General features: G+C 70.7%; 30 protein-coding genes, 1 pseudogene, 1 CRISPR repeat array and 1 riboswitch. Of the genes and pseudogenes, 8 read left to right on the top strand and 23 right to left on the bottom strand.

The genetic code is table 11. The features are described from left to right. Positions 1-145 precede the first annotated feature (145 nt). A complete protein-coding gene (locus tag AACH11_RS23795; protein ID WP_341376780.1) occupies positions 146-973 on the bottom strand; it encodes a helix-turn-helix domain-containing protein in 828 nt (275 codons plus the stop codon). A gap of 330 nt (positions 974-1,303) precedes the next feature. On the opposite strand from AACH11_RS23795, the gene AACH11_RS23800 reads away from it, so the two are divergent. The 4 genes from AACH11_RS23800 (at position 1,304) to AACH11_RS23815 (ending at position 6,678) form a co-directional block, all read left to right on the top strand. Next, the gene (locus AACH11_RS23800) at positions 1,304-2,749 is read left to right on the top strand and encodes an alanine/glycine:cation symporter family protein (RefSeq protein ID WP_341376781.1); all 1,446 of its coding nucleotides are present in this window, start codon (positions 1,304-1,306) and stop codon (positions 2,747-2,749) included. Between the two features lie 74 nt (positions 2,750-2,823). Continuing rightward, positions 2,824-4,227, top strand: coding sequence for an aspartate ammonia-lyase (locus tag AACH11_RS23805; protein WP_341376782.1), 1,404 nt, complete (start codon positions 2,824-2,826; stop codon positions 4,225-4,227). Beyond that, complete coding sequence (locus AACH11_RS23810; RefSeq protein ID WP_341376783.1) at positions 4,224-5,279, top strand: asparaginase; 1,056 nt, start codon at positions 4,224-4,226, stop codon at positions 5,277-5,279. Before AACH11_RS23805 ends, AACH11_RS23810 begins: the two co-directional genes overlap by 4 nt. 214 nt (positions 5,280-5,493) lie before the next feature. Further along, on the top strand, positions 5,494-6,678 hold the full coding sequence (locus AACH11_RS23815) for an isovaleryl-CoA dehydrogenase (protein ID WP_341376784.1): 1,185 nt from the start codon (positions 5,494-5,496) through the stop codon (positions 6,676-6,678). Positions 6,679-6,887: 209 nt separating this feature from the next. On the opposite strand, the gene AACH11_RS23820 is transcribed toward AACH11_RS23815, so the two are convergent. The 8 genes from AACH11_RS23820 to AACH11_RS23855 form a co-directional block, all read right to left on the bottom strand. Then, positions 6,888-7,310, bottom strand: a complete 423-nt coding sequence (locus tag AACH11_RS23820; RefSeq protein WP_341376785.1) for a hypothetical protein — start codon at positions 7,308-7,310, stop codon at positions 6,888-6,890. A gap of 231 nt (positions 7,311-7,541) precedes the next feature. Continuing rightward, positions 7,542-12,267: direct repeats of the CRISPR family, unit length 29 nt; unit sequence GGGTCCATCCCCGCGTGAGCGGGGCAGCC. A 34-nt stretch (positions 12,268-12,301) separates the two neighbouring features. Then, positions 12,302-12,622, bottom strand: a complete 321-nt coding sequence (cas2e, locus tag AACH11_RS23825) for a type I-E CRISPR-associated endoribonuclease Cas2e (protein ID WP_341376786.1) — start codon at positions 12,620-12,622, stop codon at positions 12,302-12,304. Continuing rightward, positions 12,594-13,484, bottom strand: coding sequence for a type I-E CRISPR-associated endonuclease Cas1e (gene cas1e, locus AACH11_RS23830; RefSeq protein ID WP_341376787.1), 891 nt, complete (start codon positions 13,482-13,484; stop codon positions 12,594-12,596). The genes cas2e and cas1e overlap by 29 nt, the downstream gene beginning before the upstream one ends. A 13-nt stretch (positions 13,485-13,497) precedes the next feature. Beyond that, on the bottom strand, positions 13,498-14,244 hold the full coding sequence (locus tag AACH11_RS23835) for a type I-E CRISPR-associated protein Cas6/Cse3/CasE (RefSeq protein WP_341376789.1): 747 nt from the start codon (positions 14,242-14,244) through the stop codon (positions 13,498-13,500). Positions 14,245-14,282: 38 nt separating this feature from the next. Next, the gene (gene cas5e / locus AACH11_RS23840) at positions 14,283-14,999 is read right to left on the bottom strand and encodes a type I-E CRISPR-associated protein Cas5/CasD (RefSeq protein WP_341376790.1); all 717 of its coding nucleotides are present in this window, start codon (positions 14,997-14,999) and stop codon (positions 14,283-14,285) included. A 2-nt stretch (positions 15,000-15,001) separates the two neighbouring features. After that, positions 15,002-16,219, bottom strand: coding sequence for a type I-E CRISPR-associated protein Cas7/Cse4/CasC (cas7e, locus tag AACH11_RS23845; RefSeq protein WP_341376791.1), 1,218 nt, complete (start codon positions 16,217-16,219; stop codon positions 15,002-15,004). Positions 16,220-16,275: 56 nt separating this feature from the next. Next, positions 16,276-16,842, bottom strand: a complete 567-nt coding sequence (locus AACH11_RS23850) for a type I-E CRISPR-associated protein Cse2/CasB (protein WP_341376792.1) — start codon at positions 16,840-16,842, stop codon at positions 16,276-16,278. Then, entirely contained in the window at positions 16,835-18,445 is a 1,611-nt protein-coding gene (locus AACH11_RS23855) for a hypothetical protein (protein ID WP_341376793.1), read from the bottom strand. The genes AACH11_RS23850 and AACH11_RS23855 overlap by 8 nt, the downstream gene beginning before the upstream one ends. A gap of 183 nt (positions 18,446-18,628) precedes the next feature. Between AACH11_RS23855 and AACH11_RS23860 the strand changes: the two genes are divergently transcribed. Together AACH11_RS23860 and AACH11_RS23865 are read left to right on the top strand one after the other, a co-directional pair. Next, entirely contained in the window at positions 18,629-18,916 is a 288-nt protein-coding gene (locus AACH11_RS23860; protein WP_341376794.1) for a type II toxin-antitoxin system Phd/YefM family antitoxin, read from the top strand. Beyond that, a complete protein-coding gene (locus tag AACH11_RS23865; RefSeq protein WP_341376795.1) occupies positions 18,913-19,167 on the top strand; it encodes a Txe/YoeB family addiction module toxin in 255 nt (84 codons plus the stop codon). The genes AACH11_RS23860 and AACH11_RS23865 overlap by 4 nt, the downstream gene beginning before the upstream one ends. A gap of 18 nt (positions 19,168-19,185) precedes the next feature. Here the strand turns inward: AACH11_RS23865 and cas3 are convergent, their stop codons facing one another. The 5 genes from cas3 to AACH11_RS23890 form a co-directional block, all read right to left on the bottom strand. Further along, positions 19,186-21,909, bottom strand: a complete 2,724-nt coding sequence (cas3, locus tag AACH11_RS23870; RefSeq protein WP_341376796.1) for a CRISPR-associated helicase Cas3' — start codon at positions 21,907-21,909, stop codon at positions 19,186-19,188. A gap of 147 nt (positions 21,910-22,056) precedes the next feature. Further along, on the bottom strand, positions 22,057-23,076 hold the full coding sequence (locus tag AACH11_RS23875; RefSeq protein ID WP_341376797.1) for a TRAP transporter substrate-binding protein: 1,020 nt from the start codon (positions 23,074-23,076) through the stop codon (positions 22,057-22,059). A 40-nt stretch (positions 23,077-23,116) separates the two neighbouring features. Then, positions 23,117-24,409, bottom strand: coding sequence for a TRAP transporter large permease (locus AACH11_RS23880; RefSeq protein ID WP_341376798.1), 1,293 nt, complete (start codon positions 24,407-24,409; stop codon positions 23,117-23,119). A gap of 4 nt (positions 24,410-24,413) precedes the next feature. Further along, positions 24,414-24,908 carry a TRAP transporter small permease subunit gene (locus AACH11_RS23885; RefSeq protein WP_341376799.1) on the bottom strand — a complete coding sequence of 165 codons (495 nt, stop codon included), beginning with the start codon at positions 24,906-24,908 and terminating at the stop codon, positions 24,414-24,416. Further along, on the bottom strand, positions 24,905-25,504 hold the full coding sequence (locus AACH11_RS23890; RefSeq protein WP_341376800.1) for a gluconokinase: 600 nt from the start codon (positions 25,502-25,504) through the stop codon (positions 24,905-24,907). The genes AACH11_RS23885 and AACH11_RS23890 overlap by 4 nt, the downstream gene beginning before the upstream one ends. A gap of 168 nt (positions 25,505-25,672) precedes the next feature. Here AACH11_RS23890 and gntR point away from each other — a divergent pair, with 168 nt between their 5' ends. Further along, entirely contained in the window at positions 25,673-26,746 is a 1,074-nt protein-coding gene (gene gntR / locus AACH11_RS23895; protein ID WP_341376801.1) for an HTH-type transcriptional regulator GntR, read from the top strand. 13 nt (positions 26,747-26,759) lie between these two features. Here gntR and atzF read toward each other — a convergent pair whose 3' ends face one another. The 7 genes from atzF to AACH11_RS23930 all read right to left on the bottom strand — a co-directional run bounded on the left by atzF (position 26,760) and on the right by AACH11_RS23930 (position 36,823). Beyond that, on the bottom strand, positions 26,760-28,628 hold the full coding sequence (atzF, locus tag AACH11_RS23900) for an allophanate hydrolase (protein ID WP_341376802.1): 1,869 nt from the start codon (positions 28,626-28,628) through the stop codon (positions 26,760-26,762). A gap of 112 nt (positions 28,629-28,740) precedes the next feature. Beyond that, a complete protein-coding gene (gene uca / locus AACH11_RS23905) occupies positions 28,741-32,463 on the bottom strand; it encodes an urea carboxylase (protein WP_341376803.1) in 3,723 nt (1,240 codons plus the stop codon). A gap of 5 nt (positions 32,464-32,468) precedes the next feature. Then, complete coding sequence (locus tag AACH11_RS23910) at positions 32,469-33,152, bottom strand: urea amidolyase associated protein UAAP2 (RefSeq protein WP_341376804.1); 684 nt, start codon at positions 33,150-33,152, stop codon at positions 32,469-32,471. Between the two features lie 50 nt (positions 33,153-33,202). Continuing rightward, positions 33,203-34,012, bottom strand: coding sequence for an urea amidolyase associated protein UAAP1 (locus AACH11_RS23915; protein ID WP_341376805.1), 810 nt, complete (start codon positions 34,010-34,012; stop codon positions 33,203-33,205). 71 nt (positions 34,013-34,083) lie between these two features. Further along, entirely contained in the window at positions 34,084-34,926 is an 843-nt protein-coding gene (locus AACH11_RS23920) for an ABC transporter ATP-binding protein (protein WP_341376806.1), read from the bottom strand. Positions 34,927-34,929: 3 nt separating this feature from the next. Beyond that, positions 34,930-35,832 (bottom strand): ABC transporter permease, encoded by a 903-nt coding sequence (locus AACH11_RS23925; protein WP_341376807.1) that lies wholly within the window; start codon positions 35,830-35,832, stop codon positions 34,930-34,932. Further along, complete coding sequence (locus tag AACH11_RS23930; RefSeq protein WP_341376808.1) at positions 35,816-36,823, bottom strand: ABC transporter substrate-binding protein; 1,008 nt, start codon at positions 36,821-36,823, stop codon at positions 35,816-35,818. The genes AACH11_RS23925 and AACH11_RS23930 overlap by 17 nt, the downstream gene beginning before the upstream one ends. Before the next feature lie 56 nt (positions 36,824-36,879). Then, positions 36,880-37,002: riboswitch (guanidine-I (ykkC/yxkD leader) on the bottom strand. Between the two features lie 349 nt (positions 37,003-37,351). Between AACH11_RS23930 and AACH11_RS23935 the strand changes: the two genes are divergently transcribed. Beyond that, positions 37,352-39,184, top strand: coding sequence for a methyl-accepting chemotaxis protein (locus AACH11_RS23935; RefSeq protein ID WP_341376809.1), 1,833 nt, complete (start codon positions 37,352-37,354; stop codon positions 39,182-39,184). 21 nt (positions 39,185-39,205) lie between these two features. Here the strand turns inward: AACH11_RS23935 and AACH11_RS23940 are convergent. Beyond that, positions 39,206-41,506: pseudogene (locus AACH11_RS23940) on the bottom strand (type I restriction endonuclease subunit R); the annotation flags it as partial. After that, complete coding sequence (locus tag AACH11_RS23945) at positions 41,418-41,837, bottom strand: AAA family ATPase (RefSeq protein ID WP_341376810.1); 420 nt, start codon at positions 41,835-41,837, stop codon at positions 41,418-41,420. The pseudogene AACH11_RS23940 and the gene AACH11_RS23945, both read right to left, overlap by 89 nt. Between the last annotated feature and the right edge of the window lie 261 nt (positions 41,838-42,098).

The raw sequence follows: 42,098 nt of genomic DNA on the forward strand, positions 1-42,098 counted from the left end.
CGAAGCGCCGCATCAGTTCGTCGCCAGCAGCAGTCAGGTCGGATGCCATCGTGTCAGGTCGTTTTCGGGAGCCGCGTTCGTATCACACATCGGGGGTGGGGGCTAATGCAATCGCCCTGGGCGTCCGCCGTGCTTCAGCCGTGCCTCAGCCGTGCCGTGCCCGCAGATGCCACTCGCCCGGCGCGATGTCGTTGCGGATGGCGGCGCGGGTGGCCTCGTCCAGCGCCGGATCGTCCGGCGCGTACAGGCCGCACAGGCGCAGCGCCCGGCGCAGGTCGATGCGCGGGCCCAGCCAGTCCCAGACCACGCGCGCGCAGCAGGGCATGCGCTCGCCCGAGCCGGAGACGCCCAGGCGCAGCCCGGTCAGCCGGCTGACGCGGTTGCGGAAGGACGGGAACAGCACCGTCTGCGTCAGCTCCAGCCCGGTCAGCGTCTCCAGGTCGTTGAGGAAGATGCGGTCGCCCAGCATGTGGACGGTGCCGCGGTAGATGCCGTGGCTGGCGCGCTGGCCGGGGTGCTCGACCAGGCGCTCGGTGCGCTGGTAGACGATGCGATCGCCCTCGCGCCGCAGCACCACCAGCGTGCGCAGCACGCGGCCCGGGCAGGCCATCGAGTGATAGGTCTCGAAGTAGTGGCCGCAGAAGCGGTCCAGGCCGCTGCCGCAGCCGTCGCGCACCAGGCGCTGCAGCGTGCCGTGCAGCTGCGCGTCGGCCTCGGCCAGGCGCGCCGGCTGCGCCCGCGGGCGCACCTGCACCAGACGCTCGAACTGCGGATGTGGCAGCAGGATCTCGTGCGGCTCGACGCCGAAGAAGTCGCACAGCCGGCGCAGCGTGCCGGCACCGGGCCGGAAGCGGCCGCTGAGGTAACGGTTGAACTGCGGCCGGTTGAGATCGAGCCGCCGGCAGACCTCGGCGATCGACGGATAGAAGCTGCACAGCAGGCGCAGGTTGCGGGCGAAGGCGTCGTCGTCCATGGGCGGGGCAGGGCGGTCGGATCGGGCGGGTGGCGGGCGCGGGGGGCGGCTACTGACTGGATGTGGCGCACTGTGGCGCAGTCTTGGCGCCAGTGTGCACCGGATGGTGCGCCAGCCGCAAATTCCCCGCGGCCCGCCGGGGCGCTGCAATGCGCAGCGCGCGGCGGCGGTCCACGGACCGACCGCACGCGCCTGCCCCAGACGCACCCATCCGACGAGGAGACGACGCAATGAACCCGAACCCCCCCATCCGCCCCGGCGCCCCGCGCCCGGCCGCCCAGGCCCTGAGCCCCGTCCGCGCCCTGCGCGCCTGCCGCCTGGAGCGCCGCCATGCTTGACGCCCTCAACGACCTGCTGTGGAGCAAGGTGCTGATCGTCGTGCTGATCGGCGTGGGGCTGTGGTTCACCGTCGGTTCGCGCTTCGTGCAGTTCCGTCACTTCGGCCGCATGTTCGGCATCCTCAGCGCCAGCCAGGCCTTCGCCAAGGACCGCGAGGGCCATCTGTCGTCCTTCCAGGCGCTGATCCTGTCGGTGGCCGGCCGGGTCGGCGGCGGCAACATCGCCGGCGTGGCGGTGGCCATCACCATCGGCGGCCCGGGGGCCGTGTTCTGGATGTGGGTGGTCGGCCTGCTGGGCATGGCCACCAGTTATTTCGAGTGCATGCTGGCCCAGGCCTACAAGCAGGCCCAGCCCGACGGCACCTACCGCGGCGGCCCGGCCCACTACATCGAGCGTGGCCTGGGCGCGCGCTGGAAGTGGCTGGCCGCGCTGTACTCGGTGCTGCTGCTGGTGACCTTCGGCTTCGGCTTCAGCGCGCTGCAGGCCTTCTCGGTGGCGGCCTCGGTGCATGACGCCTTCGGCGTGCCGGTGCTGGCCACCGGCGTGGCGCTGGGCCTGATCATGGTCGTCATCGCCTTCGGCGGCATCCGCCGCATCACCCGGGTGGCCGAGGTGCTGGTGCCGGTGATGGCCGTCGGCTACCTGGGCATGGCCCTGGTGGTGATGGCCATGCACATCGATCAGATCCCGGCCGTGCTGGCCCTGATCGTCAAGAGCGCCTTCGGCCTGGAGCCGGCGGTCGGCGGCACCGTCGGTGCGGCCATGCTGATGGGCATCAAGCGCGGCCTGTTCTCGAACGAGGCCGGCCTGGGCAGTGCGCCCAACGTGGCGGCCGTGGCCTATGTGCCGCATCCGGGCAGCCAGGGCGTGGTGCAGGCCTTCTCGGTCTTCATCGACACGCTGATCATCTGCTCGTGCACCGCCTTCATGGTGCTGCTGGGCGATGTCTACCAGCCCGGCATGGACGCCAGCCTCGGCGGCATCGCGCTGACCCAGGCTTCGCTGGCCAGCCATGTGGGTGAGTGGGGCCGGGTGTTCGTCAGCCTGGCGATGCTGCTGTTCGGCTTCACCACCGTCATCTACAACTACTACCTGGGCGAGAACAGCCTGAGCTGGCTGGGCGGCCAGAACCGCGCGCTGATGGTGGCCTACCGCCTGGCCGTGGCCGGTCTGTGCACCTGGGGTGCCACCAGCGATCTGGGCACCGTCTTCGCCTTCGCCGACGTGACCATGGGCTTCCTGGCCCTGGCCAACCTGTTCGCGCTGGCCCTGTTGTTCCGCCCGGCGCTGCGCCTGATGCGGGACTTCGACGAGCAGGTGGCACGCGGCGTGACCGAGCCGGTGTTCGACGCCCGCCGCTTCGCCGACATGGGCATCGATGCCCGGGCCTGGACGCTGGAAGCGCAGGACCAGGCCCGTCTGCGCGATCCGCGCTGATCCGCCACCGCCCCACGGCGCCGGCCGCGGCCGGTGCCACACCTGACCTGGACGTCCATCTGAGGAGACCCGCCATGGACACCCGCATCGAACATGACCTGCTGGGCGACATGGCCCTGCCCGCCCCGTGCTGGTGGGGCATCCAGACCCAGCGCGCGGTCGAGAACTTCCCGCTGACCGGTGTGCCCATCGGCCACCATCCGGCCCTGGTGCGCGGCCTGGCGCTGGTCAAGGCGGCCGCGGCCCGTGCCAACCAGGAGCTGGGCGTGCTGGCCCCGCACAAGGCGCAGGCCATCGTCGAGGCCTGTCTGGAGGTGGCCGGCGGCCGCCTGCACGAGGCCTTCGTCGTCGACCTGATCCAGGGCGGCGCGGGCACCTCGACCAACATGAACGCCAACGAGGTGCTGGCCAACCTGGCGCTGGAGAAGCTCGGCTGGCCCAAGGGCGCCTACGCGCACCTGCACCCCAACGACGACGTCAACCAGTCGCAGTCGACCAACGACGCCTACCCGACGGCCGTGCGCGTGGCGCTGCAGTTCGCCACCGAGCCGCTGATCGAGGCGGTCGGCCGCCTGCGCCAGGCCCTGGACGACAAGGGCCGCGAGTTCTCGGGCGTGCTGAAGATGGGCCGCACCCAGCTGCAGGACGCGGTGCCGATGACGCTCGGCCAGGAGTTCGAGGCCTTCGGCGTCACGCTGGGCGAGGACATCGAGCGCCTGCGCGAGGTCTGCGCGCTGCTGTGCGAGGTCAACCTCGGCGGCACGGCCATCGGCACCGGCCTGAACGCGCCGGCCGGCTATGCCCGCCGCGCCGTCGCCCATCTGGCCGAACTGAGCGGCCTGCCGATGGTGCCGGCCCGCCATCTGGTCGAGGCCACCTCGGACATGGGCGCCTTCGTGCTGTTCTCGGGCGTGCTCAAGCGCCTGGCGGTCAAGCTGTCGAAGGTGGCCAACGACCTGCGCCTGCTGTCCAGCGGCCCGCGCACCGGCTTCGGCGAGATCCGCCTGCCGCCGATGCAGCCGGGCTCGTCGATCATGCCGGGCAAGGTCAATCCGGTGATCCCGGAGGCGGTCAACCAGGTGGCCTTCCAGGTCATCGCCAACGACCTGGCCGTGACGCTGGCGGCCGAGGCCGGCCAGCTGCAGCTCAACGCGATGGAGCCGCTGATCGTGGCCAATCTGCTGCAGTCGCTGCAGATGCTGGCGGCGGCCTGCCACATGTTCGAGACCCGCTGCATCCGTGGCATCGAGGCCGACACCGACCGCTGCCGCGAGCTGCTGGAGCGCAGCATCGGCGTCGTCACCGCGCTGGTGCCGCACCTGGGCTATGCCACCGCCACCCGCCTGGCCGCCGCCGCGCTGCAGACCGGCCAGACCGTGCGCGCGCTGGTGCTGGCCGAGGGCCTGATGGACGCGGCCCGGCTCGACGAGGTGCTGAGTCCGGCCGCCATGCTCGGCCCCGGCGCGGAGGCCGCATGACCGCGCCGCCGCGCCGCATCCGCGTGCTCTACACCGGCGGCACCATCGGCATGACCGAGGGCCCGCAGGGCCTGGCGCCGATGGCCGACTTCGGTGCCCGTCTGCAGGATTGGTGCGCCACGCTGGACGCCCGGTCCGGCCTGCCGGCCTTCGAGGTGCGCACCCTGGCCCCGGTGATCGACAGCGCCAGCCTGTGCCCCGAGCACTGGCCGCGCCTGGCCACGGCCCTGATCGAGGACTGGGACGCCTTCGACGGTTTCGTCGTGCTGCACGGCACCGACACGCTGGCCTGGAGCGCCGCCGCGCTGGCCTTCCTGCTGCGCGGCGCCGACAAGCCGGTGATCCTGACCGGCTCGCAGATCCCCTGGCAGGCCGCGCGCAGCGATGCGCCCGGCCACCTGGACGCCGCGCTGCGCCTGGCCGCCGACCCGCGCCTGGCCGGCGTCAGCCTGTGCTTCGGTCGCCACCTGTGGCCGGGCGTGCGCGCCGTCAAGTGGTCCAGCCAGTCGCTGGACGCCTTCGCTGCGCCCACCGGCCGCCCGCTGGCCGACCTGGGCGCCACGCTGCGCGTGCACGCCGCGCCCCGCCCCCAGCCCGCGGCCGCGACGCCGCGCCGCTTCAGCACCGCGGTGGCCGGCACCGGCGCGGTGGCGGTGCTGACGGTGCACCCGGGCCTGACGGCCGAGGCGGTGCGCGCGCTGCTGGCGCCGCCCGGCGTGCGCGGCCTGGTGCTGTGCAGCTACGGCCTGGGCAACATCCCCGAGGACCCGGCCCTGCACCAGGCGCTGGCCGAGGCGATGGCGCGCGGCATCACCGTCGTCAACCGCAGCCAGTGCGCGCACGGCGGCGTGGCCCAGGGCACCTATGCCAGCAGCCATGCGCTGGCACGCCTGGGCGTGCTGAGCGCCGGCGAGCTGACGCTGGAGGCCGCCTGCGCAAAGCTGCAGGTGCTGCTGGCCGGGGCGCCGGCCGACCCGGTGGCGGTGGGCCGCGGCTGGGCGCAGGACTGGGCGGGAGAGTGGACGATGGCGCCGGGCGCTGCCGGCGGCTGACCGGTGTGCCGGGAGGGTGGTGGGCCGATGGGCCGGTGGTTGGCGGCCTTCGGCCCGCCACCGCGTGATCGCGCTGCCGCGCACGGTGCCACGGCCGCGGCCACCCGGCCCCGTGGAATTCCGGAGATCGGCGCGCCGCGACTGCGCCGAGACTGTGGCGACGAGGACCACGCCCGGTGCGCCATCCGCCCGCCGGGCCCGCGAGGACGCCACCATGATCCAGCTCCCCGGCCCGGGCCACGACCTGGGCGAGACCATCGACGCGCTGCGCGAGACCGTGCAGCGCTTCGCCGCCACCGAGATCGCGCCCCGTGCCGCGCAGATCGACCGTGACAACGCCTTTCCGGCCGATCTCTGGGCCCGGCTCGGCGACCTCGGCCTGCACGGCATCACCGTCGCCGAGGCGCACGGCGGCGTCGCCCTCGGCTACCTCGCCCATGTGGTGGTGATGGAGGAGCTCTCGCGCGTCAGCCCCGCCGTGGCCCTGTCCTGCGGCGCGCACGCCAACCTGTGCATCAACCAGATCCACCGCCATGGCACGGACGCGCAGCAGCAGCGTTACCTGCCCGGCCTGATCAGCGGCCGACAGGTCGGCGCACTGGCCATGAGCGAGCCCGGCGCCGGCTCCGACGTCGTCAGCATGACGCTGCGCGCCGAGCGCCACGGTGATCGCTTCATCCTCAACGGCTCGAAGATGTGGATCACCAACGGCGGCGACGCCGACACGCTGGTCGTCTACGCCAAGACCGATCCGGCCGCCGGCGCCCGCGGCATCACCGCCTTCATCATCGAGCGCGGCTTCGCGGGCTTCTCGGCCGGCGCCAAGCTGGACAAGCTGGGCATGCGCGGCTCCAACACCTGGCCGCTCTTCTTCAGTGATTGCGAGGTGCCGATCGACAACGTGCTGGGCGGCCCCGGCATGATCGGCCGTGGCGTGCAGGTGCTGATGAGCGGGCTCGACTACGAGCGCGCCGTGCTGGCCGGCGGCCCGCTGGGCATCATGGCCGGCTGCATGGACGTGGTGCTGCCCTACGTGCACGAGCGCCGCCAGTTCGGCCAGGCCATCGGCGAGTTCCAGCTGATGCAGGGCAAGCTGGCCGACATGTACACCACCTGGCAGGCCTGCCGCGCCTACGTCTACGCGGTGGCCCGCGCCTGCGACCGCGGCGCCCACAGCCGCAGCCTGCGCAAGGACGCCGCCGGCGCCATCCTCTACGCCGCCGAGAAGGCCACCTGGATGGCCGGCGAGGCGATCCAGGCCCTCGGCGGCAACGGCTACGTCAGCGACTGCCCGGCCGGCCGCCTGTGGCGCGACGCCAAGCTCTACGAGATCGGCGCTGGCACCAGCGAGATCCGGCGGATGCTGATCGGGCGGGAGTTGTTCGACGAGACGGTGTGAGGGGCGCCGGCCTGCCTTGGGCTACGGGGTGCGGCAGTCCCGCTGTGACTCGATCCCCGCGTGAGCGGCCGCCCGGTGTCGACCTCGGTCGGGTCGATCATGCGCCTGTCGCTGGTACTCAGCCTCAGGTGCGGGAAGTGGGGTGCCGTGGGGGGCATGTCGTCCAGGCCTTGCGGCCGGTCGTGTGAGTCCCACGATTGTGCTGTTGATCACGCCGTGCCCACCGTGTCGGTGATGATCGAGCCCAAGAGGCCTTCGGGAGCCCAGAGCTGCATGACATGGAGCCCGGGCAACAGCGGGTCCGACAGCGCCACCCGCACATCGACCGGCATGTCGCTGCCACCGCAGTCAAAGACGATCTGGTGGAACTCGTGCGTGAACGGCTGGACCTTCGCGAAGAGGCAGGACGTCGCGAACATCCGCTCCGCCGCCGCCTTCGGCGGGATCAGCAGGGCGTAACCCGTCGGCACATGGATCAGGCGGAGCTGGCCGGCGGCCGCGGCCGGGGAGGACCAGAAGGCCTGGATTAGTTCATGGTGTTTCATGACGACGGTGCGGCAATGGTGAAAAGCGAATGAGCCAGTCAACTGATGGAGATTGAGCCGGGACGCGACCTGCTGCAGCTCCATCATGAGGGCAAGGGATGGCGTCGCTCCGAACCCTCTGCGCCGCGACTTCGGCTGCCACCGCATCGGCGTGCACTGCCGGGTCAAGGCGCACGTCGGTGAAGCCGCTGACATGGCGCAGGGCCTGTGCCTGCCGCTCCGCCTGGGTGACAGAGCGCAGCGCCTGCGCTGCCGCGTGTCCATCTCCCGTGTGAGCGGGGCAGCCACGCACAGCGATGCGTCGATCGGCCACACATGGGGTCCATCCCCGCGTGAGCGGGGCAGCCTTCGACGTCCCGCCGGCGCAGGCGATCGCCTACGGTCCATCCCCGCGTGAGCGGGGCAGCCGCCATCACGCCAGCAGCCAGCGTGCTCTTGGCGGGTCCATCCCCGCGTGAGCGGGGCAGCCCTCTGGGCTGATGGCGGCTCGCACGGCTGGCGGGGTCCATCCCCGCGTGAGCGGGGCAGCCGGCTGGATGGCCAGGATGAACGACTCGGAAATGGGTCCATCCCCGCGTGAGCGGGGCAGCCGCCCGTGAGGCCTTCGGCCTGGAGCGCAGCCCGGGTCCATCCCCGCGTGAGCGGGGCAGCCTGGCCGCGGACCCGGCCGGTGGTGTAGGCACCGGGTCCATCCCCGCGTGAGCGGGGCAGCCAGTACGCAGATCCCATGATGCCCTCCTGTCGAGGGTCCATCCCCGCGTGAGCGGGGCAGCCTGGTCGAGGTCGGCGCCGACGGCCGCGGCCTTGGGTCCATCCCCGCGTGAGCGGGGCAGCCCGCCAGGCCGATGGACTCGGCCAGGACCGCGTGGGTCCATCCCCGCGTGAGCGGGGCAGCCACCACGAACCGAGACCCGAACCGCCCACGCCTGGGTCCATCCCCGCGTGAGCGGGGCAGCCGACCCGGCCACGGGTGAGACGCGGGTCGCGCGGGGTCCATCCCCGCGTGAGCGGGGCAGCCCACTCCCGCCGCTCCCGGTCGTACCGGTGGCGGGGTCCATCCCCGCGTGAGCGGGGCAGCCTCGAATGGGGCGATCGTGACGGCGTCGCTCTGAGGTCCATCCCCGCGTGAGCGGGGCAGCCACGTTGGCCGTGGGCTGGGCAAAAAACAGGCGGGGTCCATCCCCGCGTGAGCGGGGCAGCCGGCGGCCCCGGCCCCGCCCGCAGCTGGTGGCAGGGTCCATCCCCGCGTGAGCGGGGCAGCCTTGAGCTTGTCGCCCGACCAGACGACATCGGTGGGTCCATCCCCGCGTGAGCGGGGCAGCCTGCGGAGTGACGTACGTCGTGCCGGCTGTAGCGGGTCCATCCCCGCGTGAGCGGGGCAGCCGCCTTGACCTGCGGCGGCAATGCGTCGGACACGGGTCCATCCCCGCGTGAGCGGGGCAGCCGAGAGCCGATACAAATTCGTCGACGCCCGCGAGGGGCCATCCCCGCGTGAGCGGGGCAGCCGTGTGCGAGCCGAACTACACGACCAACCGCGGGGGTCCATCCCCGCGTGAGCGGGGCAGCCTGCATGGAGCGGTACGACCGGCCGCACACGCTGGGTCCATCCCCGCGTGAGCGGGGCAGCCGCCAGGACTGGATCCGCATCGCGAGCGGACTCGGGTCCATCCCCGCGTGAGCGGGGCAGCCTCGACGCTGCTGTCGGAGCGGGCCCTCAGGCCGGGTCCATCCCCGCGTGAGCGGGGCAGCCCCGATGACCACGACCCTGAGCTGGACCAACCAGGGTCCATCCCCGCGTGAGCGGGGCAGCCCGCAAGCCCGGCTCCGACAAGTACCACTCCGTGGGTCCATCCCCGCGTGAGCGGGGCAGCCTTCTCCGCCGCATTGGCGCCTGCGTCGAGGCCGGGTCCATCCCCGCGTGAGCGGGGCAGCCACGACGCCCTGCCTGTTGGCTAGGCCATCGGGGGGTCCATCCCCGCGTGAGCGGGGCAGCCTGCTCGCGCCGGCCACCTGCCGTGATGGTGCTGGGTCCATCCCCGCGTGAGCGGGGCAGCCGCAACGCTTCCGGCGGTGTGCTGACCGCGCTCGGGTCCATCCCCGCGTGAGCGGGGCAGCCGGCACCGGCACCGGCAAGACCTTCACGTTCGCGGGTCCATCCCCGCGTGAGCGGGGCAGCCTGGCTGGGCACGTTCGTCGCCGAGATGACCGTGGGTCCATCCCCGCGTGAGCGGGGCAGCCTCGGGCAGTGGCTACCGGGCCCGAGCGGCGGCGGGTCCATCCCCGCGTGAGCGGGGCAGCCCTCCAGCCGCCCCGGTGACTCGGGGCCGCGGCGGGTCCATCCCCGCGTGAGCGGGGCAGCCATGCGGATGCGGTCGAGGATGCCGTAGGCGTTGGGTCCATCCCCGCGTGAGCGGGGCAGCCCCCAGCGCCGGCCGCACCAGGTCGCGGTCGATGGGTCCATCCCCGCGTGAGCGGGGCAGCCAGGGCCTGCTGGCCGAGGGTCTGCAGGATGCCGGGTCCATCCCCGCGTGAGCGGGGCAGCCGACATGGTGTTGATGGATGAGTCCCTGGGCGAGGGTCCATCCCCGCGTGAGCGGGGCAGCCGTCCTGTCGGCCGCGGCCGCCCGCCTGCTGCTGGGTCCATCCCCGCGTGAGCGGGGCAGCCGTCAAGCGCATCCAGGATGCCCCGCCGGATGAGGGTCCATCCCCGCGTGAGCGGGGCAGCCTGCCGCGGTTGTCCACAGGCGGGGGCTTTCTCGGGTCCATCCCCGCGTGAGCGGGGCAGCCGCCGAGCCCTGCGTCCAGTCGTCGGCACGCACGGGTCCATCCCCGCGTGAGCGGGGCAGCCTCGCATGGGCTGCGTCGGTCCGCTCGGGCGAAGGGTCCATCCCCGCGTGAGCGGGGCAGCCATGGCGTGCAGGTGGTCGACCAGGTCGGCGAAGGGTCCATCCCCGCGTGAGCGGGGCAGCCGCGGCCCAGCGGAACACGCCATAGGCCTCGCTGGGTCCATCCCCGCGTGAGCGGGGCAGCCAGGCGTACACGATGCGCGCCGCTTGCGAGAAGGGGTCCATCCCCGCGTGAGCGGGGCAGCCGCCACCGGCAGCTCGCGGCGCGCCCAGCTCACGGGTCCATCCCCGCGTGAGCGGGGCAGCCAGGGCGGCGCTGATCGTCGGGGTCAGCACCAACGGTCCATCCCCGCGTGAGCGGGGCAGCCACCTCGTAGCCGTCGCCAGGGGTGTGAATCGCGGGTCCATCCCCGCGTGAGCGGGGCAGCCACGTCACGCTGTCCGCGCACGCCACCGGTCTGGGGTCCATCCCCGCGTGAGCGGGGCAGCCACGGCAGGCAGCTCGCCGGCCGCGCAGGCCAAGGGTCCATCCCCGCGTGAGCGGGGCAGCCTTCGTCGGGACCGCCAGCAGCACCACGTCAGGGGGTCCATCCCCGCGTGAGCGGGGCAGCCGGGCACGGCGTCGAGGTCGAGCTGCAGGGGCAGGGTCCATCCCCGCGTGAGCGGGGCAGCCCGAGTGCGGCGTTTGCGCCCTCGGCCAGCTCGGGGTCCATCCCCGCGTGAGCGGGGCAGCCCGAGCGCCAGGCGAAGCGAGACCGTCAGGCGGGGGTCCATCCCCGCGTGAGCGGGGCAGCCGCGAAGTACGTCGCCAAGAACATCGACGCGCCGGGTCCATCCCCGCGTGAGCGGGGCAGCCCGGGTCGTGCAGTGCTACCCGGCGCCGTCGTGGGGTCCATCCCCGCGTGAGCGGGGCAGCCCCAGCCGGCCCGCCGATGAGAGACGGGGTGCCGGGTCCATCCCCGCGTGAGCGGGGCAGCCCATCGACTCAGGTAATCATTTCCCGCGGTGCTGGGTCCATCCCCGCGTGAGCGGGGCAGCCCGCCCGGGGTAATCGCAGCTGTCGTGGTGCCGGGGTCCATCCCCGCGTGAGCGGGGCAGCCAATTCGACTTGCACGATCACATCGTTATCAGGGGGTCCATCCCCGCGTGAGCGGGGCAGCCAGAACGCGAAATCGGACCCCGCGCCCATTCCGGGGTCCATCCCCGCGTGAGCGGGGCAGCCGACCCACTCGACCAGCGCCACTAGGCGGGCGTGGGTCCATCCCCGCGTGAGCGGGGCAGCCCGCCGCTCGACCTGCTCGCAGAAATCCCGCCAGGGTCCATCCCCGCGTGAGCGGGGCAGCCGAAATGGTGGTGGACGTATCCACCGTGGCCGAGGGTCCATCCCCGCGTGAGCGGGGCAGCCGGGATGCGATAGCGCCGCAGCTCCGCCGGACAGGGTCCATCCCCGCGTGAGCGGGGCAGCCATCGCGGCGGCCATCTGCGCCACCGTCGATCCGGGTCCATCCCCGCGTGAGCGGGGCAGCCAAGCCCAACGAAGGCATTGCTTCCGAAAACAAGGGTCCATCCCCGCGTGAGCGGGGCAGCCCCCCGAGTGCCCTCATACAGCACCTCGAAGATGGGTCCATCCCCGCGTGAGCGGGGCAGCCCGGATTGGCCGACGACAGGGGCCGCAGGCCAAGGGTCCATCCCCGCGTGAGCGGGGCAGCCAAGCACACTAGGCGAGACTCCGCAAGATAGCCGGGTCCATCCCCGCGTGAGCGGGGCAGCCGCCCTGCTGATGAGGTACCCCTACATGCATTTGGGTCCATCCCCGCGTGAGCGGGGCAGCCTCTTGCGTGGGGAGGTTGGCGTAAGAAGTCGCGGGTCCATCCCCGCGTGAGCGGGGCAGCCCGGTCATGACGGCCGACAGGCCAGTCGTCGTCGGGTCCATCCCCGCGTGAGCGGGGCAGCCCGGTGCGAGCTGGTAGCTCACCCACCGCGCCTGGGTCCATCCCCGCGTGAGCGGGGCAGCCGAGCTTTACCACGTCGGCCACCGGTGCGACGAGGGTCCATCCCCGCGTGAGCGGGGCAGCCGCCGTGTACTGCGCCAACGCGCCGGACGCCGAGGGTCCATCCCCGCGTGAGCGGGGCAGCCAGCCTGTAGGCCTTGCCTGAGCGCAGCATCAGGGGTCCATCCCCGCGTGAGCGGGGCAGCCTCTAGAAGGCAACTCATTGTCCTACAACGGATTGTTAAGGAGCTTCAATCGGAAGATCAGGGTTAACCCTTGTGGTCAGCAGGATTCCGTCCAGCCGGACGGCTGTGCGCACCGGGGTGCCGACAGACCGTACCGCCAGGCCGCCGTCTGCTTGTCGGTCTGGGTAGACCAGGGTCAGCGAGCCGTGCCCGAGGTGGGCGTGCCAGTCGCTGACGACCGACCAGATCTTTTCCCTGGCGCGTGCGCTCAGGTTGGGGCTGGCGTACACGCCCGGTGCCAGTTCCAGCATGGTCGACGACAGAAAGCCGCGGTAGCGGTCCTCCACGTCACGCGTGATCAGCACCGTCAGGGCCATCGTCTTTCACCCCGAACAGGCTCTTGATGTCATCGATCATCTTGGGCACCAGGCCGATGCGGCGAAATTCGCGTGCTGCGCTCTGGCGGACCAGTCGATCGACGGTCTCGTCTGCACCTTGCTCCATGCGTTTGGCTGCGGCAAACGCCAGACGCAAGGTGACCGACTCACGGTACAGATCGGCGATGTCCAGCACGAAGGACTGGTCGGAGTCCTCGTGGATGAAGCCCAGTTGCGGCAGTGCGGACAGCGCCGCCACGGCCACGCCGGCGGCGGAGCGCACGGCGGTGGCGGCGTGGTTGATGGCCTGATTGGCCAGGTCGGCGGCATCGGGGTTGCTGCGGTTGTAGTCGCGGCGTTTCCAGCGCAGCCCGAACGAGTTCGCCAGCAGCTTGTAGCTTTCCTTGACCCGTGCGCCTTCGATGCCGCGCAGCACCTCGATGGCGGTGTGCGGCAGCACTTCGCCCAGCCGCCGTGCGTACATCTTGCGGGCGATGGCGATGCGCTGCTTGTCATCGGCCCACGCTCGGGCCTGGGCGCGTGCCAGATCCGATCGGTCCGGGCCGAGTGCGGGTGCCGTGTACAGGCGTGTGGCGTCGGTGCCCACCGCCACCAGGGTGGTGCCGTGCCGTGCCAGGATGCGCAGCACGTCGTGGCTCAGGCTGGTGCCGGGGCCGATCAGCAGCGCCGACAGGGTCTGGTGCGGCAACTGGTAATCGCCTGCGGCCAGTACCCCGCCGCCGCTGGCGAAGTGCAGGCAGCCGTCGACGACCGTCAGCACGCCACGGTCCAGATAGAGCAGCCCATGGCGATCGGCATGGGCGATCTGCACCCGCTCCAGCCCGAGACGGCCCTTCAGCATGGTGTCCCTGCTTTCAGGTCCAGGCGCCGGGCGGGGCCAGCAGCAGGCAGCCGTAGCCGAAGCTGCGGTGGCGCCCCAGGCCACGTGCCAGCAAGGCGGTGAACGCCTGGGGATCCTGTACCTGGATCTGGCCGCGTGCGGTCAGATCGGGCAGCAGTCCACCCTGGGTCTGGCGTCGCGCCTGCGGCTTGGCCCCGGCAAAGGTGCGGCGCGCAATCGGTGACAGCGTGAAGGCCACCGCGCGATGACTGAGCAGCCGTGCGGCGCCGTCGCGCGCCAACTCGCGCGCCAGCCAACGGCCGTGGGCCAGCTCGCGGTTGCCAGGATCATCAGCGGCAAAGGCCGGATGAAAGGCTGCGTCGATTTCAGGGTAGGTTCCGCCTTCGGCGTTACGGCTGCGCACGACGGGGGCTACGCGGGTCTCGAAGCTCAGGCACTGGCCGTTGCTCCAGCTCTGTGGCATGGGCTTGAGGGTCACGTGTGCCGGGTCGTCCAGGCCGAGTGCCTGGGCTGCCAGAGGATCGGTGATCGATGCCGCGGCCACCGCATGGCGCAGCGCAGGCTCCTCGGTACAGGTGTAGCCGATCAGTTGCTGGCTGCCGGGCCGCTCCAGCAGCGCGAAGGGCTTGGGCGCATGGTCGCCCAGGGTGGCACGCAGTGCCGCGTGCAGCGCGTAGCCGGGATCCTCGCACAGCGCCCGCTGGCCGGTGGCGGCAGCCCAGCGGGCCAGTGCATCCAGGTCCGGCAACAAGCGCAGCATCAGGAGTGGCGCGGGCGCTCCGGTCGGGTGGTGATCCGTCATGTCGGCACCTTGCGCGCGCGCTCGTACACGGTTTGGCGCCCGGCATGCACGTCCAGGTCAAAGCGGCGCTCGTCAGTGGTGTGGTGCATCCGGTGCTGGGGCGAGATCTCGGCGGCACCGGCGTTGAAGTACACCGCCGCCGTGCCCGGCGCATCGCCGTCGTCGGTCGGTGAGGACTTGTCCAGTGCTGCCACGGCATCGCTGGCTTCCATCAGGCCCAGGCTGATGCGCGTGGCAGGCAGGCAGCCCTTTCGGCCGAGGAACAGCGGGCGGCGGGGGGCCTCCAGTGCCGCGGCCAGGTGGGCCAGCGTGGGCGGCTCGGCGTCGGGCTCCAGTCGCAAGGCCACCAGCACCGAGGCGTCGGCACGGTAGTCGCGGTAGCGCAGGTGGGGCGACTCGTAGGACGCATCGCCGCCGCCGCGGCTCTCGACCGCGCCGCGCGTCGTCCAGCCGCGGTCGTCCTTGGACAACTGCGCCGTCTGGAAGTCGTTGAGCAGGGTGCCCGCCCTGTCGATGCGGGCAGCCCAACGGATGCGAGCCTGCAGCCGGTCCAGTGCCGCGGACTGGCTGCGGTCCCAGCCCAGGGCATTGGCCAGCAGGCCGGTCAGCATCGAGACCGCTGGCCAGGCCTGCACGGGCCTGCGGTGGTCGACCGCGGTGGTGCCGAAGGACATCAGGGGCGCCTCCAGCCGCAGCAGCAGGTGGGCAGGCATGCTCAGGCGGCCTCCACCTGCTGACGCAGGCTGTCGCACAGTGCGCTCAGTCCCACGCTGTCCACGCCGTCCAGTGCCGGCGGGGTGACGCTGAGCTGCTGGCGTCGGGTGTGCATGCCGTAGGCACGGTCCAGGTTGGCCAGGTGATCCTGCAGGGCCTGCACGGACCGGCCGAACACATCGCCCCTGGGCTGCACGGCATTGCGAAAGGCGTTCGCCAGCGTACGGGGTTGGTCGTCACCGGCTTCCACCAGCATGAATTCGGCGTGCGCGTAGGGTGCGGTGCTGCCCTTCTTGGCGCCGGGCGAGGTGCGGGCGATCAACTGCACCAGGCGGTCCACCACCTGGCCGGCCAGCGCTGCGTCATCGCCCAGATTGGCCACCAGCATGGCCACGTCAATGGCCACATAGCTGTAGAACAGGCCACTGGTCAGCTCGATGTCGAAGATGCCGGCTGAGCCGGCTTCGCCGTCCTCGCTCTGTTGGCGCAGGTCGTCCACGGCAGTGACGTAATCCAGCTCCTGTTCGATCGCATGCACCGTGAACGCATGGGCCACATGGACCGGTGCATCGACATTCGCGCGTGGGTCGGAGGTGACCATGCGGCCGAACAGTGCGGACTCCAGGCCGGCCGCTCCGCTGGTGTTGGCGGCCAAGGTGCGCAGGTTGTCCTTCAGCGGGTCCAGTTGCTCCTTGATCAGATCCTCGATGGCCTTGATGGCCTTCTTGTCGGGGGCCTTTTCCGTGGACGCCAGCAGTGCCGTGTCCTGCGTCAGGGTCTGGGCCAGCGTGCGTACCAGGCCTTGCAGGTAAGCCGTCTCCGGATGGCCGAAGAACAGCGCCTGGCGTGCCTTGGGGTCGGCGCCGTTCTTGCCGTAGAGCGCGATGTTGATCGCGTCGCTCAGCTTGACCAGCACCGTTTCGTGCAAGGGCGGCAGGCCCTCCAGGGCCTGGGGCAGCAGGGCGTGCTTGACGAGATCCTTGCTGCGGTCGCCCATGGGCACGTTCAGGCCCTGCAGGGCGTGGGGGACCCGGGCGGCCGAGGCATGGTCGGCCATGCCGGCGAAGCGCCAGCGGCGCTTGAGGGCCTGGGACGAGACCCGCGTGCGCACCGTACCGCCGAAGGGCAGGCGCTTGGCCAGTCCGGCATCGTCGCGGTTGAGCAGGGTGCCGGGGTAGCTGGCCAGGCTGTGGATCTGGATGAAGCGCGGGCGTGACATGGGGTGTTTCTTTCCGGGTATGCGGGGGTGTACGTGCGAGTGGTGGCGCCAGTGGATCAGCCGTGCTGTTCGGCGGCGCGCAGGGCGTCCGCCTCGGCCAGACCCTGCGCGCCGATGTAGTGACGCACCAGACGTTGGCGTGCTGCATCGGCGCGGTGTTCACGCACCGGGTCGCCGCAGCCCGTGCCCAGCAGCAGGTCGACCAGCGGTCTCCAGTTGACGGTGGCCCCCGCGGCAGCCAGTCGACGGGCCAGGCGGGGCATCAAGCTGAACAGCAGCGGCCGATCCGCCTCGAGCAGCTGTTCGAGCCGGGCCTCGCTGACATGCAGGGTGTGCAGCACCTTGCCCGGTTCGGCATCCACGCGCGGGTCGTGCCGGCCCTGGGCCAGGGCCAGGCAATGCAGCGCCAGGGCCCAGGCCTCACGTTCATCGCCTGCTGCGTGGATGCCGGCGGCCTGCAGCATGCGCTCACGCTCGAACAGCGCAGCACGCGGATGGATCTGCGGATCGAAGCGACGCAGCCGGGCCAGGGTGCCCATGCTGGCGTGTCGGACCTGTCCGGCCAGCGAGGCCACCGGGTCCTTGGTCTCGACGGACTCGTCGGGCGGGGTTGGATCAGCCATGGGCCGCGTCCTCGGTCTGTTGGGGGTTGCCGGCGGGGGCCGGGACGGCCATGAAGCTGCCGAACTGCTTGCGCAGACTCAGCTGCAGCAGGCGCTGGGCACGGCCCAGGGCCATGTGGCGCGAGCCGTTGCGGGTCGGCAGGGCCTGGGCGGCGGCATCCAGATGCGCCTGGCAGGTCCGGCTCAGCCAGGCCACCCACAGGCCTTGGGCCGCGATGTCCGTGTGGCCGGCTTCGATGGTGTGGAAGAGCTGATCGAAGAAGGCCTCGTCGATGGCCGCCTCGAACTGTGTCATCCAGGGCTCGACCGCACGGCTGAAGTCGCGGTTCTTCCAGTCCACGTCGTCGCTGCCATCGACGAACTGCAGCAGTGCGCTGCGCAGCACCTTGCCCGCGGCCTGACCCGCGAGGGTCACGAACAGCTGTGATCGCTGGGCCAGCGCCGCAGGTGCGGATTGCCACTGCGCCAGCACGGGTGCGGGCATCGGCAGTTCGCGGGACAGCCAGCCGTCGGTGCCACCGTCGCCACTGACCAGGACCTGGGCGATGAAGGTGGCGGGTTGGTTGGATTCGCGTTCACGCTCGGAGGCTCTGGCGAGCACGGGCAGTTCGACCTTGTCACGGTCGAAGACCAGCTCCTGCAGCTTGCGGTAGCCCAGGCTGTTGGCCTGGGCCGTCAGTGCCTTGGGTTCGTCGCCCCTGAGGATGGGCACCCAGGGATCCAGGACCACCCCGCGCTGCTCCTTCGCCGCGACCCGCATGGCCTTGCTGCTGGCGCGCCGTAACTGCAGTTGATCGTTGTGCCGCACGAGGCGCACCCGGCGGCAGACCTCCAGTGCATACGGGTGGACCGAGGCAAGGTCCAGCGAGCCGTCGTCCCACACGGGCAGCCACAGCAGCCGGTGCTCAGGTGCAGCGTCGTGGCCGTGGACGTCGCTGAACCGCTCGGCCAGCCCCTCGCGATCGTCCAGCAGCACGGTCAGGTCACGCAGAAACTCTGCCCCGCTGCCGCGCGGACCCGCCAGACGGAACTGTGGCCGTGAGCTGAAGCCCCCGTTCATCCGCATCGAGCCGTAGTTGCCGGCCCCCAGGAACGACGAACCGCCCTGCAGCCCGATCAGCGCGTAGACCAGCGTGTCGAGGGCCTGCTCGTCCAGAGGCAGTTTGCCGGTCTTCTCGTCATGGTGGCGGGCGGTCACCAGCAGGTCGATGTCCTGGGCCGCATCGGCGCCGCGCTTGAAGTCGACTTCCCTGCCCGGACTGCAGGGGGGTTGCAGAAAGGCCGGGGTCTGCCAATCGGTGTTGATCAGATGCCAGGGGCTGTCGTCCGGATGATCGGGCGTCAGGCTGCGCAGCAGGTCGGCCCAGTGGTCCTGATCATCCGGTGGCAGAGCCTCTTCGTGGCTCTCCAGGGCCAGATAGGCCAGCTGCACCCGGAACGCGTGCCAGAGCGCCTGCTGGTGGGGTCGCAGTGCGCTGAACATCAGCGGCTGGCCTGCGGACAGGCGCGCCAGCACGCCCGGCAAGGACAGCCGCGTCACCGTGGGGGTGTCCCCCACGGTGACGCGAAACAGCTGCTCATCGAGCAGCGAATGCTCCAACATGGCCGTCCTCCTCCCTGGCCCCCGCTTTCGCGGGGCTGGTACATGCCGGCAAGTCCTAGCTGGGGCCATCTCCAACAAGATGTGGAGTAAACAACTAAGATTTTCCAAAGCCGGCCGTCTGAGTGTGACAATTTGCGTCCAGGACGTCAATCACGGGCTGATGCAAGCTCTATAGAAATGATGATGTACAAAAACACGTACCATGTGGCCATGGACGCCATCAGCTACAGCACCGCTCGCGCCAACCTGGCCAAGACGATGGATCGCGTGTGCGAGGACCACACGCCCCTGATCGTCACGCGCCAGGGTCAGGCCTCGGTGGTGATGCTGTCCCTGGAGGACTACCAGGCGCTGGAAGAGACCGCGTATCTGCTGCGCAGCCCGGCCAACGCGCGCCGTCTGCTGGATGCGGTGCAGCAGCTGAAGGCCGGTGGGGGTACCGAGCGGGACCTGATCGAGCCCGCCCCGTGAAGCTGCTCTTCGCCGAGGCGGCCTGGGACGACTACCAGCACTGGCTGGCCACCGACCGTCGTCTGCTGGAGCGGGTGAACAAGCTGATCCGCGAGGTCCAGCGAGACCCCTATGGCGGCATCGGCAAGCCCGAGCCGCTGAAGCACGCCTTGTCCGGCTTCTGGTCGCGCCGCATCAACGACGAGCACCGCATGGTCTATCGCGTGCAGGACGACACGCTGTGGATCGCCCAGTTGCGCTACCACTACTGACGGCCTGCGGTTCCGGGCTCAATCAGCCTGGGCCAGGCCCAGGCGGGTGTAGGTGAAGGCTTGGCCACGCACGGTGAAGTGCAGGCCGTCAGGGCCTGCACGCAGGTCTTCCACGGCAGGGGCTCCTCTGTCGTCCTCCTCAGGCAGTGATCGCAGCATCCAGGCCGGAATGGCGATGCGCTCCAGCACATGGTCGAAGGGGGAGCGGGTGGCGGGAGGCAGATCGACCTCGATGCTGTCCAGGCCGAGGCGGGTCTTGGCCTGGGTCGACAGTTCGCCGGGAACGGCCTCGCGCCAAGGATGTGCCCAGTCGATGCACTGGAAGAGTGCTGCCGAGCCTTGGGCGCTGGTCTGACCTTGCAACTGCTGAAGGTGCGACATCCAGTCATCGCCCAGCGTTTGCGCCAGACGATGCAGTGCCGGGCGACCGCAGCACTGCTCCACCAGATCCCGGTTGTCGCCGGGAATGTCCAGCATCGGAAAGCGCTGCCCATCGCGGAGCGCATTCATCGTGGCCTGCAGTGTCAGAAGGTCCGGGTAGGCGCTGTTCCGGCCGATGCCCATCCCCCCTGCGCCGCCGGACAGCAGCGCCCCCAGATCATCGTGCGGTGGCACCAGCACCACACAGCGAGCGGTCTCGAAGCCCACGGGCCGGAATCCCTGTCGCTTGGCATGACGGTGCAGCCGCCCCAGCCGCTGCAGCAGGACGTCCATCGGTGCAAGATCCGTGATCATCAGGTCCGCGTCGCAATCGACCGAGATCTCGATGGTCTGCGTGGCACACAGCACCCAGGCTTGCCGCTGCTGCGCGGCATCCTTGCCGAACAATTCGCCCACACGCGCATCCAGCGCACGACGGTCCGGCAAGGCGTAACGCCCATGGTGAAGGGCGACGACATCGTTGCAACGGAACAGTGCGGGGTGCTCGCTCCCCAACAGATCCTCGATGGCCTGCTGGGTCGCCACGGCCTGGCGGACCGTGTTGCGCAGCACCAGCACGCGGGCGCCCGCCTGCACGGCCTGCACCGCGCACCGGGCCACGGATTCCGGGTCACGCATCCAGGGCTGCAACACGTGATGGATGCGCTTGTGCGACTGGCTCGGGCCGAAGGTCCGCACGACACCTGGGGCACTGATGCGGGGGTAGTCGTCGGCCTCGGGTGGCGCTTCGGCCACGGGCACGGGACGAGGTGCGCCCAGACCTTTGCCGCCGGTGGCTGGCGACGACCCGGTGCGCAGCAGTTCATCGCGCAAGTCCCGCGTCAGGGTGGCGGACAGCAGCAGGGCGTGACCGCCCGCTGCGTGATGACGTTGCAGTGCCTTGAGCAGCAGCGCGCGCATGTAGGCGTCCGACGCGTGCACCTCATCAACCACCACCAGTGAGCGCAGCAGCACGCTGCCGCGCAGATGGGCGTGCCGGGTCTGCAGTGTGGACAGCAGGAACTGGTCGATGGTGGCGGTGGCCACCGCGGCTGCGAAATAGCGCTTGCTGTTCTCGGCGGCCCAGAACAAGGGATCGCCGGGCTCGCGGTCGGGCCATTGCACCGTGAAGGGCGCGAGCCACTGCCCCTCCGCGGCATTGGCCCTCAGATAGCCCGGCACCGCCAGCACGGTGTTGGGCCGCAGCCCGGCGTCCGGGAACAGGTCGCGCATGAAGCGGTCGACGCGGTCCGCGATGCCGGTGGCCGCCACCCGCGTGGGCAGCAGGAAGCACAGCGAGTCCACCTCGCCCGCTTCGAACAGGGTCTTGAAGCGCCACAGGGCCGCCTCGGTCTTGCCGCTGCCGGTCTCGGCCTCCAGCACCACGGGACTGCACGGCGGCAGGTCCGCGGCCCCTGCTTGTACGGCGGTGGGCTCGAAGCCGAACACCTGCTGGAAGCCGGGGGCACGCCGACGCAGATCGCAGCGGATGTCCTCGACATCGATCCGCATGGCCCTCAGCGCCTGGCCAGCGGCTGCCAGTGAGTGCGTCCACCGACCGGCATCCTGTGGACCGAGATCGAACGGGAAGTGTCCGGTGTGCGAGCCGATCCAGTCGGCCAGCGAGACCAGGCCGGCAAAGCCGTGGATGAGCGCTTGGCGCGGGCGGAAGGCGGGGGCGTCTTCGCTGAAAGCGCCTGGCCAGAGCGCCCGCGCCGTTCGGCCCAGTTCCGCCAGGCCCTCCAGCGGGCTGTAGCCGTCGACGGTGGCCGTCCAGGTCGGGTGTGGCAGGGCACTCAGCGACCGCAGCGTGGTCGAGAAGGCCATCGGTTCGCCATGATGGGAGATCGAGGCCAGCCACAGGTCGATCACGTCCTCCTGGGCCAGAGCGCTGGGGCCTCCCCAGGCACGGATGGCGTCGACGCCGAGATTCAGCCGATGCTCCTGGAACGCGGGCTCAAGGCCGAGCAAGGGCGCCACGATGCGGGTATGGCCTTGCTGATCGAAAGGCACGCCATGGCGCCTGCGCCAGAGGGCCTGCTGCTCGTCGGTCAGGGCCTTGGCCTGGAAACCTGCACCCGCCTTGCCCACATCGTGCAGGAAGGCGAGCACGGTCAGGCGGTCCAGGTCCGTGTCGTTGAGCGGCCGGCCGGCCAGACGCTCCAGGCGCTTGCGCCAGGTGGGCAGGGCGAGCAAGGCACGCACCACAGCCGCCACGTCCAGGCTGTGTCCGACCAGTGACAGGCGGGGGGCCGTTGTTCGGTCAGGATGCGCACGATCCAGCTTGCCCCAGGCGGAAGTGCGCTTGTCGAGTCTGTGCATGCCGGTGATTCTGGCGGCGATGAGACTCGGAACCTATCCCTCTTGATGCGTGGACAACGGTCCGACCGTGTGTGACACAGGCCGGCAAGGTTCGACGCTGAGTCAGGGGGCGGGCGCACCGCGCCCGAGTGAGCCCCCTCAGCCCCCTCACTTCCCGCGCAGCTTGCCCAGCTGGGCCTGGGTCTCGTTCCACAGATCCATGCCCACGTTGGCGGCGATGCCGGCGTTCACGCGGGTCAGCTTGTCGCGCATGCGGGCCACTTCGGCCGGGCTCAGCTCGTTGATCTGCATGCCCTTGGCCTTGAGCTCGGCCACGGCCTTGGCGGCTTCCTCGCGGGTGTCCTTGCGCTCGAAGTCACGGCTCTTGGCGGCGGCGTCCAGCAGCACCTTCTGCTCGTCCTTGCTCAGGCCGTCCCACCACTTCTTGCTGACCGTGATGATCCACGGGCTGTAGACGTGGTTGGTGACGCTGAGGTACTTCTGCACCTCGTAGAACTTGCTGCTGAGGATGGTGTTGAACGGGTTCTCCTGGCCGTCCACCGTCCTGCTCTCCAGCGCGCTGAACAGCTCGCTGAAGGGCAGCGGCACGGCGTTCGCGCCCAGGCTCTTGAAGCTGTTGAGGAAGACCTCGTTCTGCATCACGCGCAGCTTCACGCCGGCCATGTCCTCCAGCTTCTGCACCGGGCGCTTGCTGTTGGTCAGGTTGCGGAAGCCGTTCTCCCAGTAGGTCAGGCCCACCAGGCCCTTGTCCTGCAGCCTGGCCATCACCTTCTGGCCCACCGGGCCGTCCAGCACCGCGTCGGCTTCCTTGGCGCTGTTGAACAGGAAGGGCGTGTCCCACAGCGCCATTTCCTTGGTGATGCCCACCAGCGTGGCGGTCGAGCCCACCATCATCTCCTGCGCGCCACCGATCAGCGCCTGCTGCATCTGGGTGTCCGGGCCGAGGGCGGCGGCGCCGATGGCGCGCACCTTCATCTTGCCGCCCGAGGCCTTCTCGACCTCGGCGGCGAAGAACTTCACCGCGCGGCCCTGGTTGCTCTGCTCGTTCAGGCCGTAGCCGAAGCGGATCAGGCGCGGCTTGATGTCCTGGGCGAAGGCGGTGGCGGTGGTGCCGGCCAGCGCGGCGACGGCGGCGGTGGCGACGAGGGCGCGACGGAAGAGGTTCATGGTGGTCTCCTGGGATCGATGGGTATGGACGGGGATGGGGTCAGCGCAGCCAGGCCACCGGGGCCGTGACCAGCTGCGGAAAGATGACGAACAGGATGAGGATCAGCGTGTAGACCAGCAGGAAGGGGTTCACGCCCTTGACCACCTGGTGCAGCGACAGCTTGCCCACGCCGGCCACCACGTTGAGCACCGTGCCCACCGGCGGCGTGATCAGGCCGATGGCGCCGTTGAGCACGAACATCAGGCCGAAGTACACCGGGTCGATGCCGGCCTTGACGGCGATGGGCAGCATCACCGGCGCGAAGATCAGGATGGTCGGCGTCAGGTCGAGTGCGGTGCCGATGAGCACCAGCACCAGCATCATCACGGCCATCAGCAGGCGCGGCTGCTCCACCAGCGGGCCGAGCCAGCCGGTCAGCACGCCGGGCAGATCGGCCAGCGTGATCATGTAGCTGGCCACCTGGGCGCCGGCGCACAGGAACATCACGATGGCGGTGGTCCTGGCGGCGCGCACCAGCACGCCGCGCAGTTCGCCCAGCCGCATCTCGCGGTGGATCAGCACCGCCACGGCCAGCGCGTAGAACGCGGCCACCACGGCGGCCTCGGTCGGCGTGAAGACGCCCGTCTTCATGCCGCCGATGATGATCAGCGGCATCAGCAGGGCCCAGAAGGCCTTGGCCGTGGCGCGCAGCCGTTCGCGCATCGGCAGCGGCGTGCCGGGCGGCAGCTCGATGCGGCGCAGCACCCATTTCCAGGCCAGGATCAGGCCGGCGCCCATCATCAGCCCCGGCACGATGCCGGCGGTGAACAAGGCCGAGATCGAGGTGTTGGTCGTCACCCCGTAGATCACGAAGGGCATCGACGGCGGGATGATCGGCGCGATGATGCCGCCCGAGGCCAGCAGGCCGGCCGAGGTGGCCATCGGGTAGCCGTGCTGGCGCATCATGGGCAGCAGGATGGTGGCCAGGGCGGCGGTGTCGGCGAGCGCCGATCCGCTCATGCTGGCCATCAGCACCGCGGCGCCGATGGCCACGTAGCCCAGGCCGCCGCGGATGTGGCCGACCCAGGCCTGGGCCATGGTGATGATGCGCTGGCTGATGCCGCCGGTGTTCATCAGTTCGCCGGCCAGGATGAAGAAGGGCACGGCCAGCAGCGGGAAGCTGTCGACGCCGGCCACCAGGTTCTGTGCCAGCAGCTGGGTGTCCCAGAAGCCCAGCACCCAGGCCATGGCCGCGCCGGTGAGCACCAGCGCCAGCGCCATGTTCAGGCCGATGCCCATGAGCACCAGCATGCCCAGCGAGAAGGTGATGAACGCTTGTCCTTCGGGGCTCATGGCCTCACTCCACTTCGGCGTCGTGGTCCAGCGCCAGCGGCTTGCGCGACACCAGTTCCCACGACGCGGTCACGCCGATCACGATCGCGCACAGCAGCGCGGGCAGGGGCAGCAGGGCCGTCGGGTAGCCCATCACCACCGAGTGGCTGTCGAGACCGACCACCACCTGCTGCCACGCGCCCCAGCCGATGAAGCCGCAGGCGGCGATCACCAGCAGACGGATCAGGGCCGTGGCCACGGCCATCGCCGTCGGCCGACCGGCCAGTCGCTGCAGCAGGCTGGTGAAGGCCATGTGCTCGCCGCGCGGATAGGCCACCGCCGCACCGATGAACACCATCCAGACGAAGAGCAGCCGTGACAGCTCCTCGCTGGCCGCGATGCCGTTGCCGAAGCCGTAGCGCAGCACCACGTTGACGAAGACGGCCAGCGCCATCACGCCGAGCGCGACGGCCATGGCCGTCTCGGCCGCGCGCTGCCAGGTGGGGGTGGGTGTGCTCATCGGGAAAGCTCCTCGGCATGGCCGTCAGCGGGCCGGGCGGCGGCGCTCGCCGTGTCATCCAGACCGGTCGCCAGCCACTGCTGCACGGTCTCGCACAGCGTGGTCAGGGGCGCCGTGGCGGGCAGGGACAGCACGCGTGGCTCGCCGGCGGGCGGCTCCAGCGCGTCGAACTGGCTGTCGACCAGGGCGGGGCCGAAGTAGTGGGCGCCGCGGTGCGCGACGCGGGCCTTGGCCTCGTCGGGCGTCAGCACCAGGTGCACGAAGGCCAGGCCGGGCACGGCCGCCCGCAGGCGCTGGCGGTAGGCGGCCTTCAGGGCCGAGCAGGTCAGCACGGCCTGGCGGCCATCGCCCCGCGGTGCCGGCGCGTGGGCCTGCAGGGCCGCGCCGAGCGCGTCCAGCCAGCCGCTGCGGTCGGCGTCGGTCAACGGTGTGCCGGCGCGCATCTTGGCCACGTTGGCCGGCGGGTGGAAATCGTCGCCTTCGATCAGCGGGCGGTCGAGCGCCTGCGCCAGGGCGGCGCCCAGGCTGCTCTTGCCGCAGCCGGCCACGCCCATCACGACGAGGGACGGCCAGCGGTTCGGATCTGCAGAATTCATCGTGTTTGGACAGCGCTGTCCCATTGGGGCGCAAAAAAGCAGGCCCGAGGCCTGCGGCGATGGCGGCGCCCTGCGGAATCCGGCCAGGGGATACTGCAGAGGCTGAACATGTTGGACAGCGCTATCCTAAACACGCCTTCTGCCCGAAACATCAGGGTTTCCACGAAGATGGACCGTGACGACGATCCCGGCGCCACCGGCGGCGCCCCATCGGCCGCCGCCCCGCGGCGCACCGCACGCCGGGCCACCGGCCGCATCACCCTCGACGACGTGGCCCGTGCCGCTGGCGTCAGCGCCATCACGGCGTCCCGGGCGCTGCGCGGCACCCGCGGCGTCGATCCCGCGCTGACCGAGCGGGTGCAGGCTGCCGCTGCACAACTGGGTTATGTGCCGGATCCCGCGGCCCGCGCGCTGGCCTCGGCCCACAGCCAGCATGTGGCGGTGCTGATCCCCATGCTGAGCAACACGCTGTTCGTCGAGCTGCTGGAATCGGTGCAGCGCACCCTCACGCCGGCCGGCTACCAGACGCTGATCGGCGTCACCCACTACCGTGCCGACGAGGAGGAGGCGCTGTTGCGCAGTTATCTGGCGCACCGGCCGGCCGGCCTGCTGCTGACCGGCTTCGACCGCACGCCGGCCGCCCAGGCCCTGGTCGACCACTGCGGCCTGCCCTGCGTGCACATGATGGAGACGCGCGAGGCGCCGGGCATCCACAGCGTGGGCTTCTCGCAGCAGGCCGCCGGCCGCGCGATCACCGAGCACCTGCTGTCCCGCGGCCGCCGCCGCATCGCCTACGTCGCCGGCCAGATGGACCCGCGCGTGATGCAGCGCGCCGACGGCTGGCGCGCCGCGCTGCGCGCCGCCGGCTGCCACGACCCCGCGCTGGAGCTGATGGATCCGGCGCCCACCAGCATGGCGCTGGGCGGCCGCCTGTTCCGCGAACTGATGGCCCGCCATCCGGACGTCGACGCCATCTTCTTCTGCAACGACGACCTGGCCCAGGGCGCCTCACTGGCCGCCCTGCGCATGGGCATCGAGGTGCCGCGCCAGGTGGCCCTGGCCGGCTTCAACGACCTGGACGGCAGCGACCAGATGATCCCGCCGCTGACCAGCGTGCGCACCCCGCGTGCCGAGGTCGGCGCCCAGGCGGCCTCGCTGCTGCTGAGCCTGATGCGAGGACAGCAGGGCGTGCGGGCGACGGTGGACGTGGGGTTCGAGCTGGTGGTGCGGCAGAGCAGCTGAAGCGTCGCGGGCCTCAGCTGCCGTTCTGGCTCGCCAGCCAGGCCCGCCACCCCCCATACCCCGTGATGTCCGTCGCCCCCTCCAGCGCCGCGGGCTCGCAGATGAAGCCCGGCACCGTGCTGCCGTCGGCCAGCCGGGTCTTGCCGATGCCCAGCGGCGCCGGAATCCCGGCGACGAAGCTGCCGAACTGCGCGGCCGGCAGTTCCCACACCTCGACCTCGATCGCGCGGCCCGACGGGTCGCCCGGGGCGTGGACCAGCGCCGGTCGCAGCAGGCGCTGGCCGCCGGGCGTGACGACGGGTGGCAGTGCGTACAGTCGGTGATCCGGCGTGGTGGTGGTGCACGCGACGAGGCGCGCGCCGCGGTCGGTGAGCTGGCCGTTGAGCGGCTGACCCGCCAGATGGGCGCCGCACACCGCCACGCGCAGCTGGCCCGAGGGCACGGCCGGTGTCACGGCCTGCGCGGCGGGCAACGGCTGGCCGGTGGCGCCCAGCGTGGCGGCGCGGCCCTGCAGCGCGGCCTGCCAGCGGCGCGCCAGGTGCAGCAGCGGCACGTCCTGGTGGGCCGGGGCGCACAGCGTGATGCCGTGCGGCATCGGCGCGCGGGCGCCGGGGCGCTCGACGAAGCCGGCGGGCACGGCCACGGCCGCGCAGTCCAGCAGGTTCATGAAGTTGGTGTACAGGCCGAGCTCGCTGTTGCGCACGATGGGCTCGGCCAGCATGGCCTCGATCGTCGGGTGGGTGGGCGCGGTGGGCGTCATCAGCACGTCGACCTGACGCCAGACCTGCGCAGCCTCGCGGCGCAGGGCCTGCAGCCGGTACTGGGCGGCGAAGGCGTCGGCGGCCAGCGGCTTCGCGCCGCCCAGCGTGATCTCGCGGGTGACCGGAAAGACCGCCTCGGGCTGCGCGTCGATGAAGGCGCGGATGGCCTGGTAGCGCTCGGCCACCCAGGGGCCGCCGTAGAGCAGGCGGGCCGTCTCCAGGAAGGGCGCGAAGTCGATCTCGATGACCTCGGCGCCCAGGTCGCGGGCCTGGTCGACGGCGCGGGCGAAGGCCTGGGCATCGACCGCGCTGCCGCAGAAGTCGAGCCGGTCCGCGCGCGGGATGCCGATGCGCGGGGCGGTCAGGGTGCCGACGTCCACGCCGTGCGGCTCGGCGGGCCGGGCATAGGCGTCGGCCGCATCGAAGGCGGCGGCCACGCTGAACACGCGGTGGGCGTCGTCGGCCGTCAGCGCGAAGATCGAGATCGTGTCCAGCGTGCGGCAGGCGGGCACCACGCCGCTGGCGCTCAGCAGGCCCAGCGTCGGCTTCAGGCCCACCAGGTGGTTGAAGAAGGCCGGCACGCGGCCGGAGCCCGCGGTGTCGGTGCCCAGCGAGAAGCTGACCTGGCCGAGCGCCACCGACACAGCCGAGCCCGAGCTGCTGCCGCCCGAGACATAGGCCGGATCATGGGCGTTTCGGCAGGCACCGAAGGGCGAGCGCGTGCCGTTCAGGCCGGTGGCGAACTGGTCGAGGTTGGTCTTGCCGATCGGGATGGCGCCGGCTTCGATCAGGCGCTGCACGACGAAGGCCGAGGTCGCGGGCGTGTAGGCATAGGCGGGGCAGCCGGCGGTGGTGGGCACGCCGGCCAGATCGATGTTGTCCTTGACGGCGAAGGGGATGCCGTAGAGCGGCTGGCCGGCCGGACCCTGCGCCATCCGAGCGCAGGCTTCGGCGCGCAGCGTGTCGGCGTCACGCACGGTGATCCAGGCGTGGTGCGGATCGTCGCCGATGCGTCGCAGCGCCTCGATGACCACGTCCTCGGGGGTGACGGCGCCGTCCTGCAGGGCCTGGCCCAGGCTCATCAGGTCGAACGACAGGGTGGAGAGATCGGCCGGGTGCATGGTGGGTCCTGACGTCGGAGGTGAGGGTTTCAGCAAACGGTATGGATGGGGTGTCATGACGGCCGCCTGAGGTCCGCAGGGGTGCGCCAAGACGCCGCACCCTGCGTGTGACTCAGGCCAGCACCGCCACGGTCTGCCCGGCCTGCACGGCGCCGGCGGCCTTGCAGCCCAGGCGCAGCACGGTGCCGGCGCGCGGTGCGGTGATCGGGAATTCCATCTTCATCGACTCGACGACGAGCAGCGTCTGGCCGGCCGCCACCGTGTCGCCCTCGGCCACCAGCAGCTGCCAGACGCTGCCCTGCACCGCACTGGCCACGGCCTGGGCGCCGTCGGGCAGCGTGTCCTCGGGTGGCGCTTCGGCCGCGGCGCTGTCGTCGGCCAGGTACTCGGCCTGGCCAGCGGCGCGCCAGCGCTCGCGCTCGGCCTCGAAGGCGGCCTGCTGGCGGGCCTTGAAGGCGGCGATGCTGTCGGCCTCGCGGGCCAGGAAGGCGCGGTAGTCCTTCAGGCGGAAGGTGGTCTCCTCGATGCGCAGGCTCGCGCGGCCGAGCGGGAAGTCCTGCCGCAGCCGCAGCAGTTCTTCCTCGCTGACGGGGTGGAACTGCAGCTGGTCGAAGAAGCGCAGCAGCCAGGGCTGGGCGAACTCGGGCGCCGCGCCCTCGCCGTGGCGCCAGCGGTTCCACATCTGCACCGTGCGGCCGACGAACTGGTAGCCGCCCGGCCCTTCCATGCCGTAGACGCAGAGGTAGGCGCCGCCGATGCCCACCGCGTTCTCCGGCGTCCAGGTGCGCGCCGGGTTGTACTTGGTGGTGACCAGGCGCTGGCGCGGATCCAGCGGCGTGGCCACCGGCGCGCCGAGGTAGACATCGCCCAGGCCCATCACCAGGTAGCGGGTGTCGAAGAACATCCGCTGCACGGCCTCGACGCTGTCGAGGTCGTTGATGCGGCGGATGAACTCGATGTTGCTCGGGCACCAGGGCGCGTCCGGGCGGACCGACTGCATGTACTTCTCGATCGCCAGCCGCGTCTGGCTGTCGTTCCAGGCCAGCGGCAGGTGCACGATGCGGCTGGGCACGGCCATGTCGTCGACCGGCGGCAGCGCGGCCTCCTCCTGCTGCAGCAGGCGCAGCAGGGTCTCGCGCGGCAGCACGGCGGGGTCGAAGTGCAGCTGCAGCGAGCGGATGCCAGGCGTCAGGTCGATCAGCCCGGCCAGCTCGCCGCGCGCGCGGCGCGCCTGCAGCACCTGCATCAGCACGTGCACGCGCAGGCGCAGCTCGATGTCCAGCATCAGCGGGCCGAACTCGACCAGCAGGTAGCGGTCGCCGGCCTGGCGGATGACCATGGCCGGCACGTCCTCGCGTGCGGGGTCTTCCAGCAGGATCGGGCTCGGGCAGGCCTGGGCGTCGTCCTGAGGGGCCTCTGGCAGAGCCGGCGGCTGCGTCGAGCGGGCGGTTGTCGCCGCGCCCGCCGGCGTGTCCACGGCGGCCGCGCCAGCGCCACTCCCCGCCAGCCAGGCCAATGCGGCCTCCTGCTGCACGCTGCGTGACTCGGCCTGCGCCAGGCTCAGGCGGTGGAAGCGCACGGTGTCACCCGGGCGCAGCTGGCCCAGCTTCCACAGCTCGGCATCGACCACCACCGCCGGGCAGACGAAGCCGCCCAGGCTGGGGCCGTCGGGGCCGAGGATGACCGGCATGTCGCCGGTGAAGTCGATGGCGCCGATGGCGTAGGCGTTGTCGTGGATGTTGGACGGATGCAGGCCGGCCTCGCCGCCGTCCGGCCGTGCCCATCGCGGCCTGGGGCCGATCAGGCGCACGCCGGTGCGGCTGGAGTGGTAGTGCACCTGCCAGTCGGTGGCGAAGAACTGCGCGACGTCGTCCGGGGTGAAGAAGTCGGGCGCGCCGTGCGGGCCGTAGAGCACGCCGATGTCCCAGTGGTGGCCGAGGGCCGGGCGCAGTTCGGGGGGCGCGGCGCGCCCGGCCTGGCCCCGGGCCAGCGCGCAGGCCGGATCGGCCAGATGCACCATGTCACCGACCCGCAGCGCGCGGCCGGCATGGCCGCCGAACTGGCCGAGCGTGAAGGTGCTGCGGCTGCCCAGATAGGTCGGCACGTCGATGCCGCCGCCCACCGCGATCGCCAGCCGGCAGCCGCTGTCGGCCAGCCGGCCCACGGCCAGCACGCCACCGGCCGGCACCGCCAGCGCCTGCCACATCGGCACCGGCTGGCCGTCGAGCGTGACCGGCGCCGGCGCGCCGGTGACCGCCACCACCGCCGCGCAGTGGAAGCGCAGCACCGGTCCGGCCATCGTGCATTCCAGCGCCGCCGCGTCCGCCGTGTTGCCGACCAGCGCATTGGCCACGCGGTGGCCCCAGGCGTCCATCGGGCCCGAGGGCGGCACGCCCACGTCCCAGTGGCCCTGGCGCGCCGGCCAGTCCTGCACCGTGGTCTGCACGCCGCCGTCCAGCACCTCGAAGGCCTGCGGCACGTGCTGCCGCGTGCCGAGAAAGCGCGTGGTCTGTCGCCCCTGGCGGAACACCGGCTCGGCCAGGATCTGGCGCAGATAGGCCAGATTGGTCTCGATGCCGGCGATGCGGGTATCGGCCAGCGCCTGCTGCAGCTGCGCCAGCGCCTGTTCGCGCGTGGGTGCGGTGACGATCAGCTTGGCCAGCATCGGGTCGTAGTGGGCCGAGACCTCGGTGCCGCGCTCGATCCAGGTGTCCACCCGCAGCGCCGGGCCCGGGCCGGCCTGCGCGCCCGCGGGCCAGCGCACCTCGGTCAGCACGCCGGTGGCGGGCTGGAAGCCGCGTGCCGGATCCTCCGCATACAGCCGCACCTGGATGGACGCGCCCTGCGGCCGCGGCTGCAGCGTGGCCAGCGGCGGCAGATCCCCCGCGGCCAGGCGCACCATCCACGCGACCAGATCGACACCGCAGACCTGCTCGGTCACGCCGTGCTCGACCTGCAGCCGGGTGTTGACCTCCAGGAACCAGAACTCGCCGCTGTCGGCATCCAGCACGAACTCCACCGTGCCGGCGTTGCGGTAGTCCACCTGCTGCGCCAGGCGCACCGCGGTGGCCTGCAGCGCCTGGCGCTGCGCGTCGCTCAGGCCGGGGGCGGGCGTCTCCTCGATCACCTTCTGGTTGCGGCGCTGGGCCGAGCAGTCGCGCTCGCCGAGCGCGATCACGCCGCCGCGTCCGTCACCGAAGATCTGCACCTCGATGTGGCGCGCCCGCTCGACGAACTTCTCCAGGAACAGCCCCGCATCCTTGAAGTTGGCACTCGCCAGGCGCTGTACGGCGCCGTAGGCCTCGCCCAGCTCGGCGTCGTCGCGCACCAGGCGCATGCCGATGCCGCCGCCGCCGGCCGTGCTCTTGAGCATCACCGGATAGCCGATGCGTGCGGCCTCCTGCAGCGCATGGTCTGGATCGCGCAGCAGGCCCGAGCCCGGCAGCAGCGGCACGCCGCAGGATTCGGCCAGGGCCCGCGCCGTGTGCTTGAGGCCGAAGGCGCGCATCTGCGCCGGCGTCGGGCCGATGAAGGCGATGCCGGCGTCCTCGCAGGCCTGGGCGAAGCCGGGGTTCTCCGACAGGAAGCCGTAGCCGGGATGGATGGCCTGGGCGCCGCTGCGCCGGGCGATGTCCAGCAGTACGTCCTGGCGCAGGTAGCTGTCGGCGGCCAGGGCCGGGCCGATGCAGAAGGCCTCGTCGGCCTCGCGCACATGCAGCGAGCCCACGTCGGCCTCGGAATGCACGGCCACGCTGCCGATGCCCAGCGACCTGAGGGTGCGGATGATGCGGCAGGCGATCGCGCCGCGGTTGGCGATCAGGATCTTGGTGAACATGGGCTTCAGGCTCCGTCCCAGATCAGGAATTCGACCGGCGTCGGCTCGTAGGCATTGCAGGGGTTGTTCAGCTGTGGGCAGTTCGACACCAGCATCCAGACGTCGCGCTCGGCCCGCAGCTCCACGTACTTGCCGGGTGCGGAGACGCCGTCGGCGAAGGTCAGCCCACCCTCGGGCGTCACCGGCACGTTCATGAAGAAGTTGATGTTGGGCACCAGATCGCCCTTGCCCAGCCCGATGTCGGCCTGGGCCAGCGCCAGCAGGTAGTTGTCGCGGCAGCTGTGCATGAACTTCTTCTGCAGCGCGTAGCGCACGGTGTTGCTCTCGGCCGCGCAGGCGCCGCCGAGCGTGTCGTGGCGGCCGCAGGTGTCGGCCACGATGGTCAGCAGCGGGCGGCCGGTGTTGCTCAGCAGCACCGAGCCGGTGCCCAGGTACACGCTGCCCTGGTTGAGCAGCGTGCGGTTGGCGCTGTAGTGCTCGGCCGGGTCATGGCGGTCGTAGAAGATGACGTCGACGGCCTGGTTGCCTTCCAGGTCGAGGATGCGCAGCGTCTGGCCCTGGCGGATCTCGGTCAGCCAGGGCTCGCCTGCGGGCTGACGGTGGCGGCGCACGGCGGTGGCCGGATCCAGCCGGCTGGGCTGCAGCACGGGCAGGGCAGGGGCGGTGTCTCGGGCGGTGTCGGTGCTCATGGCGGAGGCCTCCGGAGGCAGGGGCAGCAGGTTCGGCGTGGGCGGGCGGCTCAGCACAGGGCCAGCACGTCGCTGTTGTGGTGGGCGCGCGCGCATTCGGGGCGGAAGCGGCGGCAGAGGTCGTCGGCCGGCGCCGGGCCCTTGCGCCAGCCGGCGATGCCGACCTTGGCGGGAGCCCACCGCGGGCGCGGATCCAGCGGATGCGGCGCGGTGCTGATGGCGAGGATGACGTCCATGTCCAGGCGCAGCTCGACCATCGCGCCGGCCGGCGCATGGGCCGCGTCGAAGCGGAAGCGGCCTGCCTCGTCGACGCTCACCTTGCTGAACAGGTTGACGGGCGTGATCAGGTCGCGCGCACCCAGGCCGTGCTTGCCGATCTCGATCAGCAGGCCGTCCTCGCCGCTGCGGTGCATGCCGTTGCGGGCCGTCTCGTAGCGGCAGTCGCCGTACTTCGCGGCCATGCGCGGGCTGTCCAGCAGCAGGCCGAAGGGGTCGTGCCAGCCCAGCGTGTCCTCGGTGATCGAGGCCATCGCGCGGCCCATGTCGCTCATCAGCACATGGCCCTGGCGGTAGTGGGCGGTGTGCTGCGCCTTCAGGCTGTCGGGCGCGTTGTAGCGCTCCAGGCGGTCATGGGCGGCGTACAGCAGCACCGAGCAGTTGGCGCCCGCATCGAGCGCGACGAAGCGCAGCGCCATGCCGCGGCTCAGGCGCCAGCTCCAGTGGCCGCCGCCGGGCACCACCTCGCTGAAGACGACGCGCTCGGCCGGCAGATCCGGTGCGAAGCGTTGCCAGTGGGCCGGGGCGTCGACCGGCTGGTGGGCGGGCGGGTTGTCGAGCAGATGGGCGGGATGTTCGGACATGGGATCTCCCTGGCGGCCCGGTTCAGGGGCGGCCACACGGGGTGGGAAGAGTGGGATGGGGCGGTCCGGCCTCAGGCCGGTGCGGTGCGCGAGAGCTGTTCCAGCAGCTCCAGATCGGTCTGCATGCCGGAGGTCTCGCGGATGCGGTCCAGGATGCGGCGCTTGAGTGCCAGGAACTCGGGCGCGTGCTTCATCGACTGCTCGCGGCGTGCGGGCAGCGGCACCTCGTAGACCGTGTCGATGCGCCCGGGGCGCGGGGCCATCAGCACCACGCGCTGGCCGAGGTAGATCGCCTCCTCGACATCGTGGGTGACGAAGGCGATGGTGGCCTGCTCCAGCCGGTGCACGTGCAGGATCAGGTCGTGCATCACCTCGCGCGTCTGCGCGTCGAGCGCGCCGAAGGGCTCGTCCATCAGCAGGATGTCGGGCCGGCTCATCAGCGCGCGGGCGATGGCCACGCGCTGCTGCATGCCGCCCGAGAGCTGGTTGGGCCAGGCCTCGGCCACGTGGGCCAGGCCCATCAGCCGCAGCAGCGCATCGGCGCGGCCGGCCGCGGCCTCCACATCGGCGCTGCTGCGATCGCGGGTGTGGACCTGCAGCCGGCGGCAGAACTTGATGTTCTCGCGCACCGACATCCACGGATAGAGGCTGTAGTGCTGGAACACCATCGCGCGCTCCGGGCCGGGGCCGTGCACCGGCCGGCCGTCGATCTGCAGCGTGCCGCCGGTGGGCGTCTCCAGCCCGCCGATCGAGCGCAGCAGCGTGGACTTGCCGCAGCCCGAGGCGCCGACGAAGGTGACGAAGGCATTGGCCTCGATGCGCAGGCTGACGTCCTGCAGCGCGTCGTGGCGGGCCCGCTCATAGCGCTTGAACAGGCCGCGGGCCTCGATCTTGGGTTGGGGCGTGGTGTCCATCGCTCAACCCTTCAGGTGCAGCCAGGGGAAGGCCCGGCGGTGGGCCCAGCGGAACAACTGATCGGTCAGCAGACCGATCAGGCCGATCAGCAGGATGCCGGCGAAGATCTTGTCGGTCTGCAGGAAGCGCTGGGCCTTGAGGATGGCGTAGCCCAGGCCCGAGTTGGCGGCCACCAGCTCGGCCACCACCAGATAGGTCCAGGCCCAGCCCATGGTCACGCGCATGGTGTCCAGCAGGGCCGGTGCGGCCGAGGGGAAGATCACCTTCTCGATCAGCTCGGTGCGCGTGGCGCCCAGCGTCTGCGCGGCCTCGATCTGCGCCAGCGGCACGCGGCGCACGTCCTCGGCCACCATCAGCACCATCTGGAAGAAGGTGCCGATGAAGATGATGGCCACCTTGGACGACTCCTCGATGCCCACCCACAGCATGACCAGCGGGATGAAGGCCACCGCCGGCATGTAGCGGATGAAGTCGGTCAGCGGCTCCAGCAGCGCCTGCACGACACGGAAGCTGCCGATCATCAGCCCCAGCGGCAGCGCGAGGGCGGCCGACAGCAGGAAGCCGCCGAGCACGCGGCCGACGCTGACCCGCATGTCGCCGGCCAGGTCACCCGCCTGCCACCAGTCGGCCAGGCGGCTCCAGACCTGGGCCGGCGAGGGCAGGAAGACGGCATCGGCCGCGTCGCCGGCCCGGCCCGCGGTGCCGGCCCACCACAGCGCCAGCGGCAGCACCAGCCCGGCCAGCGCCAGCAGCGCCCGGGCCCGCGCCGGGATCGCCGCGCGCACCGACCACCAGCGCGAGGGCCGTGCCGATGCGGGCAGGGCCACGGGCCGTGGCACGGTCTCGGCGGGTATTCCGGGACTCCTCAGGATCTCGGCCATGTCCAGCTCACGGCTTGAGTGCATCGGCCAGCAGCGAGGCGTCGATGGCCTTGCCCACGTCCGGCGTGCCCTCGATCAGCTTGTTGTCTGCCAGGAACTTCACCACCGTGGGCGCCACGCTGAGCAGCGACAGCGGCTGCGAGGCCGGGCCCATCGCCTCCTGGTTCAGCTTCGCGTCGAAGAAGCGGGTGCCGGGCAGGAAGACCTTGTACTCGTCGGGCTTGAGGCTGACCACCTTGCTCATGATCGCAGCGGCCTCGTCGGGCCTGTTCTGGATGAAGGCCACGGTGTCGAACCACGCGCGGATCATGCCGACCAGGTCCTTGCGCTTGGTCTTGATCGCCTTGTCCTGCGCGACCAGCAGATCGGGGATCAGGCCCGGCAGGTCCTTCGAGGTGAACAGCGCCTTGCCCTTGCCGCTGCTCTCGATCTGGTGGATCCAGGGGTTCCACACCACCGCCGCATCGACGCGGCCGCTCATGAAGGCCGCGGCCGCATCGCCGGCGGCCAGGTTGACGAGCTTGATGTCGCCCATCTTCATGCCGTTCTTGGCCAGCGCGTTGACCAGCACGAAGTGCGAGACGCTGAACTGCTCCAGCGCCACCGACTTGCCCTTCAGGTCCTTGAAGGACTTGATCTTCGGGCTGACCACCAGCGCGTCATTGCCGGCCGAGTTGTCGTTGACCAGCACCACCTTCAGCGGCAGGCCCTTGGCCAGCGGGCCCATGGTGTCGGACCAGGTCTGCGCGTTGGCATCGAGCTGGCCGGCCGACAGCGCCGAGATCGAGTCCGTGTAGTTCGCGAACCAGACCAGCTTGACGTCGGCGCCGTGCTTCTTGAAGTAGCCCTTCTGCTCGGCCACGTACCAGGCCACCCAGCCCGGCCAGTCCGACACACCGACCTTGACCTCGGCACGGGCCGCGGGGGCGCCCAGCAGGGCGAGGGCGAAGACGCTGCCGGCCACGGCCAGCGAGGCGGCACGGGCCGCGAGACGGTTGCGCAGGGAAGTCGACATCTGAGGCTCCAGTCGGTCGGGACAATGCAGGAGGCCACCTTCGCGATGCGAAGTGAACCTCCCGGGCTTTTGTCCCGCCGTGGAACCTGCTGCCGCTGTCAGGGCGGGCCTCAGGCCGGCCGCTCTCGGACCAGACACGCACCGGCTGGCGGCACGTCGGAACCCTAGCGACCCTCAAGACACCGTGGGGGTGCCTCCTGCGGGAGGGTTAGCGAGTTTCGTGCCTGTGTCGATGGCACGGTGTGCGCCCCGTCTTGGGGCTTCGCTGCCTGTGGAGCGCGCAAGGGCGGGCCGGCTCGCACTCCAGTGGTGCGATTCCCCGCACCCGGTGGCCGCGGGTGGCGCCATACCCGAGCGGTGGCATGCCGGGCCCCGGCCACGTCGGTCGCGTGTCGACGCACCTGTTCATTGCGCACATCCGTCACGCCAGCGGCCCACACGGGCGTCATGCGCCTTCACGCCGCGCCATGCCGGCCGAGAACCCGGAATCCGGTCCACGGCATCCGTCTTTCTCCGAGGCTGCACACCATGTTCAACACCCTGCGAGCGCGCCTGATCGGCGTCAGCGTCTCCATCGCCGTCCTGACCCCGATCGTCCTGTCGTCGGTGACCTTCGGGATCGTCCGCGGCAACACCCTGTCGGCGCTCGACGACCGCATCAGCAGCACCACCCGCGGGTCCGCGCGGGAGCTGTCGGACTGGGTGGCGAACAAGCAGCGCACGGCGCATGCGGTCACCCGGGCGATCGCTCTGGTCGATGCCGATCCGATGCCAGCGCTCGATGTGGCGCGCCTGGCCGGTGACATGGATTCGGTCGGCGTCGGCATGAGCGACAAGCGCGCGTTCTTCAGCGGCTGGACCGCCCCGGCCGGCTACGACGCCACGACGCGGCCCTGGTATCAACTGGCCGTCAAGACGGGCACCCCGACCTTCACGGCACCGTATGTCGACGCGGCCAGCAAGACGCTGTACATCAGCTTCGTCGAGCCCGTGCTCGCGGCCGGTGGCGGCGCCGCCATCGGGGTCGCCACCGCTGATTCGAAGATGACCTCGATCGTCAAGAAGGTCAGCGGCATCCGCCCCTTGGACAAGAGCTTCGCCCTGCTCGTCGACGGCAGCAACCACACCATCCTGGCGCACGAACGCCAGGAACTCACCCTCAAGCCCGTCACCGACCTGGCCAAGGGCCTGGACGCCGCGCTGCTGCAGAAGCTGGTGGCCGAGGGCGGCCGTGCCGACGTCGAGATCGATGGCGCCGCACAGATGGTCTATGCCGCCAAGGTCGACGGTACGCCCTGGGTTCTGCTGACGGCCGTGGACCGCGCCGAAGCCACCGCCGGGCTGAACGCGCTGATGCGCACGACCCTCATCATCGCCGTGCTGTGCGTGCTGGTCGCCGGCGCCCTGGTGTCGGCCTTCGTCCACCGCCAGCTGCGCCGCCTGGACCTGGTGCGCGATGCGCTCGAGGACATCGCCTCCGGCGACGGCGACCTGACGCGGCGCATGGACAGCACCGGTGGCGACGAGCTGTCGCAGATCGCCGCGGCCTTCAACCGCTTCGCCGACAAGATCTCCTCGGTGCTGCTGCGCATCCGCGAATCGTCCGAATCGGTGCGCGTGGCCGCCAGCGAGATCGCCACCGGCAACAACGATCTGTCGGTGCGCACCGAATCGCAGGCCAGCGCGCTGCAGCAGACCGCCGCCGCGATGGATCAGCTGACCGGCAGCGTGCGGCAGAACGCCGAGAGCGCCGCGCAGGCCGACCAGCTCGTCGCCAAGACCGCGCAGGTGGCCAGCCGCGGCGGTGACGTGATGCAGCAGGTCGTGCGCACGATGGGCGGCATCGACGCGGCCTCGCGCAAGATCGTCGACATCATCGGCACCATCGACGGCATCGCCTTCCAGACCAACATCCTGGCGCTGAACGCCTCGGTGGAAGCCGCCCGCGCGGGCGAGCAGGGCCGCGGCTTCGCCGTCGTCGCCGCCGAGGTGCGCACGCTGGCCAGCCGCAGCGCCGACGCGGCCAAGCAGATCAAGACCCTGATCAACGACTCCGTCGAGCAGGTCGGCGCCGGCAGCAGCCTGGTGCAGGACGCCGGCGCGACGATGCAGGAGGTGGTCGACAGCATCCGCGGCCTGACCACCATCGTCGCGGAGATCAGCAGCGCCAGCCGCGAGCAGAGCGGCGGCATCACCGAAGTGGGCTCGTCCGTCTCCCAGATGGACCAGGGCACGCAACAGAACGCCGCCTTGGTGGAAGAGGCTGCCGCCGCGGCGCAGTCGCTGCAGCAGCAGGCCACCGCGCTGGCCGATGCGGTGGCGGGATTCAAGCTGCCGCAGGGGCAGCGGTCGATGGCCTGACGGCGGCGCGATCGGGCCCGTTCACCGGGCCCATTCGTTGCCGATCGTCTCGGCCTGTTCAAGCACCAGGCTCACCGCGGCATCCGCCAGGTCCGGCGGGTACTTGTACTTGCGCAGGACGCGCTTGACCATCAGCCGCAGCTTGGCCCGCACGCTCTCGCGCTGGGCCCAGTCCACGCTGATGTTCTGCCGCAGGCTGGTCGTCAGTTCGTGGGCGATCCTCTTCAGCGTTTCGTCGCTGAGCTCTCGCACCGCCGATTCATTGACGATCAGCGCGTCGTAGAACTTCAGCTCGTCTTCGCTCAGGCCCAGGCTCTCTCCGCGAGAGGCCGCCTCCCGGAACTTCCGGGCCATCTCCACCAGCTCTTCCATCACCTGCGCGGTTTCGATGGACCGGTTCTGGTAGCGCTTGATCACGTTGCCCAGCAGCTCGGAGAACTTGCGCTCCTGCACCACGTGGGTGGCGAAGCGGCTCTTGATCTCTCCCTCCAGCAGGCGTTCCAGCAGCTCCACCGCCAGGTTGCGCTCGGGCAGGTTCCGCACCTGGGCCAGGAACTCGTCGTCCAGCAGGCCAATGTCGGGCTTGTCCAGGCCCACGGCATCGAAGATGTCCACCACGCGGTCCGACACCACGGCCGAGCTGATGATCTGGCGGATGGCCAGCTCGCGCTGCTCGTCGGTCTTCTTCTGCTGGGTGATGTCCTTCTTCGTCAGGATCACCTTCACGGCCTGCATGAAGGCCACCTCTTCTCGCACGGCCTTGGCCTCGTCGAGCGTGCAGCACAGCGTGAAGGCCTTGCTCATGGCCAGCGCCGTGTCGGCGAAGCGCTTCTTGCCGTCGCGCTGACCCTCGCTCTTCAGGCCCAGCACGTGGTTGGCCGCACCGGCCAGCACCTTGTGTCCGCCGGTGAGGAAGCCGCTGTGGTCAAAGCCATGCAGCATGGCGCGCAGCACGTCGAGCTTTTCTGCCAGCACGGCGTAGGCCTCGTGGGCATCGACCGTCGGCTTGCCCCGGCCCTTGCTGGCCGTGTACTCCTTCATCGCGGCCTTCAGCTCGTTGCCGATGCCGATGTAGTCGACCACCAGGCCGCCCTGCTTGTCCTTGAACACGCGGTTCACGCGGGCGATGGCCTGCATCAGGTTGTGGCCCTTCATGGGCTTGTCCACGTACAGCGTGTGCACGCATGGCGCGTCGAAGCCGGTCAGCCACATGTCCCGCACGATCACCAGGCGCAGCGGGTCGGCCGGGTCCTTGAAGCGCTTCTCCAGCCGCTTCTTGACCTGGCCGCTGTAGATGTGCGGGCGCAGCAGCGCCTTGTCGCTGGCCGAGCCTGTCATCACGATCTTGATGGCACCCTTCTCGGGGTCCGGGTCGTGCCAATCCGGGCGCAGCTGGATGATCGCGTCGTGGAGGTGCACGCAGATGTCGCGGCTCATGGCCACGACCATGGCCTTGCCGTTCTGCGCCTGGTTGCGCTCCTCGAAGTGCCGGACCAGATCGGCCGCCACCGCCGCCACCCGGGGCTCCGCGCCCACCACCTTCTCCAGCGCGGCCCAGCGGCTCTTGAGCCTGGCCTGGGTGCTTTCCTCCTCGTCCTCGGCCAGCTCGTCGACCTCGTCATCGAGCTGTGGCAGCTCGTTCTCGTTCAGGCGGAGCTTGGCCAGCCGGCTCTCGTAGTAGATGGCGACGGTGGCGCCATCTTCCTTGGCCTGCTGCATGTCGTAGACATGGATGTAGTCGCCGAACACGGCGCGCGTGTCGCGGTCCTCACTGGCCACGGGCGTGCCGGTGAAGGCCACGAAGGTGGCGTTGGGCAAGGCATCGCGCAGGTGCTGGGCATAGCCGGCCTGGTACTTGTGCTCGACCTCGTAGGCGGCCTGCTCGAAATTGGCCGGCAGTGCCGAACTGGCCTCATCCCCCGACGTCACCGCAGACGCCGCCGCACCGGACGCACCCACCCTGCGCTTGACCGTCTTGAGCTTGGCCTCGAACCCGTACTGCGTGCGGTGCGCCTCGTCGGCGATCACGACGATGTTGTGGCGGTCCGACAGCACCGGGAAGGTGTCCTCGTCCTCGCCCGGCATGAACTTCTGGATGGTGGCGAACACGATGCCGCCCGAAGGCCGGTTGGCCAGCTTGGCGCGCAGGTCTTGCCGCGTCGCCACCTGCACGGGCTGCTCGCGCAACAGGTCTTGTGCCAGGCTGAACACGCCGAAGAGCTGGCCGTCCAGGTCATTGCGGTCGGTGATGACCACGATGGTGGGGTTGGCCATGGCCGGCTCCTGCATCAGCCTGCCCACCTTGCATGTGAATGTTGAAGATGGCGTCTTTTTCTTCATCGAACTCTGGCTCGACGGACGCCAGCACCAGCGGTGAGTGCGTGGCCACGATCAATTGCACGGGCACTTTCTGCCCGGTCAAGGCCTGCATGACCCCCAACAGCGCAGGCACGATGCGACGCTGCCATTGGGGGTGCAGGTGGCATTCGATCTCGTCAATGAGGAAGATGATTTCCTTGGCTTTTTTCTGATGGGTCCGCTCACAGGCCTTTTCGTGCTCACGCCAAGTCCACACCAACAGATAGGCCAATGCGGCAATGCGCCTCATGCCAGCAGACGCGTGGACCAAGGCCACATCTTGGCCGTATGGCATGCGCAGTGAGGGGTGGTCGGTCACATCCTCACCCAGCCGAACGGGATCTCCTGGGTTGAGTTTCTCAACGCCTGAGGGAGACAGGGCATCCAGCACCTTGATCAGGTCATTGAACGCAGGGTCCAGCCCTCGCTGCCACAACACGGCTCTGTTGCACAAACCCGTGAGCAGACGGCATGACCCCAGCCCCGGACGGACTCATGCCACGGCGACCACCGGCACGGTCTGCGGTCGGCCGATCTGACTGAAGCGATTGAGCAC

The organism is Pseudaquabacterium rugosum (assembly GCF_038066575.1).
GTDB classification, from domain to species: domain Bacteria; phylum Pseudomonadota; class Gammaproteobacteria; order Burkholderiales; family Burkholderiaceae_C; genus Pseudaquabacterium; species Pseudaquabacterium rugosum.

Bases quoted from the DNA above. Each gene is read 5' to 3' on its own strand.
- AACH11_RS23800 (WP_341376781.1), top strand. From the start codon at position 1,304: ATGCTTGACGCCCTCAACGACCTGCTGTGGAGCAAGGTGCTGATCGTC.
- AACH11_RS23805 (WP_341376782.1), top strand. From the start codon at position 2,824: ATGGACACCCGCATCGAACATGACCTGCTGGGCGACATGGCCCTGCCC.
- uca (WP_341376803.1), bottom strand. From the start codon at position 32,463: ATGTTCACCAAGATCCTGATCGCCAACCGCGGCGCGATCGCCTGCCGC.
- AACH11_RS23880 (WP_341376798.1), bottom strand. From the start codon at position 24,409: ATGAGCCCCGAAGGACAAGCGTTCATCACCTTCTCGCTGGGCATGCTG.
- AACH11_RS23885 (WP_341376799.1), bottom strand. From the start codon at position 24,908: ATGAGCACACCCACCCCCACCTGGCAGCGCGCGGCCGAGACGGCCATG.
- AACH11_RS23930 (WP_341376808.1), bottom strand. From the start codon at position 36,823: ATGTCGACTTCCCTGCGCAACCGTCTCGCGGCCCGTGCCGCCTCGCTG.
- AACH11_RS23920 (WP_341376806.1), bottom strand. From the start codon at position 34,926: ATGGACACCACGCCCCAACCCAAGATCGAGGCCCGCGGCCTGTTCAAG.
- cas3 (WP_341376796.1), bottom strand. From the start codon at position 21,909: ATGCACAGACTCGACAAGCGCACTTCCGCCTGGGGCAAGCTGGATCGT.
- AACH11_RS23935 (WP_341376809.1), top strand. From the start codon at position 37,352: ATGTTCAACACCCTGCGAGCGCGCCTGATCGGCGTCAGCGTCTCCATC.
- AACH11_RS23915 (WP_341376805.1), bottom strand. From the start codon at position 34,012: ATGTCCGAACATCCCGCCCATCTGCTCGACAACCCGCCCGCCCACCAG.
- atzF (WP_341376802.1), bottom strand. From the start codon at position 28,628: ATGCACCCGGCCGATCTCTCCACCCTGTCGTTCGACCTGATGAGCCTG.
- cas5e (WP_341376790.1), bottom strand. From the start codon at position 14,999: ATGCCTGCCCACCTGCTGCTGCGGCTGGAGGCGCCCCTGATGTCCTTC.
- AACH11_RS23795 (WP_341376780.1), bottom strand. From the start codon at position 973: ATGGACGACGACGCCTTCGCCCGCAACCTGCGCCTGCTGTGCAGCTTC.
- cas1e (WP_341376787.1), bottom strand. From the start codon at position 13,484: ATGCTGAAGGGCCGTCTCGGGCTGGAGCGGGTGCAGATCGCCCATGCC.
- cas2e (WP_341376786.1), bottom strand. From the start codon at position 12,622: ATGGCCCTGACGGTGCTGATCACGCGTGACGTGGAGGACCGCTACCGC.
- AACH11_RS23820 (WP_341376785.1), bottom strand. From the start codon at position 7,310: ATGATGGAGCTGCAGCAGGTCGCGTCCCGGCTCAATCTCCATCAGTTG.
- AACH11_RS23860 (WP_341376794.1), top strand. From the start codon at position 18,629: ATGTACAAAAACACGTACCATGTGGCCATGGACGCCATCAGCTACAGC.
- AACH11_RS23945 (WP_341376810.1), bottom strand. From the start codon at position 41,837: ATGCCATACGGCCAAGATGTGGCCTTGGTCCACGCGTCTGCTGGCATG.
- AACH11_RS23890 (WP_341376800.1), bottom strand. From the start codon at position 25,504: ATGAATTCTGCAGATCCGAACCGCTGGCCGTCCCTCGTCGTGATGGGC.
- AACH11_RS23875 (WP_341376797.1), bottom strand. From the start codon at position 23,076: ATGAACCTCTTCCGTCGCGCCCTCGTCGCCACCGCCGCCGTCGCCGCG.
- AACH11_RS23835 (WP_341376789.1), bottom strand. From the start codon at position 14,244: ATGCTGCGCTTGTTGCCGGACCTGGATGCACTGGCCCGCTGGGCTGCC.
- AACH11_RS23850 (WP_341376792.1), bottom strand. From the start codon at position 16,842: ATGGCTGATCCAACCCCGCCCGACGAGTCCGTCGAGACCAAGGACCCG.
- AACH11_RS23815 (WP_341376784.1), top strand. From the start codon at position 5,494: ATGATCCAGCTCCCCGGCCCGGGCCACGACCTGGGCGAGACCATCGAC.
- cas7e (WP_341376791.1), bottom strand. From the start codon at position 16,219: ATGTCACGCCCGCGCTTCATCCAGATCCACAGCCTGGCCAGCTACCCC.
- AACH11_RS23810 (WP_341376783.1), top strand. From the start codon at position 4,224: ATGACCGCGCCGCCGCGCCGCATCCGCGTGCTCTACACCGGCGGCACC.
- AACH11_RS23855 (WP_341376793.1), bottom strand. From the start codon at position 18,445: ATGTTGGAGCATTCGCTGCTCGATGAGCAGCTGTTTCGCGTCACCGTG.
- gntR (WP_341376801.1), top strand. From the start codon at position 25,673: ATGGACCGTGACGACGATCCCGGCGCCACCGGCGGCGCCCCATCGGCC.
- AACH11_RS23925 (WP_341376807.1), bottom strand. From the start codon at position 35,832: ATGCACTCAAGCCGTGAGCTGGACATGGCCGAGATCCTGAGGAGTCCC.
- AACH11_RS23910 (WP_341376804.1), bottom strand. From the start codon at position 33,152: ATGAGCACCGACACCGCCCGAGACACCGCCCCTGCCCTGCCCGTGCTG.